Source organism: Yokenella regensburgei ATCC 49455 (assembly GCF_000735455.1).
GTDB lineage: Bacteria > Pseudomonadota > Gammaproteobacteria > Enterobacterales > Enterobacteriaceae > Yokenella > Yokenella regensburgei.
In genome coordinates, this window is sequence record NZ_JMPS01000030.1 from 1 (window position 1) to 57,671 (window position 57,671).

The 57,671-nt window shown below is 54.7% G+C and carries 52 protein-coding genes and 1 pseudogene (1 of these 53 running past the window's edge); 31 read left to right on the top strand and 22 right to left on the bottom strand.

From position 1 onward, the window contains the following. Nucleotides 1-279: pseudogene (locus GYRE_RS24825) on the top strand (hypothetical protein); the annotation flags it as partial. Here the strand turns inward: GYRE_RS24825 and asnB are convergent. From asnB to nagB, 5 genes are all read right to left on the bottom strand, one after another. After that, a complete protein-coding gene (gene asnB / locus GYRE_RS08975; protein WP_006819031.1) occupies nt 218-1,882 on the bottom strand; it encodes an asparagine synthase B in 1,665 nt (554 codons plus the stop codon). The pseudogene GYRE_RS24825 and the gene asnB overlap by 62 nt on opposite strands. A 246-nt stretch (nt 1,883-2,128) precedes the next feature. Further along, nucleotides 2,129-2,881 carry a ribonucleotide monophosphatase NagD gene (gene nagD / locus GYRE_RS08980; protein ID WP_006819032.1) on the bottom strand — a complete coding sequence of 251 codons (753 nt, stop codon included), beginning with the start codon at nt 2,879-2,881 and terminating at the stop codon, nt 2,129-2,131. A gap of 50 nt (nt 2,882-2,931) precedes the next feature. Then, the gene (gene nagC / locus GYRE_RS08985) at nt 2,932-4,152 is read right to left on the bottom strand and encodes a DNA-binding transcriptional regulator NagC (protein ID WP_006819033.1); all 1,221 of its coding nucleotides are present in this window, start codon (nt 4,150-4,152) and stop codon (nt 2,932-2,934) included. Between the two features lie 8 nt (nt 4,153-4,160). Continuing rightward, complete coding sequence (gene nagA / locus GYRE_RS08990) at nt 4,161-5,309, bottom strand: N-acetylglucosamine-6-phosphate deacetylase (RefSeq protein ID WP_006819034.1); 1,149 nt, start codon at nt 5,307-5,309, stop codon at nt 4,161-4,163. A gap of 56 nt (nt 5,310-5,365) precedes the next feature. Then, nucleotides 5,366-6,166, bottom strand: coding sequence for a glucosamine-6-phosphate deaminase (gene nagB, locus GYRE_RS08995; protein ID WP_006819035.1), 801 nt, complete (start codon nt 6,164-6,166; stop codon nt 5,366-5,368). A 321-nt stretch (nt 6,167-6,487) separates the two neighbouring features. Between nagB and nagE the strand changes: the two genes are divergently transcribed. The 4 genes from nagE to GYRE_RS09020 all read left to right on the top strand — a co-directional run bounded on the left by nagE (nt 6,488) and on the right by GYRE_RS09020 (nt 12,539). Continuing rightward, nucleotides 6,488-8,512 (top strand): N-acetylglucosamine-specific PTS transporter subunit IIBC, encoded by a 2,025-nt coding sequence (gene nagE / locus GYRE_RS09000; RefSeq protein WP_038254780.1) that lies wholly within the window; start codon nt 6,488-6,490, stop codon nt 8,510-8,512. A 179-nt stretch (nt 8,513-8,691) separates the two neighbouring features. Continuing rightward, nucleotides 8,692-10,359: a glutamine--tRNA ligase gene (glnS, locus tag GYRE_RS09005; protein ID WP_006819037.1), complete on the top strand. Its 1,668-nt coding sequence runs from the start codon at nt 8,692-8,694 to the stop codon at nt 10,357-10,359. Between the two features lie 394 nt (nt 10,360-10,753). Next, nucleotides 10,754-12,166 carry a chitoporin ChiP gene (gene chiP / locus GYRE_RS09015; protein WP_038254785.1) on the top strand — a complete coding sequence of 471 codons (1,413 nt, stop codon included), beginning with the start codon at nt 10,754-10,756 and terminating at the stop codon, nt 12,164-12,166. A 46-nt stretch (nt 12,167-12,212) separates the two neighbouring features. After that, nucleotides 12,213-12,539, top strand: a complete 327-nt coding sequence (locus GYRE_RS09020; protein ID WP_038254787.1) for a ChiQ/YbfN family lipoprotein — start codon at nt 12,213-12,215, stop codon at nt 12,537-12,539. A gap of 106 nt (nt 12,540-12,645) precedes the next feature. Here the strand turns inward: GYRE_RS09020 and fur are convergent, their stop codons facing one another. The 4 genes from fur to ybfF form a co-directional block, all read right to left on the bottom strand. Then, nucleotides 12,646-13,092, bottom strand: a complete 447-nt coding sequence (gene fur, locus GYRE_RS09025) for a ferric iron uptake transcriptional regulator (protein WP_006819041.1) — start codon at nt 13,090-13,092, stop codon at nt 12,646-12,648. A gap of 241 nt (nt 13,093-13,333) precedes the next feature. Then, nucleotides 13,334-13,864, bottom strand: coding sequence for a flavodoxin FldA (gene fldA / locus GYRE_RS09030; RefSeq protein WP_006819042.1), 531 nt, complete (start codon nt 13,862-13,864; stop codon nt 13,334-13,336). A gap of 149 nt (nt 13,865-14,013) precedes the next feature. Continuing rightward, nucleotides 14,014-14,304 carry a LexA regulated protein gene (ybfE, locus tag GYRE_RS09035; protein WP_006819043.1) on the bottom strand — a complete coding sequence of 97 codons (291 nt, stop codon included), beginning with the start codon at nt 14,302-14,304 and terminating at the stop codon, nt 14,014-14,016. 133 nt (nt 14,305-14,437) lie between these two features. Next, nucleotides 14,438-15,205, bottom strand: coding sequence for an esterase (gene ybfF, locus GYRE_RS09040; RefSeq protein ID WP_038254789.1), 768 nt, complete (start codon nt 15,203-15,205; stop codon nt 14,438-14,440). A gap of 183 nt (nt 15,206-15,388) precedes the next feature. Here ybfF and seqA point away from each other — a divergent pair, with 183 nt between their 5' ends. Both seqA and pgm read left to right on the top strand, forming a co-directional pair. Next, nucleotides 15,389-15,928: a replication initiation negative regulator SeqA gene (gene seqA / locus GYRE_RS09045; protein ID WP_038254791.1), complete on the top strand. Its 540-nt coding sequence runs from the start codon at nt 15,389-15,391 to the stop codon at nt 15,926-15,928. 25 nt (nt 15,929-15,953) lie between these two features. Then, complete coding sequence (gene pgm / locus GYRE_RS09050) at nt 15,954-17,594, top strand: phosphoglucomutase (alpha-D-glucose-1,6-bisphosphate-dependent) (RefSeq protein WP_038254793.1); 1,641 nt, start codon at nt 15,954-15,956, stop codon at nt 17,592-17,594. Between the two features lie 32 nt (nt 17,595-17,626). Here the strand turns inward: pgm and GYRE_RS09055 are convergent, their stop codons facing one another. From GYRE_RS09055 to kdpF, 10 genes are all read right to left on the bottom strand, one after another. Beyond that, a complete protein-coding gene (locus tag GYRE_RS09055; RefSeq protein ID WP_038254795.1) occupies nt 17,627-18,112 on the bottom strand; it encodes a pyridoxamine 5'-phosphate oxidase family protein in 486 nt (161 codons plus the stop codon). A gap of 62 nt (nt 18,113-18,174) precedes the next feature. Further along, on the bottom strand, nt 18,175-19,494 hold the full coding sequence (gene potE / locus GYRE_RS09060; protein WP_006819049.1) for a putrescine-ornithine antiporter: 1,320 nt from the start codon (nt 19,492-19,494) through the stop codon (nt 18,175-18,177). After that, entirely contained in the window at nt 19,491-21,689 is a 2,199-nt protein-coding gene (gene speF, locus GYRE_RS09065) for an ornithine decarboxylase SpeF (protein WP_006819050.1), read from the bottom strand. The genes potE and speF overlap by 4 nt, the downstream gene beginning before the upstream one ends. A gap of 259 nt (nt 21,690-21,948) precedes the next feature. Then, a complete protein-coding gene (gene speFL, locus GYRE_RS24470) occupies nt 21,949-22,053 on the bottom strand; it encodes a leader peptide SpeFL (protein WP_006819052.1) in 105 nt (34 codons plus the stop codon). Between the two features lie 282 nt (nt 22,054-22,335). Further along, nucleotides 22,336-23,013 carry a two-component system response regulator KdpE gene (kdpE, locus tag GYRE_RS09070; RefSeq protein WP_006819053.1) on the bottom strand — a complete coding sequence of 226 codons (678 nt, stop codon included), beginning with the start codon at nt 23,011-23,013 and terminating at the stop codon, nt 22,336-22,338. Beyond that, on the bottom strand, nt 23,010-25,694 hold the full coding sequence (gene kdpD, locus GYRE_RS09075; protein ID WP_038254797.1) for a two-component system sensor histidine kinase KdpD: 2,685 nt from the start codon (nt 25,692-25,694) through the stop codon (nt 23,010-23,012). The genes kdpE and kdpD overlap by 4 nt, the downstream gene beginning before the upstream one ends. 1 nt (nt 25,695) lies before the next feature. Continuing rightward, entirely contained in the window at nt 25,696-26,271 is a 576-nt protein-coding gene (gene kdpC, locus GYRE_RS09080; protein WP_038254799.1) for a potassium-transporting ATPase subunit KdpC, read from the bottom strand. Between the two features lie 10 nt (nt 26,272-26,281). Beyond that, entirely contained in the window at nt 26,282-28,330 is a 2,049-nt protein-coding gene (kdpB, locus tag GYRE_RS09085; protein WP_038254801.1) for a potassium-transporting ATPase subunit KdpB, read from the bottom strand. A gap of 20 nt (nt 28,331-28,350) precedes the next feature. Further along, nucleotides 28,351-30,030, bottom strand: a complete 1,680-nt coding sequence (gene kdpA, locus GYRE_RS09090; protein ID WP_006819057.1) for a potassium-transporting ATPase subunit KdpA — start codon at nt 30,028-30,030, stop codon at nt 28,351-28,353. Continuing rightward, complete coding sequence (kdpF, locus tag GYRE_RS24245) at nt 30,030-30,119, bottom strand: K(+)-transporting ATPase subunit F (RefSeq protein ID WP_081874643.1); 90 nt, start codon at nt 30,117-30,119, stop codon at nt 30,030-30,032. The genes kdpA and kdpF overlap by 1 nt, the downstream gene beginning before the upstream one ends. Before the next feature lie 299 nt (nt 30,120-30,418). Between kdpF and GYRE_RS09100 the strand changes: the two genes are divergently transcribed. Together GYRE_RS09100 and phrB are read left to right on the top strand one after the other, a co-directional pair. After that, nucleotides 30,419-30,625 carry a DUF2517 family protein gene (locus GYRE_RS09100; RefSeq protein ID WP_038254803.1) on the top strand — a complete coding sequence of 69 codons (207 nt, stop codon included), beginning with the start codon at nt 30,419-30,421 and terminating at the stop codon, nt 30,623-30,625. A 157-nt stretch (nt 30,626-30,782) separates the two neighbouring features. Then, on the top strand, nt 30,783-32,207 hold the full coding sequence (phrB, locus tag GYRE_RS09105; protein WP_038254805.1) for a deoxyribodipyrimidine photo-lyase: 1,425 nt from the start codon (nt 30,783-30,785) through the stop codon (nt 32,205-32,207). Here phrB and dtpD read toward each other — a convergent pair. Next, nucleotides 32,204-33,685: a dipeptide permease DtpD gene (gene dtpD / locus GYRE_RS09110; RefSeq protein ID WP_006819061.1), complete on the bottom strand. Its 1,482-nt coding sequence runs from the start codon at nt 33,683-33,685 to the stop codon at nt 32,204-32,206. The two genes, phrB and dtpD, sit on opposite strands and share 4 nt — an antisense overlap. Nucleotides 33,686-33,912: 227 nt before the next feature. Between dtpD and GYRE_RS09115 the strand changes: the two genes are divergently transcribed. The 5 genes from GYRE_RS09115 to nei are packed head-to-tail and all read left to right on the top strand — an operon-like array spanning nt 33,913 to nt 37,788. After that, entirely contained in the window at nt 33,913-34,656 is a 744-nt protein-coding gene (locus tag GYRE_RS09115; RefSeq protein WP_038254807.1) for a type 2 GTP cyclohydrolase I, read from the top strand. Between the two features lie 12 nt (nt 34,657-34,668). Continuing rightward, nucleotides 34,669-35,325 (top strand): 5-oxoprolinase subunit PxpB, encoded by a 657-nt coding sequence (gene pxpB, locus GYRE_RS09120; RefSeq protein ID WP_006819063.1) that lies wholly within the window; start codon nt 34,669-34,671, stop codon nt 35,323-35,325. After that, nucleotides 35,319-36,251 (top strand): 5-oxoprolinase subunit PxpC, encoded by a 933-nt coding sequence (gene pxpC, locus GYRE_RS09125; RefSeq protein ID WP_038254809.1) that lies wholly within the window; start codon nt 35,319-35,321, stop codon nt 36,249-36,251. Before pxpB ends, pxpC begins: the two co-directional genes overlap by 7 nt. Further along, nucleotides 36,238-36,975: a 5-oxoprolinase subunit PxpA gene (gene pxpA / locus GYRE_RS09130; protein WP_038254812.1), complete on the top strand. Its 738-nt coding sequence runs from the start codon at nt 36,238-36,240 to the stop codon at nt 36,973-36,975. The genes pxpC and pxpA overlap by 14 nt, the downstream gene beginning before the upstream one ends. A 21-nt stretch (nt 36,976-36,996) precedes the next feature. Further along, on the top strand, nt 36,997-37,788 hold the full coding sequence (gene nei / locus GYRE_RS09135; RefSeq protein ID WP_038254814.1) for an endonuclease VIII: 792 nt from the start codon (nt 36,997-36,999) through the stop codon (nt 37,786-37,788). A 45-nt stretch (nt 37,789-37,833) separates the two neighbouring features. Here the strand turns inward: nei and GYRE_RS09140 are convergent, their stop codons facing one another. Together GYRE_RS09140 and GYRE_RS25285 are read right to left on the bottom strand one after the other, a co-directional pair. Next, a complete protein-coding gene (locus tag GYRE_RS09140) occupies nt 37,834-39,120 on the bottom strand; it encodes a citrate synthase (protein ID WP_006819067.1) in 1,287 nt (428 codons plus the stop codon). A gap of 201 nt (nt 39,121-39,321) precedes the next feature. Next, a complete protein-coding gene (locus GYRE_RS25285) occupies nt 39,322-39,429 on the bottom strand; it encodes a hypothetical protein (RefSeq protein ID WP_420378122.1) in 108 nt (35 codons plus the stop codon). Between the two features lie 323 nt (nt 39,430-39,752). Between GYRE_RS25285 and sdhC the strand changes: the two genes are divergently transcribed. From sdhC to tolB, 17 genes are all read left to right on the top strand, one after another. Then, complete coding sequence (gene sdhC, locus GYRE_RS09145; protein ID WP_006819068.1) at nt 39,753-40,157, top strand: succinate dehydrogenase cytochrome b556 subunit; 405 nt, start codon at nt 39,753-39,755, stop codon at nt 40,155-40,157. Then, nucleotides 40,151-40,498 carry a succinate dehydrogenase membrane anchor subunit gene (gene sdhD, locus GYRE_RS09150; RefSeq protein WP_006819069.1) on the top strand — a complete coding sequence of 116 codons (348 nt, stop codon included), beginning with the start codon at nt 40,151-40,153 and terminating at the stop codon, nt 40,496-40,498. Before sdhC ends, sdhD begins: the two co-directional genes overlap by 7 nt. After that, nucleotides 40,498-42,264, top strand: a complete 1,767-nt coding sequence (gene sdhA, locus GYRE_RS09155; RefSeq protein WP_006819070.1) for a succinate dehydrogenase flavoprotein subunit — start codon at nt 40,498-40,500, stop codon at nt 42,262-42,264. The genes sdhD and sdhA overlap by 1 nt, the downstream gene beginning before the upstream one ends. A 15-nt stretch (nt 42,265-42,279) precedes the next feature. Beyond that, nucleotides 42,280-42,996: a succinate dehydrogenase iron-sulfur subunit SdhB gene (sdhB, locus tag GYRE_RS09160; RefSeq protein WP_006819071.1), complete on the top strand. Its 717-nt coding sequence runs from the start codon at nt 42,280-42,282 to the stop codon at nt 42,994-42,996. A gap of 271 nt (nt 42,997-43,267) precedes the next feature. Next, on the top strand, nt 43,268-46,075 hold the full coding sequence (sucA, locus tag GYRE_RS09165) for a 2-oxoglutarate dehydrogenase E1 component (protein ID WP_006819072.1): 2,808 nt from the start codon (nt 43,268-43,270) through the stop codon (nt 46,073-46,075). Between the two features lie 14 nt (nt 46,076-46,089). Further along, nucleotides 46,090-47,313, top strand: a complete 1,224-nt coding sequence (gene odhB / locus GYRE_RS09170) for a 2-oxoglutarate dehydrogenase complex dihydrolipoyllysine-residue succinyltransferase (protein ID WP_038254816.1) — start codon at nt 46,090-46,092, stop codon at nt 47,311-47,313. An 82-nt stretch (nt 47,314-47,395) separates the two neighbouring features. Next, nucleotides 47,396-48,562, top strand: a complete 1,167-nt coding sequence (gene sucC, locus GYRE_RS09175) for an ADP-forming succinate--CoA ligase subunit beta (protein ID WP_006819074.1) — start codon at nt 47,396-47,398, stop codon at nt 48,560-48,562. Beyond that, nucleotides 48,562-49,431: a succinate--CoA ligase subunit alpha gene (sucD, locus tag GYRE_RS09180; protein WP_006819075.1), complete on the top strand. Its 870-nt coding sequence runs from the start codon at nt 48,562-48,564 to the stop codon at nt 49,429-49,431. The genes sucC and sucD overlap by 1 nt, the downstream gene beginning before the upstream one ends. Nucleotides 49,432-50,144: 713 nt before the next feature. Next, the gene (cydA, locus tag GYRE_RS09185) at nt 50,145-51,713 is read left to right on the top strand and encodes a cytochrome ubiquinol oxidase subunit I (RefSeq protein ID WP_038254818.1); all 1,569 of its coding nucleotides are present in this window, start codon (nt 50,145-50,147) and stop codon (nt 51,711-51,713) included. A 15-nt stretch (nt 51,714-51,728) separates the two neighbouring features. Then, nucleotides 51,729-52,868, top strand: a complete 1,140-nt coding sequence (gene cydB, locus GYRE_RS09190; protein WP_006819077.1) for a cytochrome d ubiquinol oxidase subunit II — start codon at nt 51,729-51,731, stop codon at nt 52,866-52,868. Nucleotides 52,869-52,882: 14 nt separating this feature from the next. Continuing rightward, nucleotides 52,883-52,987, top strand: a complete 105-nt coding sequence (gene cydX, locus GYRE_RS23680) for a cytochrome bd-I oxidase subunit CydX (protein ID WP_006819078.1) — start codon at nt 52,883-52,885, stop codon at nt 52,985-52,987. Next, nucleotides 52,987-53,280 carry a cyd operon protein YbgE gene (gene ybgE / locus GYRE_RS09195; RefSeq protein WP_038254820.1) on the top strand — a complete coding sequence of 98 codons (294 nt, stop codon included), beginning with the start codon at nt 52,987-52,989 and terminating at the stop codon, nt 53,278-53,280. Before cydX ends, ybgE begins: the two co-directional genes overlap by 1 nt. Before the next feature lie 148 nt (nt 53,281-53,428). Further along, nucleotides 53,429-53,833, top strand: coding sequence for a tol-pal system-associated acyl-CoA thioesterase (gene ybgC / locus GYRE_RS09200; RefSeq protein ID WP_006819080.1), 405 nt, complete (start codon nt 53,429-53,431; stop codon nt 53,831-53,833). Then, nucleotides 53,830-54,522, top strand: a complete 693-nt coding sequence (gene tolQ / locus GYRE_RS09205; RefSeq protein ID WP_087943260.1) for a Tol-Pal system protein TolQ — start codon at nt 53,830-53,832, stop codon at nt 54,520-54,522. The genes ybgC and tolQ overlap by 4 nt, the downstream gene beginning before the upstream one ends. Before the next feature lie 3 nt (nt 54,523-54,525). Beyond that, the gene (gene tolR / locus GYRE_RS09210) at nt 54,526-54,954 is read left to right on the top strand and encodes a colicin uptake protein TolR (protein WP_006819082.1); all 429 of its coding nucleotides are present in this window, start codon (nt 54,526-54,528) and stop codon (nt 54,952-54,954) included. A 40-nt stretch (nt 54,955-54,994) separates the two neighbouring features. Beyond that, on the top strand, nt 54,995-56,266 hold the full coding sequence (gene tolA / locus GYRE_RS09215; protein WP_006819083.1) for a cell envelope integrity protein TolA: 1,272 nt from the start codon (nt 54,995-54,997) through the stop codon (nt 56,264-56,266). A gap of 132 nt (nt 56,267-56,398) precedes the next feature. Continuing rightward, nucleotides 56,399-57,671: the 5' portion of a Tol-Pal system beta propeller repeat protein TolB gene (gene tolB / locus GYRE_RS09220; RefSeq protein ID WP_038254821.1), read on the top strand. 20 nt of this gene lie beyond the right edge of the window; 1,273 of the gene's 1,293 nt are visible here — the first part of the coding sequence; the start codon lies at nt 56,399-56,401; the stop codon falls past the right edge of the window.

Below are 57,671 nucleotides of genomic sequence, written 5' to 3' on the forward strand. Positions count from 1 at the left end.
CTTTTTTCGCGTTACCTTATCGGCGTTGCGGGGCGCATTATGCGTATTGAGCCTTGTAGCGTCAACTCCTTTTTAACGGAAAATACCCGGAATGTGACTGTTTGGTTAGGTTGCGAACAGCGTGGTGCATTATTCGGCAATTATTGGTTATTTCTCAATTTTGCTGAGCAAAAACAACAAAGGGCCCCGCAGGGCCCTGGCCGTAATTTCAGCACTTTTACTGGTAAGCAGACTGATGCACACCCACGGCACGACCCGAAGGATCGTTCATGGTTTTGAAGGCTTCATCCCACTCAATGGCTTTCGCGGAAGAGCAGGCGACGGAAGGACCACCTGGCACACATTCAGCGGCACTGGGTACCGGGAACAGTTCTTCGAAGATCTCACGGTACAGGTACGCTTCTTTTGAACCCGGCGTGTTGTACGGGAAGCGGAAGCCGGCGGTTTCAAGCTGTTGATCGCTGACCTGTTTTGCCGCCACTTCCTTCAGCGTATCAATCCAGCTGTAGCCTACGCCGTCGGAGAACTGCTCTTTCTGACGCCACGCCACGCTTGCCGGCAGGTAGGATTCGAAGCATTCGCGCAGCACGTGTTTTTCCATCTTGCCGTTGCCGCACATCTTATCCTGCGGGTTGATGCGCATGGCCACGTCGAGGAACTTCTTGTCGAGGAACGGCACGCGGGCTTCCACACCCCAGGCAGACATCGCTTTGTTAGCGCGGGCGCAGTCGAACATATGCAGCGCCTGCAGCTTACGCACGGTTTCTTCATGCAGCTCTTTGGCATCCGGCGCTTTGTGGAAGTAGAGATAGCCGCCAAACACTTCGTCAGAGCCTTCGCCCGACAGCACCATCTTGATGCCCATCGCCTTGATTTTACGCGACATCAGGTACATCGGCGTCGAGGCGCGGATGGTGGTCACGTCATAAGTTTCGATGTGATAGATAACATCGCGGATCGCATCCAGACCTTCCTGCACGGTGAAGTGGATCTCGTGATGCACGGTACCGAGGTGGTTTGCCACCTCCTGTGCTGCTTTCAGATCGGGTGCGCCTTCAAGGCCGACGGCGAAGGAGTGCAGCTGCGGCCACCAGGCCTCTGTTCGCTCCTGATCTTCCACGCGACGAGCGGCATATTTCTTGGTGATAGCCGAGATAACGGAGGAATCCAGACCACCTGACAGCAGCACACCATAAGGAACGTCAGACATCAGGTGGCTCTTCACCGAGTCTTCCAGCGCCTGGCGCAGGGCATTTTTATCGGTAACGTTGTCTTTCACCGCGTCATAGTCAAACCAGTCGCGCTGATAGTAAGAACGGATCTCACCGTCCTGGCTCCACAGATAGCTGCCAGCCGGGAACTCTTTAATGGTGCGACACACCGGCACCAGCGCCTTCATTTCAGAGGCGACAAACAGGTTGCCGTGTTCGTCATGGCCCATATACAGCGGGATGATCCCGATATGATCGCGGCCGATCAGATACGCGTCTTTTTCGCTATCGTAGAGGACAAAGGCAAACATACCCTGCAGATCGTCGAGGAATGCCGGGCCTTTTTCCTGATACAGCGCAAGGATAACTTCGCAGTCTGAGCCGGTCTGGAAGGCGTAACGATCGCCGTATTCCGCACGCAGTGCCTGATGGTTGTAGATTTCACCGTTAACCGCCAGCGCATGAGTTTTCTTTTCGTTGTACAGCGGCTGGGCGCCTGCGTTGACGTCAACAATTGACAGACGTTCGTGGGCGAGGATGGCGTTATCGCTGGCGTAAATGCCGGACCAGTCCGGGCCACGATGGCGCATCAGGCGGGAGAGCTCCAGCGCTTTTTTGCGCAGCTCGCCCGCATCCGTTTTGATATCCAGTACACCGAAAATAGAACACATAGACTTCTCCGTTAACCTGTTGCGTGGTGCTGTTGTGTAATTTGCTTACTAGTGAAAATGCCGCAAAGGGAGGGAAGGCGCAATAGCTTTGGCAGAGGAAACAAAAATAACGCAATGAGGGCTGAGGAATACTAAAAAAAGCGTGGCGATTAACGCCAGTTATTGATGAATATGCAATGCAGGGCTAATTTCTTTGATGAAATGATAATTGGCCGGATTCGCGAGGCGCTCTCCGGCCAGATAGGGTCAGATGACGTCGATTTCCGCAACGGACGGGTAAATCCAGGATGGGCGGAACGGCATGCTGTCGATGTCATCCATGGTAGAAACCCCCGAAAGCACGAGGATGGTTTCGAGACCCGCCTGGAAACCGGCCAGAATATCCGTCCGCAGATTGTCGCCAACGATGACCGTCTGCTCGGAATGGGCCTGCATTTTGTTCAGCGCGGCGCGAATAATCCATGGGCTAGGCTTACCGACGTAGAACGGTTTACGACCCGAAATTTTCTCAATACCGGCGCACAGCGCGCCACAGGCCGGATAGTAACCACGGCCATGGGTATCCGGGTTGGTGGCGATAAAGCGCGCGCCGTTAGCCACGAAGAAGGCGGCTTTGTGCATCATTTCCCAGTTGTAGGAACGGGTTTCACCGACGATAACGAAATCCGGGTTGACGTCGGTGATGGTGAATCCGGCTTTATACAGCTCGTGAATCAATGCACCTTCACCTACAACGTAGGCTTTTTTTCCCTCCTGACGACGCAGGAAGTCTGCCGTCGCCATGGCCGACGTGTAAAACACGCTGTCCGGAACATGGACGCCAGCAGTGGCGAAGCGGTTAGCAAGATCCTGGCCAGTCTGGGAAGGGTAGTTGGTCAGCAATACCAGCGGCAGTCCGTTCTCAAGGATGCGGGTGAGGAACTCCGCTGCCCCCGGTACCGCAACGTTATCGTGCATCAGCACGCCGTCAATATCGCAAATAACATTTTTAATGGTCATGGACTACCCTGGCTCAACGTCTTTAAAAGAGGCGTAACTATAAGACTGCTTTAACTTTCCAGCAAATGCTGGAGGAGGATACCGTTAAGCATGGCGCGTTTTACCAGTGCGAATGCGCCTATGGCGGAACGGTGGTCGAGAGTGGAGCGCACTACCGGCAGGTTCTGACGAAACGCCTGCAGCGCCTGGGTGTTAATGCAACCTTCAATGGCGGGCAGCAGAACGCGCTCGGCTTCGACAATTTCTCCGGCGATCACCACTTTTTGTGGGTTAAAGAGGTTAATGGCGATGGCGATGGTTTTGCCCAGGTGGCGACCCACGTGCTCGATAACTTCGCTGGCGAGGGCATCGCCTTTGTTGGCGGCTTTACAGATGGCTTTAATGTTGCAGTCATCAAGCGTTACCCGGCTCTGGTAGCCCTGCTCAAGCAGATGGCGAACGCGTTGCTCAATAGCCGCGTTGGCGGCAACCGTCTCCAGACAGCCGAAGTTGCCACAATGGCAACGTTCCCCAAGTGGGTCGACCTGAATGTGGCCAATCTCGCCAACGTTGCCGTTACGGCCGATAAAAATACGCCCGTTGGAGATGATCCCGGCACCGGTACCCCGGTGAACGCGCACCAGAATAGAGTCTTCGCAGTCCTGACTTGCACCGAAATAGTGCTCCGCCAGCGCAAGACTGCGGATATCGTGTCCCACAAAGCAGGTGACTTTGAATCGTTTTTCCAGCGCCTCAACCAAGCCCCAGTTCTCCACCGCGATATGTGGCATATAGCGAATAACACCGCTTTCCGGGTCAACCAGGCCTGGCAGAATAACGGAAATGGCAATCAGCTCGCGGATTTTGCGCTGACAGTTGTCGATAAACAGCGCAATGGTGTTCAGCAGCGCGTGCTCCAGGGTTTCCTGGGTACGCTCGGGGAGCGGGTAGTGTTCTTCCGCCACCACTTTGCTGCTCAAATCATACAGCGTAAGGGTGGTATCGTGGCGGCCCAGACGGACGCCGATGGCGTGGAAATTTCGGGTTTCAGTAACGATGGAGATGGCGCGGCGTCCTCCGGTGGAGGCCTGCTGATCGACTTCTTTGATCAGGCCGCGCTCAATAAGCTGACGTGTGATTTTTGTCACACTGGCGGGAGCAAGCTGGCTTTGTTCCGCAATCTGGATGCGCGAAATAGGGCCGTGTTGATCGATCAGGCGGTACACGGCCGCGCTGTTCAGTTGTTTTACGAGGTCAACATTGCCAATTTGAGCTTGTCCGCCTGGTGTCATACTTTTACTTACTCAGTGACGACCTCGTTACCATTAACGATGGTCTTAGTGATTTTATAATCGCGAGTGAACGCGGTCAGGTTGGCCACCATGCCAGGGGCAATGCTGCCAAGCTGCTTGTCGACGCCAATCGCGCGTGCCGGATAGAGCGTGGCCATACGCAGAACTTCGTCCAGCGCAATGCCGCAGTGCTCAACCAGATTGCGAACCCCTTCAATCATTGTCAGGGAGGATCCGCTAAGGGTGCCGTTCTCATCTACGCACAGTCCATTACGGTAGTATATTGTTTTACCAGCAAAAATGAACTGTTCAATGTTAGCACCCGCCGGAGCGGTTGCATCGGTGACGAGACACAGTTTATCGCCTTTCAGACGTTTGGCATTACGAACGTTAGCAAAATCAACGTGCAGGCCGTCGGCGATGATGCCGCAGTATACGTCCGGCTCGTCGAAAATCGCGCCAGCAAGACCAGGCTCACGGCCGGTAATGTACGGCATAGCGTTATAAAGATGCGTTGCGAAGGTGATACCCGCGCGGAAGCCGATTTTTGCTTCTTTAAGCGTCGCGTTGGAGTGGCCAGCGGAGACAACAATTCCGGCTTTCACCAGCTTGCTTATCACTTCCGGCTCAACCATTTCTGGTGCCAGGGTCACTTTGGTAATGACGTCGGCATTATCGCAGAGGTAATCCACCAGTTCCGGAGAGGCTTTACGCACGTAATCCGGGTTGTGAGTCCCTTTTTTCACCAGGTTCAGCCATGGGCCTTCGAGATGTAAACCCAGCGCCTGGTTTGGATATTTGCCGAGGTACTCGCGCATTACGCGGATACCCTGTTTCATCAGCTCATCGCTGGAGGTGATGAGGGTTGGCAGATAGCTGGTGCAGCCGGATTTTTCATTCGCGTGCTGCATGATTTCCAGCGTTTTGACGGTGACCGCGTCCGGTGAATCGTTAAACTGCACGCCGCCACAGCCGTTCAGCTGCACATCAATAAAACCAGGGGCAAGAATGGCGCCATTGACCGAGCGTTGCTCGATCCCGGACGGCAGGTCAGCCAGTGGACAGACTCGTTCGATAAGGCCATCGGCGACGACAATCGCATGGTCATCCAGAATTTCGTGACCGGTATAAATTCGGCCATGGGTTAAAGCGTACATAACTCCCCCGGTTTTCAAAAAATACGACCGTCCCCCGGAGAGGGGACGGAATTCAATCAAAGACCTTTAACGTTTTCTGCTTCCAGTTCGTTGAAGTATTTCAACGTTTTCACCTTAAGCTCCATGGTGGACGGTTCGTCACACACCATGACCGCTTTCGGGTGCAGCTGCAGACAGCTAATGGTCCACATATGGTTGACGTTGCCTTCAACTGCCGCCTGCAGCGCCTGTGCTTTCTGCGAGCCCAGCACCAGAATCATCACTTCTTCAGCGTCAAGCAGGGTGCCCACGCCAACGGTCAGCGCGTATTTAGGGACCTGGTTAACATCGCCATCGAAGAAACGAGAGTTTGCAACGCGGGTATCGTGGGTCAGCGTTTTAATACGGGTGCGTGAAGCCAGAGAAGAAGCCGGTTCGTTGAACGCGATGTGACCATCGTTGCCTACGCCGCCCATAAACAGGTGGATTTTACCGTAGGAACGAATTTTTTCTTCATACTGACGGCATTCTGCGTCAATATCAGGCGCATTACCATTCAGAAGGTTAATGTTTTCTGCCGGAATATCAACGTGATCGAAGAAGTTACGATGCATGAAGCTGTGGTAGCTTTCCGGGTGTTCTTTCGGCAGACCAACGTACTCGTCCATGTTGAAGGTGACGACGTGCTTGAAGCTAACCTGGCCTGCTTTATGCATTTCTACCAGCGCTTTGTACGCGGTCAACGGCGTGCCGCCGGTCGGCAGACCCAGCACAAACGGACGGTCAGCCGTCGGTTTGAACGCATTGATGCGATTCACGATGTGACGCGCAGCCCATTTACCGACTTGCTCAGCAGTTGCCAGGGGAATCAGTCTCATTATTCACCTCTATAGTTAATTTGAAAGGGTGGCGGATTGAAGTCAGCTATGGTTAAGCGTAACTGGTTTTTCCCAGGTGGGATCAATCTGCATCGATTTTTTGAATGATAAAATAAGTTTTCACTGTTAGCCAGTGATTAGGAGGGGTTAATACGATATTTGGTGATTATAATCACAAAAAATACGCGTTTAATTTGCGATACGAATTAATTTTTCACACACTCTGAACGTAGGTGATAATTCGCCACGCTTCAAGGTTTGTTACACACAATAAAAAACGGCTTTGAATGAGTCTGAACGGGGTCTCATAGGGGGAGTAAAGTGAGTATTCTAGGTTATTTACAGAAAGTTGGTCGCGCACTGATGGTGCCAGTGGCCACGCTGCCAGCAGCAGCCATCCTGATGGGTGTCGGCTACTGGATCGACCCGGTGGGTTGGGGTGGTGGGAATGCGCTGGCGGCGTTCTTCATTAAGTCCGGCTCCGCTATCATCGACAACATGTCCGTACTGTTCGCCATTGGTGTGGCTTATGGTATGTCTAAAGATAAAGATGGCGCTGCGGCGCTGACCGGCTTCGTCGGTTTCCTCGTGTTAACGACGCTCTGCTCGCCAGCAGCGGTGTCTATGATCCAAAAAATCCCGGCGGATCAGGTTCCGGCGGCGTTTGGTAAGATCAACAACCAGTTCGTGGGTATTCTGGTCGGCATCATTTCTGCTGAACTGTACAACCGCTTCTCCGGCGTTGAGCTGCCGAAGGCGCTGTCGTTCTTCAGCGGTCGCCGTCTGGTACCTATTCTGACGTCTTTCGTCATGATTCTGGTAGCGTTCATCATGATGTACATTTGGCCGGTTATCTTCGACGGTCTGGTGAACTTCGGTGAGCACATCCAGAAACTGGGCTCTGCCGGTGCGGGCGTGTATGCGTTCTTCAACCGTCTGCTGATCCCGGTGGGTCTGCACCACGCGCTGAACTCCGTATTCTGGTTTGACGTAGCCGGTATCAACGATATCCCTAACTTCCTTGGCGGTGCGCAGTCTATCGCAGCAGGTAAAGCGGAAGTGGGTATCACTGGTCGTTACCAGGCGGGCTTCTTCCCGATTATGATGTTCGGTCTGCCGGGTGCGGCGCTGGCTATCTACCACTGTGCTCGTCCGGAAAACAAAGCGAAAGTGCTGGGTATCATGATGGCGGGCGCGTTCGCGGCCTTCTTCACTGGTATCACCGAGCCGCTGGAATTCTCCTTCATGTTCGTGGCACCGGTACTGTACGTTATCCACGCCTTCCTGACCGGTATCTCCGTGTTCATCGCGGCGAGCATGCACTGGATTGCCGGTTTTGGCTTCAGCGCAGGCCTGGTGGATATGGTGCTGTCCTCGCGTAACCCGCTGGCGACTCACTGGTGGATGCTGATCCCACAGGGCCTGGTATTCTTCGTTATCTACTACGTGGTGTTCCGCTTCACTATCACTAAATTCAACCTGATGACTCCGGGTCGTGAGCTGGCGGTTGCCGGTAGCGAAGCCGATGGTCAGGACGTGAACGTGAGCTCTGATAAAGAGCAGGACGCGACTGCACTGGCTCGTCAGTACATCGCTGCAGTCGGCGGTTCTGACAACCTGACCGGTATCGATGCTTGTATCACCCGTCTGCGTCTGAATGTGAAAGACTCAAGCCTGGTGAACGAAGCGATGGCGAAACGTCTGGGTGCGTCTGGCGTTATCCGCCTGAACAAAACCAGCGTGCAGATTATCGTTGGCTTCGTGGCTGAGAAAATCGCTAACGCCATGAAAACTACGGGTCATGTTTCTGCAGCAGAAGCCGCACCAGCGGCAGCAGCTCCGGCAGCCGCCGCGGCAAAACCGCAGGCAGTACCGAATGCCGCGACTATCGCAACGCTCGTTTCGCCGGTAACCGGTGACGTTGTTGCCCTGGAGCAGGTGCCTGATGAAGCGTTTGCCAGCAAAGCGGTCGGTGATGGTATTGCAGTGAAACCGACGGAAAAACTGGTCGTTTCTCCGGCAGCCGGCACCATCGTGAAAATCTTCAACACCAACCACGCGTTCTGCCTGGAAACTGAGAAGGGTGCGGAAATCGTTGTCCACATGGGTATCGATACCGTTGCGCTGAACGGCGAAGGCTTTAAGCGTCTGGTGGAAGAGGGTGCGGAAGTGACCGCAGGCCAGCCAATCCTCGAAATGGATCTGGATTTCCTGAACGCGAATGCGCGCTCCATGATTAGCCCGGTCGTTTGCAGCAACATCGACGACTTCAGCGGCCTGGTCATCAAGGCGCAGGGTTCCGTCGTTGCGGGCCAGACACCACTGTACGAAATTAAAGGCAAGTAATCGTTCCTGAGTAAAGTTGTGCCTTTAGCGGCGGGGGAGATCCTCCGCCGCTTTTTTTTGCAGCAATTAACCCCATATATTCCTTCCAGTACGTATTTTCCGTAACTAATAGTTGTCTCTTCGCCCGGCTTATAAGATCATGCTCCGTTATATGTTGTTTACGCTTTGAGGAATCCACGATGAGTGAGGCTGAAGCCCGCCCGAGTAACTTTATTCGTCAGATCATCGATGAAGATCTGGCCAGTGGTAAGCACACCACAATCCACACGCGCTTTCCGCCTGAGCCAAACGGCTATCTGCATATCGGTCACGCGAAGTCTATCTGTCTGAACTTTGGTATTGCTCAGGATTATCAGGGCCTGTGCAACCTGCGTTTCGATGACACCAACCCGGTGAAAGAAGATATCGAATACGTAGAGTCCATTCAGAACGACGTGCAATGGTTAGGTTTCCACTGGGCCGGGAAAGTTTGCTACTCGTCTGACTACTTCGACCAGCTGCATCAGTATGCGATTGAGCTTATCAACAAGGGCCTGGCCTACGTCGATGAACTCTCAGCAGAACAGATCCGCGAATACCGCGGTACCCTGACTCAGCCGGGTAAAAACAGCCCATATCGCGATCGCAGCGTGGAAGAGAACCTCGCGCTGTTCGAAAAAATGCGTGCCGGTGGTTTTGAAGAAGGCAAAGCCTGCCTGCGTGCCAAAATCGACATGGCATCACCGTTTATCGTGATGCGCGATCCGGTGCTGTACCGCATTAAGTTTGCCGATCACCACCAGACCGGCAGCAAGTGGTGCATCTACCCGATGTACGACTTCACCCACTGCATCAGCGATGCGCTGGAAGGCATTACCCACTCACTGTGTACCCTGGAGTTCCAGGATAACCGTCGTCTGTATGACTGGGTACTGGACAACATTTCTATCCCGGTTCATCCGCGTCAGTACGAGTTCTCTCGTCTGAATCTGGAATACACCGTGATGTCCAAGCGTAAGCTGAACCAGCTGGTCACCGAGAAGCACGTAGAGGGCTGGGACGATCCGCGTATGCCGACCATCTCTGGTCTGCGTCGTCGTGGCTATACCGCCGCATCTATCCGTGAGTTCTGCAAGCGCATTGGCGTGACCAAGCAGGACAACACCATTGAGATGGCGTCGCTGGAATCCTGCATTCGTGAAGATCTCAACGAAAACGCCCCGCGTGCGATGGCGGTTATCGATCCGGTTAAGCTGGTTATCGAGAACTACCCGCAGGGCGCGAGCGAAATGGTGACTATGGCCAACCATCCGAGCAAACCGGAGATGGGCAGCCGTGAAGTACCGTTCAGCGGTGAAATCTGGATCGACCGTGCTGACTTCCGCGAAGAAGCGAACAAGCAGTACAAGCGTCTGGTGCTGGGTAAAGAAGTTCGTCTGCGTAATGCTTACGTGATTAAAGCCGAGCGTGTAGAAAAAGACGCTGAAGGCAACATCACCACCATTTTCTGCAGCTACGACGCTGACACCCTGAGCAAAGATCCGGCTGATGGTCGTAAAGTGAAAGGCGTTATCCACTGGGTAAGCGCTGCACACGCGCTGCCGGTTGAGATTCGTCTGTACGATCGTCTGTTCAGCGTGCCGAACCCGGGGGCGGCGGAAGACTTCCTGTCGGTGATGAACCCGGAGTCTCTGGTTATCCGTCAGGGCTACGCGGAACCGGGCCTGAAAAACGCGCAGGCGGGTCAGGCTATTCAGTTCGAGCGTGAAGGTTACTTCTGCCTCGACAGCCGTCTTGCTACCGCAGACAAGCTGGTGTTTAACCGCACCGTCGGTCTGCGTGATACCTGGGCGAAAATCGGCGAATAATTGCCGTAGCCACAGGTCGTCAGCAAACAAAAGCGCCGTCAAGTACGGCGCTTTTTACATTTTCGCGATGCAAATTAATATCATCTTCGTATTTCTCCTCGCTGTAACAAAATCGATTCACCTCTATTACCGCTTCGCCTGAGGCGGCGTCAGCCGCGGTTTGGCAAAAACAACTCAATTTTTGGCTTTGTAACAAAACGCAATCAAATATGTGCGCCTTGTCATAATCTTGTGTTTTCGTGCGGAAAAAGGATTGATAATTCGCGTCGCGAAAAATAGTCTGTTCATAGTGACGCGGAAAAGTTCATTCTTCGTTACTCTTTTTAAAATTTTTATATTTTTCTCGCTGTTGGCCTTTGCCACGGCGTATTTAAAAGTCAAAGAGGATATACACATGCGTACGTTCAGTGGCAAACGTAGTACGCTGGCGCTGGCTATTGCAGGCGTCACCGCACTCACCGGCTGGGTTGCAGTTCCGCAGGCCCACGCCGCAGGCTTCATCGATGATTCAACGTTAACCGGCGGCATCTATTACTGGCAGCGTGAGCGTGACCGTAAAGATGTAACCGACGGCGACAAATATAAAACCAACCTTTCTCACTCTACCTGGAACGCCAACCTGGACTTCCAGTCCGGTTATGCGGCAGATATGTTCGGTATTGATATCGCGGCGTTTACCGCGATTGAAATGGCGGAATCAGCAGAAAGTGGACACCCGAACGAAATCGCTTTCTCCTCCAGCAACAAAGCTTACGACGAAGATTATTCTGGCGATAAGAGCGGTATCAGCCTGTATAAAGCGGCGGCCAAATTCAAATATGGCCCGACCTGGGCACGTGCTGGTTATATCCAGCCGACCGGACAAACCCTGTTAGCTCCACACTGGAGCTTCATGCCGGGTACCTATCAGGGGGCAGAGGCGGGCGCTAATTTTGATTACGGCGACAATGGTGCGCTGAGCTTCTCCTACATGTGGACCAACGAGTACAAGGCCCCATGGCACCTTGAGACCGACAATTTCTACCAGAACGATAAGAAAACCAAAGTCGACTACCTGCACTCCATCGGTGCTAAGTACGACTTTAAAAACAACCTGGTGCTGGAAGCCGCTTTCGGTCAGGCACAAGGTTTTGTCGATCAGTACTTTGCTAAAGCCAGCTACAAATTTGATGTTGCCGGTACCCCGCTTTCTACCAGCTACCAGTTCTACGGCGCGCGCGATAAAGTCGCTAACAACACTATCAACGACATCTATGACGGTACTGCCTGGCTGCAGGCGTTGACCTTCGGCTACAAAGTCGCTGACGTCGTTGACCTGCGTCTGGAAGGAACCTGGGTGAAGGCGGAAGGCCAGCAGGGCTACTTCCTGCAGCGCATGACTCCAACTTACGCTTCCTCTAACGGTCGTCTGGATATCTGGTGGGATAACCGCTCAGACTTCAACGCCAACGGTGAAAAAGCGGTGTTCTTCGGCGCCATGTATGACCTGAAGAACTGGGATATGCCGGGCTGGGCGGTAGGTGCGTCTTACGTCTATGCGTGGGATGCCAAGCCAGCGGACTGGTTTATCAACAGCGCCGGTCAGCGTGAAGATTACGCGTCTAACAAAATTAAAGAGTCGGCTTACAGCCTTGATGCGATGTACACCGTACAGGAAGGTCGTGCGAAAGGGACACTGTTTAAATTGCACTTCACCCAGTACGACAACCACTCCGATATCCCAAGCTGGGGCGGCGGTTACGGCAACATCTTCCAGGATGAGCGCGACGTGAAGTTTATGGTCATCGCTCCGTTCACCATTTTCTGATGCAGGCAGGGGCGGGGAGACTCGCTCCTGACATAAGGACGACATGATGAAAAAACTCATTCTTATTGCTGTGATGGCCTCGGGTCTGGTTGCCTGTGCGCAACCGCCTGCACCTAAAGAAGACAGCAAGCTGAAAGAAGCTTATAGCGCTTGTATCAATACGGCGGAAGGTAATCCGGACAAAATTTCTGCCTGTCAAAGCGTGCTGGATGTGCTGAAAAAAGATAAGGCGCATGAGCAGTTTGCTAATCAGGAAACCGTACGCACGCTGGACTATCAGCAGTGCATCCTGGCGACCCGTACCGGTAACGACCAGGCGGTTAAAGCGAAATGCGATCGCATCTGGCAGGAAATTCGCAGTAACAACAACTGATTCAGCCGTAGTCGCAACAAAAAAAGACCCGCATCGCGGGTCTTTTGCTTTTCAGTCGCTGAAATAAAAAAGCCAGCGGCGTCGCTGGCTTCAGGAGTGCTGAAGATTATTTCCCGTCGTGGGCATGATCATCTTCGCGGCAATCACCTTCCGCACAGTGACCGTACAGGTACAGGCTGTGATTGGTGAGGCGAATACCGTGTTTAGCGGCGATTTCACGTTGACGCGCTTCAATCGAATCATCACTGAATTCAATGACTTTCCCGCAGTCCAGGCAGATCAGGTGATCGTGATGGTGCTGCTGGGTCAGCTCGAATACGGATTTACCGCCTTCGAAATTATGGCGGGTAACAATGCCGGCGTCGTCAAACTGATTCAGAACGCGATAGACTGTTGCCAGTCCAATCTCTTCGCCCATGTCAATCAGACGTTTATATAAGTCTTCCGCACTGACATGGTGGTTGTCCGGGCCCTGCAGGACCTCCAGAATCTTTAACCGTGGAAGCGTGACTTTCAGGCCAGCCTTCTTTAATGCGGTATTATTGTCAGTCATGCGGAATCTGTCCTGTAGCTAAATATTCGGGTATAGAATTGTCATGGTTAAACACTAACTGCAAGTACCTGACATCGTATACTTTCAAAAACGAATGACTATCGGCAAAGCTGCCAATGTACCTCGTCAAATCAGAGGATATTGTACAGATAAGCGCTGAAAAGTTAAAAAAATGTAGCGATTAATTTGATTGCTTTTATCTATTAATGCGGCGCAACTTATCTGTTGCACCGCTTTCAAATCACGCGTTCTTGATAGCTTCGAGATTCAGCTCAGCGGCAACCTGGTTTACCCACTTTTCAACACGCTCAGCGGTCAGCTCAGGCTGACGGTCTTCATCGATAGCCAGACCCACGAAGTGATCGTCATCAGCCAGACCTTTGGATGCTTCAAAGTGGTAGCCCGCCGTTGGCCAGTGACCCACGATCGCCGCACCGCGCGGTTCAATGATGTCGCGGATAGTTCCCAGCGCATCACAGAAGTATTCTGCGTAATCTTCCTGGTCGCCACAGCCAAACAGCGCCACCAGCTTACCGTTGAAGTCGACTTCTTCCAGCGTCGGGAAGAAATCATCCCAGTCACACTGTGCTTCACCGTAGTACCAGGTTGGAATGCCGAGCAGCAGGATATCGAAACCTTGCAGATCTTCTTTGCTGCTCTTGGCAATGTCATGCACTTCAGCGACGTCTTTGCCGAGCTGTTTTTGAATCATCTTTGCGATATTTTCGGTGTTACCAGTGTCGCTGCCGAAAAAGATGCCTACGATTGCCATGAGTAAAATAACCTCTTGAAACTTAATGATATGGTGGTGGCATATTGCCCACAGATAAGGCAATCATAGCAGAGAGGGGAAGTGCACGGAAACAGCAATAACGCTGGACTGCACTCTCTGCTACATGAAAGTGTGTTTTTTGTGAGACTTCAGACAATCTCCTGACGCAGCGCGGCAAGCTGGCTCAGCAGAATCTCTTCAATCAATTCACTGCGGCTCATATTGCGCACTTCTGCCAGTTCATTTAACGCGTCAACGGCGTCGGCGTTGAGTTTTAGCTCAACACGCTTCAGGCCGCGAACTTTATCGCGTTTGAGCTGATTGCGCTTGTTGATGCGTAATTGTTCATCACGCGAAAGCGGATTGGTTTTCGGTCTTCCCGGGCGACGCTCGTTTGCGAACAAATCTAATGTCGTACGGTCCGTTTGTTCTTTTGCCATGATTCAGAGTGACTTCGGGGAAACAAACAACCAGGCCATTGCCCGGATGGATAGCGCGCCATCATACATCAGCGAAACCCCCACGCCAACGACCGCGGGCATTCTGGCGCGCGGTCGCTGAGTTTTTAGTCAGTCAGGCCTCATCGAGGTAGCGGCGAATAGCTCGCAGCACGGCATCGGGCTTTTCTGCATGTACCCAATGACCGGCACCGGCGATAACGTGAGCACGCGCCTGTGGGAACTGCGCCAGTAGTTCACTTCGATATGCTTCAGTGACATACGGAGAATTGCCGCCAGGAATAAACAGGGCAGGCTTATCCCAGGCAGGCACCGTTTCCCAGCCAACAATATGCGGATACTGATCCCACAGTACAGGAACGTTGAAGCGCCATTCGCCATCGACAAATGACTTCAGCAGAAATTGAATGACGCCTTCTTCATTTAAATGCTCGCGCATCACGGCGGCAGCCTGTTGACGGCTGCTGGCACCCGCCTCGGTGACGGCGTTAATCGCGGCAAAAATTTCGTCGTGGCGACGAACGTGATAATCCACTGGGGCAATATCGATAGCCACCAGCTTTTCTACCCGCTCCGGGGCGAGTGCGGTGAGAGCCATTACCGCTTTGCCACCCATTGAATGGCCAATCACAATCGCTTTTTCTACCTGATGGTGATCGAGGGTATCCAGCAGGTCCTGCGCCATCGCCGGGTAGTTCATCTCCGCTGAACGAGGGGAGAGTCCGTGGTTACGCATGTCCACCTGAAGGACATCGTGCGTGCTGATAAGGTCACGCGCGAGAATGCCAAGGTTATCCAGGCTGCCGAATAAACCATGGACCAGCAGAATGGGAGAATTATTGTGCAGGTTTTGTGCAGTTTGCGCTCGGGTATTCAAAATCATAGTAAAGTTCTTTTTTTCGCTCTGTCGGGTTAGGGTATCATGGTGACCATTCTGCCGCCCGGCTGCAAGATTGGGGATTGTTCTTGATTTTGCTGCCATCCTGGTTTGACGCTATCCGCTGCTGGGTTTTAACCCTATAATCCCGGCAACTTATATTCAGAAAAGATATCGCACTGGATGAAGATGAAAACAATTGAAGTTGATGACGATCTCTATCGCTACATTGCCAGCCACACCCAGCACATTGGCGAGAGTGCGTCCGACATTTTACGGCGCATGCTGAAATTTTCCGCCGTAGCACAGCCTGCAGCACCGGTTGTTAAAGCCGCTGCGGCACCAGCGCCTGCTGCTGAGGTAAAACCGACGACAGCGAAAGATAAGGTCCGCGCCATGCGCGAACTGCTGCTTTCCGATGAATACGCCGAGCAGAAGAAAGCGGTTAACCGCTTTATGCTGGTGTTGTCCACCCTGTGGTCGCTGGATGCCAAATCTTTTGCTGAAGCCACTGAATCCCTGCACGGCCGCACCCGCGTTTACTTCGCGGCAGACGAGCAGACGCTGCTGAAAAACGGCAATCAGACCAAACCACGTCAGGTGCCAAATACGCCATACTGGGTTATTACTAACACCAATACCGGGCGTAAATGCAGCATGGTTGAGCACATCATGCAGACCATGCAGTTCCCGGCGGAACTGATTGAAAAGGTTTGCGGTACCATCTAACTCTTGCATTAAGAAGGACCAGGCAATGGCAATTCATAGCCGTGCAGGCCAGCCTGCACAACAGAGTGATTTGATTAACGTCGCCCAGCTTACCTCGCAGTACTACGTGCTGCAGCCGGACGTGGGCAATGCGGAACATGCGGTGAAGTTTGGTACTTCTGGCCACCGTGGTAGCGCAGGCCGCCATAGCTTTAACGAACAGCATATTCTGGCTATCGCCCAGGCTATTGTCGAAAACCGCGCAAAAAACGGTATCACCGGCCCATGCTTCGTGGGGAAAGACACCCACGCGCTGTCTGAACCGGCGTTCATTTCCGTACTGGAAGTGTTGGCTGCTAACGGCGTAGACGTCATTGTGCAGGAAAATAACGGTTTCACTCCGACGCCGGCTATTTCTCACTCAATCCTGGTCCATAACAAAAAAGGCGGGGCACTGGCGGATGGTATCGTCATTACTCCGTCGCACAACCCGCCGGAAGACGGTGGCATCAAGTACAATCCGCCTAACGGTGGCCCGGCTGATACCAACGTCACCAAAGTGGTGGAAGATCGTGCCAACGCGCTGCTGGCTGATGGCCTGAAAGGCGTGAAACGCATCAAGCTGGATGCGGCGTGGAAAAGCGGTCATGTGAAAGCACAGGATCTGGTACAACCGTTCGTTGAAGGGTTGGCCGACATTGTCGACATGGCGGCTATCCAGAAAGCAGGTTTGACCCTGGGTGTCGATCCGCTGGGCGGTTCCGGTATTGAATACTGGAAACGTATTGCAGAGCACTACAAGCTGAACCTGACTATCGTTAACGATCAGGTTGATCAGACATTCCGCTTTATGCACCTCGACAAAGACGGCGCAATCCGCATGGACTGCTCCTCTGAGTGTGCGATGGCGGGACTGCTGGCGCTGCGTGACAAATTCGATCTGGCGTTTGCTAACGATCCGGATTACGACCGTCACGGCATTGTCACTCCGGCTGGACTGATGAACCCGAACCATTATCTGGCGGTGGCTATCAACTACCTGTTCCAGCATCGTCCGCAGTGGGGCAAAGACGTTGCCGTAGGTAAAACGCTGGTTTCTTCGGCGATGATTGACCGTGTGGTCAACGCGCTGGGCCGTAAGCTGGTGGAAGTGCCGGTTGGCTTTAAATGGTTTGTCGACGGGCTGTTTGACGGCAGCTTTGGTTTTGGTGGCGAAGAGAGCGCCGGGGCCTCGTTCCTGCGTTTCGACGGCACGCCATGGTCAACCGATAAAGACGGCATCATCATGTGTCTGCTGGCGGCTGAAATCACTGCCGTAACGGGCAAAAATCCGCAGCAGCATTATGACGAACTGGCGCAGCGCTTTGGTGCGCCGAGCTACAACCGCCTGCAGGCTGCTGCGACCTCGGCCCAAAAAGCCGCACTGTCGAAGCTTTCTCCGGAGATGGTTAGCGCCAGCACGCTGGCGGGTGACCCTATCACCGCACGTCTGACGGCGGCTCCGGGTAACGGCGCTTCTATCGGCGGTCTGAAGGTGATGACCGACAACGGCTGGTTTGCGGCACGCCCGTCAGGTACGGAAGATGCCTACAAAATCTACTGTGAGAGTTTCCTCGGTGAAGAACACCGGAAGAAAATCGAAAAAGAAGCGGTGGAAATTGTCAGCGAAGTGCTGAAGAACGCATAAAAAAACAGGCTCCGAAAGGAGCCTGTTTTGTTTTACGCTGAAAATCGCCCCGGCCGCTGGCGACAGGTGAGCATATCGCACTCGACCCGTACCACGCAGACCGCTTTCATCATCTTCTCATCATAGGTAAATGATTTCCCGGGCACAGCCTGGCGCATAATCACGTCCAGCCCGTGCTGCATCTCTTCACGTGTAGGAAGGATCACCGCTTTCCCGCTGGCGATAATACTGCTGTAGGCGTAGCTGTAATCACAGGCCTGCTCCGCCCGGAGTAGCTGGTGATCGCCGTCAATTTCAATGCTCAGTGCCGCATTTTTACGCAGCAGGCGCATTTTCTTGCCCGTGCGCGCCCCGTGAAAATAAAGCACCCAGCGATCTTCCAGGTATTCGTAGCCGTAATTTACCGGTACGACGTAGGGACTGGGTGAATCATTGAGGGCGATACGGCACACCTGATGTCGGGCAATAATGGCCGCAATAGCCTTCTTGTCGTGCACTTCCTGTTCTGAATGGCTCATGGTTCAGGCCTTAAAGAAAAGTCCCGGCGGCAGGAGAAGTGATAGACCGCCGGGAAAGGGGCTCAACTGTGTTTATCTTTTAATTCAAAACGCGGTGATACCAGGCCATACAGCGTCCAGCCCATGAAGGTCACGATAGCGCCGTAGAGCATCGCTTCCTCACCGGAAGAGTAAAGGGCATAGAAACTGTAGATGGCACCGATAAAGGCGATAACGTTGGCCGAACGTGCTTTGCCCGGATCCACTTTCGCCACCTTCTGAATGATGACCAACGCCGCCATCGACAGGATGTACGGAATAATATTGGTCACCACCGCCAGGTTGACCAGCACGTTAAACTGGTTGTTCAACGATGGGCTGATGGTCATCAGCGACAGCGCGGACTGCAGAATAACGATGGTCAGCATCCCCTGAATCGGCGCGCCGGATGAAGCAGAAACGCGGGAGAAGATTTTCGGGAAATAGCCTTCGTCAGACGATGATTTGAACACCTGAGCAATGGTGAACTGCCAGCCGAGCAGCGAACCGCAGCAGGACATGACCATCAGACCCATGATCACTTTACCGACTTCCGGTGTGAACATCTGGGCAAACGCCAGGCCAAACGGCGCCGTGGAGTTGGCGAGATCCATGTTTGGCACGATACCGGCAATTACGTTGGTAGAAACGATGTAGATAACCGCTGCGCCCAGGGTACCGCCCAACACGGCGATTGGTACGTTACGTTCCGGGTTATCCACCACATCGGTGTTCGCACAGGCAGACTCCAGACCCAGGAAGGCCCACAGCGTCATGGCGATAGAGGAGCCTACAGCGCTGAAGAACGGCACGTGATGCGGGTTCCAGGAGTTGGCATACATCGTTGGGCTGAACCAGAACCAGCCAATGATGCACAGACCCACTACCGGGATAATGACCCCCCAGACGGTGACGCTACTGATCTGACCGGTGATACGCGCACCGCCAAAGTTGGCGATGGTGCACAACCACAGGACGCCAATGGTCGCCAGACCAATTTGTACTGGCGACAGTGTGGCACCGAATAATTCGGTGCCGTAGCCCACAGCGGAGATCGCGATAGCGACGTTGGCAATCAGCAGCGACACGCCGTAGGTATAGTTGGCCATAAAGTTGCCCGACTTACCAAACGCGTATTCCGCATAACCGCCCATGCCACCTGATTTGCGGCTGAACATCCCGCATTTCGCGAAGGCCCACGCCAGCGCCATTGAACCCACCGCCGTCACCAGCCAGGAGATGATGGAGATGGTCCCCACCTCCGCAAGCTTGGTGGGTAACATGATGATGCCGGAGCCCATCATGTTAACCATGGTCAGGATGGTGAGCTGAACAACGCCCATCTTGTTGCTCGATTTACTCATAATTTTTCCCCTGCCAGCAGCGCGCCTTGTTTATCGCGCGGTGCTATCACATAACACCAGACCTGTTTGCGACCGTCGTGCTCCTGGATGTAAACCCCCTGCAGCTCTGGCGCAAAGCCCGGCAGCAGGTTGATACCTTCCTCAAGCGCGGTGAAATACTGCAGAACGGCACCACCCCAGATTTCGCCCGGAACGACACACAGCACTCCTGGCGGGTAAGGAAGCGCACCTTCAGCGGCAATACGACCTTCAGCCTTCGGCAGCGGAACCAGGTCGACTTCGCCGCGCAGATAGGCGTAGTTAGCGTCCTGTGGGTTCATGCTGACGCGTGGGAAGTGATCCTTACGGAACATCTCTTTTTGCAGCTGTTTAACGTTATGGCGGGCGTACAGGTCATGCATTTCCTGGCACAGCTGGCGCAGGGTATAACCGGCATAACGCTCTTTGTGCTGGCTGTAGATAGACGGCAGCACTTCCTGCAGCGGTGCATCGGCGTCGAGCAGTTTGTCAAAGCGCGCCAGCAGGGCCACCAGCTGTTGCAGTTTGGCCATGTCTTCCGCCGGGGTCAGTAGGAACAGGATTGAGTTGAGGTCGCATTTTTCCGGGACGACGCCGTTTTCACGCAGGAAGTTGGCGAGAATCGTGGCCGGAACACCAAACTTCTCGTACTCGCCGGTGGCGGCATTAATGCCCGGCGTGGTGAGCAGCAGTTTGCATGGGTCAACGAAGTATTGGTGTGCTGCGTAGCCTTCAAACGCGTGCCAGTGTTCACCAGGCACAAATTCGAAGAAACGCAGGTCCACGGCGATTTGCGCAGTCTCATAAGACTGCCACGGTTTACCATCAACCATTGCTGGTACGAACGGACGGATATGGTTGCAGCTTTCCAGAATCAGCTTACGCGCGTTGATGCCGTTCACCACGCAGTCCATCCACATGTTGCGTCCGCTTTCGCCTTCATGCATTTTGGCGTTGACGTCGAGCGCGGCAAACAGCGGGTAGAACGGGCTGGTGGAGGCGTGCATCATAAAGGCGTTGTTAAGACGCTTATGCGGGACGTAACGTTGTTGCCCTTTGATATGGCTGTCTTTTTTGTGGATCTGTGAGGTCTGAGAGAAACCTGCCTGCTGTTTATGCACGGACTGAGTGACGAGGATACCCGGATCGTTTTCATTCAGATCCAGCAGCAGCGGGGAACAGTCAGCCATCATCGGAATGAACTGCTCGTAGCCTACCCAGGCGGAGTCAAACAGGATGTAGTCGCACAGATGACCAATCTTATCGACGACCTGACGGGCGTTATAGATGGTGCCGTCGTAGGTGCCGAGCTGAATAACCGCCAGGCGGAAAGGACGTGCTTCCTGTTTACGCTGCGGTGCAACTTCGGCAATCAGTTCGCGCAGATAGCTCTCTTCGAAGCAGTGTGCGTCAATCCCACCGATGAAGCCGTACGGGTTACGTGCGGTTTCCAGATACACCGGCGTTGCACCCGCCTGCAGCAGTGCACCGTGGTGGTTAGACTTGTGGTTGTTGCGGTCAAACAGCACCAGGTCACCCGGGGTGAGCAGGGCGTTCAGCACCACTTTGTTGGATGAAGATGTACCGTTTAGTACGAAGTAGGTTTTGTCGGCGTTGAAGACTTTAGCAGCATGCTGCTGAGCGACACATGGCGCACCTTCGTGGATAAGCAGATCGCCCATCGCGACGTCGGCGTTGCACAGGTCTGAGCGGAACAGGGTTTCGCCAAAGTACTCAACAAACTGATTCCCGGCCGGATGACGGCGGAAGAATTCACCACCCTGGTGCCCCGGGCAGTCGAAGGCGCTGTTACCCTGTTTCACGTAATCGACCAACGCACGGAAGAACGGTGGGCGCAGCTGCGTTTCGTATTTATGCGCGGCGGCTTCCAGCTGACGGCCGTAGAAGTCATTGCGGGTTTCGTCGTGCTCAAATACCCCCTGAATAGCTGAAAGATATTCTGAAGGAACGACTTCTTCTTTATTAATAGCAATGAACACCGGAATATTATATCCGGTTGCCTGGATTTCATCGAGTTTCCCGCATTCGACATCTTCGATCGTCAATACTGCTGCGGCAACATCAATAAAATTAGTTTCAGAGGTGTTTACAATACTACGCTGTGTAGAAAAACAGTCCGGACACGTATGGCTAACGGCAATTTTTAAATCAGTCATTTTTTATCTCTTTATTTTCAGGTAATAGCAGGTCCTCAATTTCTCGAATGAGAAACTGATTACTCCGGAAAAAAAGCAATACTTCACCGCTGACAGTTAAAACATCAGTAGAGTGCTTTTTCGGATGCAATAAATCCCACCAGTCCGGTCACTGGTAAAAGCAGGATTCATCAGGGTGAGCGCGATTAGCTACAGGCGATAGCCTGCATTAACGAGGATTCAGGAAGACCTGTATGCTGAAGCGCCCGTAGTCGAACGACTACCGGGCATTAAAGAAATGAAAATCGAAGCTGTTGCGGTGGGCAAACATCATAATATGAGTTGTCCGCCTTATATGGGGCATCATTCGGTTGTTGTTTTCCATGATATGTACCTTTCACATGATTAACTGAAGGTATGGCTATTTTATCCAGGAAAGCGCTACGTTCTGTGAAGGTGATCAATAAATATCGATCATTTCAGAAATAATTAGTCGATTCTTATGCATATCGGTGGGCAATTTGCTTTATTGTAATGTAGTTGTGAATACATTGTTTAGTTTGATGGTGAAAATAGATCGATGCTGCGCAGAATAATAATTTCTGGCGCAGCGTTTATTATTAAATAAATAAGGCGAGGTGGTTTTGAATTATTAATGAATAGCTATTCAAAACATAAAGCGATAACCGATACCGGTTTCAGTGAGTAAATGCTGGGGGCGCGCTGGATCAATTTCCAGTTTTTGCCGCAGGTGACCCATATAAATACGCAAATAATGGCTATGTTCAATCGCATTCGGTCCCCATACCTGGTTTAACAGGTGGCGCTGCGTGAGGACTTTCCCTGGGTTATTAAGTAATACGGCCAGCAGGCGAAACTCAATGGGCGTCAGGTGAATTTCCTCTTCACCACGGGTAATGCGGTGTGAGGCAAGGTCCACCTCGATACTGGAAAACTGGATAACCGGCTCGTCCTGCGGTTTACCCGCATGACGGCGCAGCGCAACGCGCAGACGTGCCTGCAGCTCGCCAATGCCGAAAGGTTTGCTGAGATAGTCGTCGGCACCGGCGTCCAGCGCGGCGATTTTATCCGTCTCCTCTATCCGGGCAGAAAGCACAATCACCGGGATCTGGCTCCACTGTCGCAGGTCACGAATAAAATCAATGCCGTCACCATCGGGCAGGCCCAGATCGAGGATAACCAGATCGGGCTTGCGTGTTGCCGCTTCAATCAGGCCACGCTGTAGCGTATCGGCTTCAAATACGCGCATGCTTTCGGCTTCCAGCGCGGTGCGCAGAAAACGACGGATGGCTTGTTCATCTTCAACAATGAGTACGTTAATCACAGGTCCTCATGAAAGTCTTCCAACTGCGGAGGGGTTTCCAGTGGAAGTGTAACACGAAAACAGGCGCCGCCTTCGGGACGGTTCCACGCTGAAATGGTGCCACCGTGAACATCAACAATTGCTTCGCAAATTGCGAGTCCGAGCCCAACGCCCGGGATAGCCGATTCTTTCGTCCCACGGGCAAATTTATCGAAGATAGCCTGCTCTTGTCCGGGCGGGATCCCGGGGCCATTGTCCCAGACGTCCAGCTGCAGATGTTCGCCCACGGTTTCCGCCTTAATGCCAATCTGTGCGCGATATCCGGCATATTTGGCGGCGTTCTCCAGCAGATTGATCAGCACCCGTTCAAACAGCGGGCCGTCGACGTGCACCAGCATCAGCGGATCCGGAAGGGAGAGGGCGATGTGCCGTCCGCCGAGGGTAGGTTCAAGCGTTTTGAGTGCGCTGCCTACCACTTCTTCCAGCGTCAGCCACTCTTTACGCAGGTTGAAACCGCCGGACTGGATCCGCGCCATATCGAGCAGATTGTTCACCAAGCGGGTGGTATTCAGTACGTGCTGGCGAATTTCGTTAGCCTGTGGCGCATGTTTCGAGCCTTCGCTTGCCAGATCGAGCGTCAGGATTTCTGCCTGGCCGAACAGCACGGTGAGCGGGGTGCGCAGGTCATGCGATAGCGCCGCCAGCAGCGAGTTACGAATGCTCTCACGTTCGCTGGCAAGCCGCGATTGCTCTTCGCTTTCGGTCAGCGACAGACGCTCCAGCGCGCTTGCCACCAGCAGGGTGAAGGTTTCCAGCAGTCGCTGCTGCTCGGGGATCATCAGCTGCCGCAGATTGCTCGGCTCTACCACTACCAGCCCGTGGGTACGGTCGGCGCTTCTGAGCGGGAGGATCTGGTACGGCACGCCGGGAAGGGTATCGGTGCCCGCACCCGCAGGCTGACCTTTATCAAAGCTCCAGCGGGCGATAGCGTCGTCCCACGGTGTCATTCCTTGCTGCTGGGTGAGCGGCATCAGCTTACCGGCGTTGTTTGGCAGCAGCACCTGGCTGCGGGCATCAAAGGTTGAATGAATAAATTGCTCGCTGGTGGTGGCGATATCTTTGGCGCTACGCCCGACGGCGAGCGCTTTCGACATTTCGTACAGATGGCGGGTGCGCTGCTCCCGGTAGCGGGCGATCCTCGCCTGGTAACGCACCCCGGCCGTCAGGTTACCGATGACCAGACCGACGGTCAGCATAACGCCGAAGGTCAACACATACTGCACGTCGGATACCGCCAGCGTACCGCGAGGGGCAATAAAGAACAGATCAAAGCTAATCACGTTAATCACGGTCGCCAGCACCGACGGCCAGCGACCATAAAACAGCGCGATGACCACCACGCCCAGCAGGTAGATCATCACCAGGTTGGCGGCATCAAAGGCGTACATCCACTGCATCGCTACCATGGTAATAGCGGCACAGAGCGCCACGGCAACGGCGCAGCCGCGGAGCTGAACGCGCCATTTTTCCATCCACGGGCGGGTATCGTTAGTACGCGGCGCCGGCACTGGCTTTTCATCCAGCGCGACGATCATTACATCCAGGTCGGGGGCGTGCGCGGATAAACGGTCGGCAAAGGTGCGGGAGTGGAACCACTGGCGTTTGTTGTAGCGGCCGATGACGATTTTGCCAAGGTTATGCTCACGGGCGTAGCGCAGTACCGCGAGTTCTTCAGAAGGATCGGAGAGCGTCGACGTTTCGGCTCCAAGCTCCTGCGCGAGTCGCAGAGCGCTGAGAATGGCGCGCCGTTGATGCTCCGGCAGGCGGTGCAGGGCAGGGGTTTCTACATACACGGCGTGCCAGACGCTGCCGAGCTTGGCGGCCAGTCGGGCAGCGGTACGCACCAGCTTTTCGCTGCCGGTGTTATGGCCGATGCACAGCAAAATGGCATCGCGGGTGTGCCAGACTTTTTCCTGTCCCTGGCGGTCGCGCCAGGCGCGCATCTGGTCATCAACCCGGTCGGCGGTACGGCGCAGCGCCAGCTCACGCAGGGCAATCAGGTTACCTTTACGGAAGAAGTTCTCAATGGCTCGCTCGGCCTGGCCACCGATATAGACTTTACCTTCGTTCAGGCGCTGGCGGAGATCGTCCGGCGGTAAGTCCACCAGCACCACTTCGTCGGCGGCATCAAAAAAAGGGTCGGGGACGGTTTCACGTACCTGAATGCCGGTCACGCCGCTCACCACGTCGTTAAGGCTTTCGAGATGCTGCACGTTGACGGTAGTAAAGACGTCGATGCCTGCTTCCAGCAGCTCTTCTACGTCCTGCCAGCGCTTCGGATGGCGTGATCCCTGAGCATTGCTGTGCGCCAGTTCGTCCATCAGAATTAACGCCGGACGCCGCGCAAGCGCGGCATCGAGATCGAATTCGAGAACGTAGCGTCCCCGGTGAGAGATTCGCTTCAACGGCTGTGTGGCAAGCCCTGTCAGCATGGCCGCCGTCTCTTTGCGACCATGGGTCTCCACCACCCCAATCAGGATATCAAGCCCCTGCGCCCGTAGCCGCTGCGCTTCCGCCAGCATGGCATAGGTTTTCCCTACGCCCGCGCAGGCGCCGAAGAATACCTTCAGCTTCCCGCGATGCAGCGAGGCGGTTTGTTCCAGCAGTCGGTCCGGGTCCGGGCGCAGCGGCTCGTCGGTCATATTACTTATCCTTCAGGGCATCCAGTGCCATATTCAACTCATTTATATTTACCACAGGTTGGCCGATAAAGCTGACCAGCGGTTTTTCGGTTTGACGATTCACCAGCTGCGTGACCGCTTCCACCGACAGGTTTCGGGCTTTTGCCACACGGGGAACCTGCCAGAGCACAGCCTGCGGCGTCAGGTTATTATCAAGGCCGCTTGCCGAGGCGGTGACTAGCTCAACCGGGATCTGGGCCGGGGCGTCCGGGTTAGCAGCGCGCAGCGCCTTGACGCGCTCGCCGATGGCTTTATCCTGCGCCGGGTTGCTGACCGCAAGGTTGCTCCCGCCGGAGGCCATCGGGTTATCGGCCACGTCTGAGGTGGCAGAAGGGCGGCCCTGGAAGTAACCCGGAGAAGTGAAAAGCTGGCCAATCAGGCGAGAGCCGCGCACTTCATCCTGCTGCTGAATCAGCGAACCGTTGGCCTGATCCTGAAACCACCACTGGCCAAGCGCCGTGGTGAGCAGAGGATACAGACCACCGGTCACCAGCGTCAGGAAAATCATTAATACAAAAGCCGGACGAATAAGAGTCATCATTTCTTCCTCACACCAGACCCAGAACGGTTAACACCAGGTCGATAATCTTGATGCCAATAAACGGCACCAGCAGGCCACCCAGGCCATAGATCCACAGGTTACGGCGCAGCATTGCCGACGCGCTCAGCGGCTTGTAGCTCACCCCTTTCAACGCCAGCGGGATCAGGAACACAATAATCAGGGCGTTAAAAATCACCGCGCTTAAAATCGCCGATGCCGGAGAGTGCAGATGCATGACGTTCAGCGCGCCAAGCTGTGGATAGGTCGCCGCGAACGCCGCCGGAATGATGGCGAAATACTTAGCCACGTCGTTGGCGATACTGAAGGTGGTTAGCGATCCACGGGTCATCAGCATTTGCTTACCGATGTGTACGACTTCGATGAGCTTGGTCGGGTTAGAATCAAGGTCAACCATGTTGCCTGCTTCTTTTGCCGCCTGAGTGCCGGAGTTCATCGCCACCGCCACGTCAGCCTGCGCCAGGGCAGGGGCATCGTTGGTGCCGTCGCCGGTCATCGCGACCAGACGACCCTCAGCCTGATACTGACGGATCAGCGCCAGCTTCGCTTCCGGCGTTGCTTCAGCGAGGAAGTCATCCACGCCGGCTTCGGCGGCAATCGCGGCGGCGGTAAGACGGTTATCACCGGTGATCATCACCGTTTTGATGCCCATTTTGCGCATCTGGGCGAAACGCTCTTTGATCCCGCCTTTCACGATATCCTTCAGTGCGATAACGCCCAGCACCTGTGCACCTTCGACCACCACCAGCGGAGTGGCACCCTGACGGGCGACGCTCTCCACCAGATTGTCGACATCCGCCGGGAAGTGACCGTTGTTGGCTTCCACATGACGACGAATGGCATCGACGGAACCTTTACGGATCTGGCGGTTATCGATATTGATGCCGCTCATGCGCGTCTGGGCGGTAAACGGTACGAAAGTGGCGTGCAGCGACTGCACATCCCGCTCGCGCAGATTGAAACGCTGTTTGGCGAGGATCACAATGCTGCGACCTTCCGGGGTCTCATCCGCCAGCGAAGAGAGTTGTGCGGCGTCGGCCAGGGTTTTCTCATCCACACCTTTGGCTGGCAGGAAGTCGGAGGCCTGACGGTTCCCCAGCGTGATGGTGCCGGTTTTATCCAGCAGCAGTACGTCGACATCGCCTGCGGCCTCAACGGCACGGCCGCTGGTGGCAATCACGTTGGCGCCGAGCATGCGGCTCATCCCGGCAACACCGATGGCCGACAGCAGGCCGCCGATGGTGGTGGGGATCAGGCATACCAGCAGCGCGACCAGCACGGTGACGCTGACCGCGGCACCGCCCCAGCTGGAGAACGGCCAGATGGTGGCGGTTGCCAGCAGGAACACGATGGTCAGTGCGATCAGCAGAATGGTCAGGGCGATTTCGTTTGGCGTTTTGCGACGCTGCGCGCCTTCCACCATGGCGATCATCCGGTCAAGGAAGGTTTCGCCCGGGTTTACGCTGCACTGGATGACCAGCCAGTCGGAAAGGATGCGCGTCCCGCCGGTGACCGAGGCGAAGTCGCCGCCGGATTCACGGATAACCGGAGCCGATTCCCCGGTAATGGCGCTCTCATCAACCGAGGCACCGCCCTCAATGACTTCACCGTCGCAGGGGATGATATCGCCTGCTTCGACCAGCACGATATCGCCTTTACGCAGATCCTCCGCCGGGATGTGATCCATCTGGGCGTCATGATGTGGTGCGCGGAGTTTGCGGGCGAAAGAGGTTTTCTTCACCCCTTTCAGGCTGTTGGCCTGGGCTTTACTACGACCTTCCGCCATCGCTTCCGCGAAGTTGGCGAACAGCACGGTGAACCACAGCCACACGCTGACCGCAGCGGTGAAACCCGCGCTGCCGCTGATGTGACCGGTGGCCATGGCAATCGCCAGCACGGTGGTCAGAACGCTGCCGAGCCAGACGAGGAACATGACCGGGTTGCGCCATTGGGTGGCGGGACTCAGCTTCTTAACAGCATCGAGTATGGCCTGACGGACCAGGGAAGGTTCAAACAGGGCCAGTTGTTTGCGACTCATAGAATAAGGCTCCACATCGCTTAAAGTAATGACAGATGTTCCGCCACCGGGCCCAGTGCCAGTGCGGGGATAAAGGTCAGTGCGCCAACCAGCAGAATGGTGCCGATAAGCAGGCCGATAAACAGCGGGCCGTGGGTCGGCAGCGTCCCGATACTGGCGGGCTGCGATTTCTTCGTGACCAGAGAACCTGCAATCGCCATTACCGGAACAATCACCGCGAAGCGGCCAAAGAACATGCAGAAGGCCAGCAGGCAGTTCCAGAACGGCGTATTGGCGCTAAGCCCGGCGAAGGCGCTACCGTTATTGTTGGCCGCAGAAGATACCGCATACAGCACTTCGCTGAAGCCGTGGGTGCCCGGATTGAGCATCGCACTACGACCTGCGTCGGTCATCATCGCCAGCGCAGTGCCAAGCAGTACCAGCGTTGGTGTCACCAGAATGGCCAGCGCGGTCATTTTCATCTCGCGGACATCGATTTTCTTGCCGAGGTATTCAGGGGTACGGCCAATCATCAGCCCGGCGATAAACACCGCCAGCAGTACGAACAGCAGCATGCCGTACAGGCCCGCGCCGACGCCGCCGAAGACGACTTCACCTATCTGCATCAGCCACATTGGTACCATGCCTCCGAGGGCAGTGAAGGAGTCATGCATGGCGTTGACCGCGCCGCAGGATGCCGCCGTGGTCACCACCGCAAACAGACTGCTGGCGAGAATACCAAAGCGGCTCTCTTTGCCTTCCATGTTGATATTGCTGTCGGCACCGAGCGCCATCAGGTGTGGGTTACCCTGAGTTTCCGCCCACATCACCACAGCCGCAGCCACGATGAAGATAAGCGTCATCGTCCACAGCAGCGTACGCCCCTGACGGCGGTCGCCTACCGCCTCGCCAAAGGCAAAGCACAGCGCGGCCGGGATCAGGAAAATTGACAGCATCTGGACGAAGTTAGTCAGCGCTGTAGGGTTTTCAAATGGGTGTGAGGAGTTGGCGTTAAAGAAACCACCGCCGTTGGTACCCAGCATTTTGATCGCTTCCTGAGACGCCACTGGCCCCATAGGCAGGAGCTGTTTTGCGCCTTCAAGCGAGGTAAAAGCCTGGTACGGATGGAAGTTCTGCAGCACGCCTTGCTGAATGAAGAACAGGGCGATCACCAGAGAGATTGGCAGCAGCACCCACAGGGTGATACGGGTTAAATCCACCCAGGCGTTGCCGAGGGTTTTCACACTATGGCGGGAGAAAGCGCGTATCAGCGCGAAAACAACCGCAATCCCGGTTGCCGCCGACAGGAAGTTCTGCACGGTCAGACCGGCCATCTGGCTCAGGTAGCTCATGGTGGTTTCGCCACCGTAAGACTGCCAGTTGGTGTTGGCGACAAAGCTGACCGCCGTGTTCAGCGCCAGGTCCCAGGAGAGCCCCGGATAGTTTTGCGGATTCAGCGGCAGAATACCCTGCAGCATCAGCATAGCGAACAGTATGACCAGGCCGAACAGGTTCAGCAGCAACAGCGCCATCAGGTACTGGCACCAGCCCATTTCATCCGTGCGGATCCCCAGCACTCGCCATAATCCGCGCTCAATCCCTGCCACGCCCGGGAGCGGTGAATCGCCAATCATTCTCGCCAGTACAGTGCCAAGCGGGCGCGCCAGGACAAACAGCACCAGCAAGAAACCGGCGATCAGTAAAAATCCTTGTGCGGCCATCAGAATGCCTCCGCATTAATCAGGGCATAAATGAGATACGCCAGTATCAGGAACACCAGCACCACGCCAGCAATTACACCTGCAGTCACAATCCACCTCCGGATGTATGAGTTATTGAAATGAGGATAGAAATTTCGGTGCAAAGATTTCGCAAAAATCGCGATGGCGGGTGTAAAAAAAGTATAAAAATGGCAAAAGGCACAATTTAACTGTTGGTTAGTATTAATTTAACTTTTCTGTAACTAAGTTACGCGATATTCATAAACTAATCGTAAATGTTCTAAAAAAAGTGGTCGGATGAGTAGTAAAATTACAAGCAAACGGGTATTATTTTAGCCAGATGATTATTGCTGGTGATGATTACCGGCTACTAAATGGGGAGAGAATTATGGATCTGTATAAAGACTATCCGGCACACATCGTTTTTCTGCGTCGCGCTTTCGCCGTCGTAGCGGGGGTTGTCGCACTGCCGGTGATGCTGTTCTGGAAAGATCGCGCACGTTTTTACAGCTACCTGCACCGCGTCTGGTCTAAAACCAGCGAAAAACCGGTGTGGATGGAGCAGGCTGAAAAAGCCGTCTGCGACTTCTACTAAATTTTCAGGCGCAAAGCCTGCACACAGCATAAAAAACCGCCTGATAATGGGCGGTTTTTTTGTGCCTGCTCCCTCACAATGGTTACACTTAGGGCAAAACCGTGGGTCCTGACCGAGGGCTTCGGTGACGTTTTACTATCGCCCTGAAAGGAGCAGTATGACCACGCATCTGGTCTGGTTTCGTAACGATCTACGCATCCACGATAATCTGGCGCTCGCCGCGGCCTGCCGCCATCCCAACGCCACCGTGCTGGCACTCTATATAGCCACCCCCGGGCAATGGCACCAGCATCAGATGGCGCCACGGCAAGCCGCGTTTATCCAGAGCCATCTCAATAGCCTGCAACAGGCGCTGGCCGAGCGGGGGATCCCGCTGCTGGTGAAAGCGGTTGATGATTTTGCCGCGAGCATCACAGTTCTGCGTGAGGTGTGCGAAACGCATCGGGTGGATGCGCTTTTCTACAACTATCAGTATGAAATCAACGAGCGCCAGCGTGATGCCGCCGTTGAAAAAACGCTGAGCAACGTAATGTGTCAGGGGGTTGACGATAGCGTCATGCTGGCTCCCGGCAGTATCATGACCGGTAACCACGAAATGTATAAAGTGTTTACCCCATTTAAAAATGCGTACCTGCGGCGGCTGCGGGAAGGGCTGCCGGAGTGCGTACGTGCACCCGACGTTCGCCCTGGCGGTGCGCTTCGTGAGGCGCTGACTGCGGTCGAACTCAACTACCCACAGCAGGATTTTGATCACACGTTGTTCGCCGCAGATGAAAAAAACGCACTGAACCAATTGCGTCAGTTCTGCCAGCAGCGAGTGGTAAATTACGATACTGACCGTGACTTCCCGGCCATTGAGGGAACCAGCAGGCTGTCGGCTTGCCTGGCTATCGGGGCGTTATCGCCACGCCAGTGCCTGCACCGGTTGCTGAAGGAGCACCCGCAGGCGCTGGAAGGTGAAAACGGGGCCGTGTGGCTGAGCGAACTTATCTGGCGTGAATTCTATCGTCACCTGATGACTTACCATCCGAAACTCTGCCGTCATCGTCCGTTTATTGCCTGGACCGACAACGTACAGTGGCAGAGTAACCCGGTAATGCTCCGTGCCTGGCAGCAGGGGGAAACCGGGTTTCCTGTTGTGGATGCCGCCATGCAGCAGCTCAATCATACCGGCTGGATGCATAACCGCCTGCGCATGATTGTCGCCAGTTTCCTCGTTAAAGACCTGCTCATTGACTGGCGGGAAGGAGAGCGCTATTTCATGTCGCAGCTTATCGACGGCGATCTCGCTGCGAACAACGGCGGCTGGCAGTGGGCGGCATCAACCGGGACAGACGCTGCGCCCTATTTTCGCATTTTTAACCCCACGACTCAGGGGGAGCGTTTTGATAAGAAAGGCGAGTTTATTCGCCATTGGCTGCCTGCGCTTGCAGAGGTGCCGGATAGCGATATTCATGAGCCGTGGGGGTGGGCGGATAAAGTGGGGGTTAAGCTCGATTATCCGCGTCCGATTGTCAGCCATAAAGAGGCGCGGTTGAAGACGCTGGCGGCCTACGAGGCCGCCAGGAAAGGAGAGGCTTAAGACTGCAGCGCCAGCGGGCGGAACTTCACTTTCAGTGCCTGATACAGCCAGATAGCCAGCACCATTACCACACAGGCGAGGGCGCCCCAGGTTATCTGGCTGAACACGTTGATATAGGCATCAATCGAGTAGTTGATCGCCCCGGAGGCATCAAAAGCGCTCTGAGAGGTTTGATCGGCGATAACGCCGGCCAGATAGTTCGCAATAGCGCCAGAAAGCAACATATAAATCCCGGTTAACACGCCGGTGACGCCGGGGATCTCAATACGGGTTATCTGCGCCATCGCCACCGGATCGATAAACAATTCAGCGAAGCCCATGACGGCCATGCCGAGGATCATCAGCGGCATGGAGGAGTGGCCATAAATGGCCGACCAGCGGGCGCTCAGCGTCAAAATACAAAAACCAGCGCTCATCAGGCCGAGTCCGAGGGCATATTTCCCCCAGATGCGCAGGGTGCGGTTGCCGGTCACGCTCTCTTTGATGAGCCACGCGAGGACAAAGCCGCACAGCATCACCGCAAAACCGTTCACCGACTGGAACATGGCGGTTGGTACTTCATAGCCAAGGATCTGACGGTTGACGAAGCGGTCGATATACAGGCTGATGGAGCTACCGCCCTGCTGAGCGAAAGCCCAGAATAGCAGGCTGAAGAAGGTCAGCACCACGATAAGCCCCAGCTCTTTACGCTGTTTGCGCGTTTCTGCCCGCAGATAAATTTTCCCCAGTACCGCCAGCCCGATAAGCGTTGCGACGATCAGCGCATACACCGACCACTCTTTCCAGAACAGGACCGCGATAAGTAACGGAGAGACCACCAGCAGTCCCAGCAGCCAGCTCCAGTTTGGCAGTACGAAGGTTCTGGCATGCAGGGCAGCTTTATTCACCCCAGTCGTATGCTGAAAATGGCGATGGCCACAGAGGAAGATCACCAGCCCGGCGAGCATCCCGATAGCGGCCAGCGCAAAGCCCATTGCCCAGCTGTACTCTTCCTGCACAAAACCACAGGCAATCGGGGCGACGATGGAGCCAATATTCCCGGCGGCGTAAAGCAGGGAGAAACCACCGTCACGGCGCGGATCGGCCGGATCGTACAGTTCGCCCAGCAGACAGCTGACGTTGGATTTAAACAGGCCATAACCGCAGACGATTATCGACAGCGACAGATATAGCCAGACGGGAGATATTTCACTGGCGCCCAGCACCAGATGACCCACCACCATCAATAGCGCGCCTATCATCACCGCCATCCGGTTGCCGAGCACCTTATCGGCAAGCCAGCCGCCCAGAATAGGCGTGACGTACACCAGTGAACAGTAGGCGCTGAACAGCGCGTAGGCGTGGTTGTCGTCGTACTTGAGCTGGTTGGTGAGATACAGGATCAGCAGCGCGCGCATGCCGTAAAAACTGAAGTATTCCCATATCTGTAGCGCCACTACGTAATAGATAGCGCGGGGCTGTGACGGTGAAGTTTTCATTTCCTTGCAATCCCGGTGTCGCGCGAAAGGTCATCCTTCCGCATTTTGTTGTTTTTTTAATCTTATCGTGAGGTCTTAAGCAACACATCATTGATAATATGCTGCCTGAGTGAATAAATATACATTATTGCACCAGGGTGGGGTAATCATTTTGCGGCGTTTTTGCTGATGGGGAAGGGAGGATACGCTATGTTATTCTCTGTACCTGCCGCCAAAGAGGAGTAGTCATGAAAAATAGCGAACTGGAACAACTGATTAATGAAAAACTCAACAGCGGGGCGTTCAGCGATTACGCACCCAACGGCCTGCAGGTCGAGGGGCGCGAGACGGTACAAAAAATTGTCACCGGCGTGACGGCAAGCCAGGCGCTTATCGACGAAGCGGTGCGCCAACAGGCCGATGCGGTAATTGTTCACCACGGCTACTTCTGGAAAGGGGAGTCTCCGGTCATTCGTGGCATGAAGCGCCGCCGCCTGAAATCGCTGCTGGAAAACGACATAAACCTCTACGGCTGGCACCTGCCGCTGGATGCACATCCTGAGCTTGGCAATAACGTCCAGCTGGCGGCGCTACTCGGCATTAATGTGAAAGGTGAAATCGAACCACTGGTGCCGTGGGGGGAGCTGTCGATGTCGGTTTCCGGCGTGGAGCTGGCCTCCTGGCTTGAAGCGCGTCTGGGGCGCAAACCGCTGTGGTGTGGTGATACTGGCCCGGACCGTGTTTCACGCGTTGCCTGGTGCACCGGTGGTGGACAAAGTTTCATCGACAGCGCCGCCAGCTTCGGCGTCGATGCTTTCATTACCGGCGAAGTTTCTGAACAAACGATTCATTCGGCGCGTGAGCAAGGTTTGCATTTTTATGCGGCGGGACATCACGCGACCGAGCGGGGCGGCATTCGCGCGCTCAGCGAATGGTTGAATGAAACGACCGACCTCGATGTCACCTTTGTTGATATTCCGAACCCGGCCTGACGGAGAAGAAAAGTGCAGCGAGCGCGTTGTTATCTTCTGGGAGAAACGGCGGTAGTGCTGGAGCTGGAACCGCCGGTAACCCTTGCCACGCAAAAACGGATCTGGCGACTGACGCAGCGGCTGGCGACCGTCCCCGAAGTGCTGGAAGCCATCCCCGGCATGAATAACATTACCGTTGTTCTGCGCAACCCGCAGAACCTGGCGCTGGATGTAATAGAGCAGCTGCAGCGCTGGTGGGAGGAGAGCGACGCGCTGGAGCCGGAGTCCCGGCTTATCGAGATCCCGGTGACCTATGGCGGCAGCGGTGGGCCAGATCTCGCCCATGTGGCGCGCCATGCTGAGCTTAGCGAAAAGCAGGTAGTGGAGCTGCATGCTGCTCAGGATTACGTGGTGTGGTTTATCGGTTTTCAGCCTGGATTTGCCTATCTTGGCGGCATGGCTGAGGCGCTGGCGACTCCCCGGCGTGCGGAGCCACGATTGCTGGTTCCGGCAGGAACGGTGGGGATAGGCGGGGCGCAAACCGGGATTTACCCGCTGGCAACGCCGGGAGGCTGGCAGTTGATTGGTCACACGCCGTTGACGCTGTTTGACGCGCAGCGGGCAGAACCGGCGCTGCTGCGACCGGGAGACAGCGTGCGCTTTGTGCCGCAGAAGGAGGGCGTATGCTGAAGATACTCCGTGCCGGAATGTATACCACCGTGCAGGATACCGGACGCTTTAGTCTGCGTCAGTCAGGAGTCAGCCACTGCGGCGCGCTGGATACCCCTTCATTAGTCACTGCCAATCTGCTGGTAGGGAATCACCCGGATGATGCGGGTCTGGAAATGACCCTGGGCCAGGTGACGGTGGAGTTTACCCGGGATGGCTGGTTTGCCCTGACTGGCGCAGGTTGCGAATCCACCCTTGACGGCGAGCCGGTCTGGAGCGGTTGGCGTCACTTCGCCCGGGCCGGTCAGCAACTGGTGCTCAAGCGCCCGCTTTACGGCATTCGCAGTTATCTGGCCGTTGCCGGAGGGATTGATGTTCCGCGAGTGTTAGGGTCGCGCAGCACCGATCTGAAAGTCGGGATCGGTGGCATGGAAGGGCGTAGACTGGTAGACGGTGACGTGCTTGGCATGGGGCAGGCAAGAAGAGATTTCCGCAGGCCGAAAGGGGTCCGGCAGCTGCCAACCAGTAACTGGCTGCGAGCTCTGCCGGGACCTGAGTATCAGGAATTCGATGTAGCCTCTCAGGACGCGTTCTGGCGCTCGCCGTGGCAGCTCAGCCCGCAGAGTAACCGTATGGGTTACCGCCTGAGCGGACAGCCGCTGGTGCGTGAGGCTTCGCGGGAAATGCTGTCGCACGGTCTGCTGCCTGGTGTCGTGCAGGTGCCGCACAACGGCCAGCCGATTGTGCTGATGAACGATGCGCAGACTACCGGAGGATACCCACGCATTGCCTGCGTTATTACCGCCGATCTCTACCAGCTGGCGCAAATTCCGCTCGGGCAGCCCATCCATTTTGTGGCCTGTTCGCTGGAAGAGGCGTTGAAAGCGCGCAGCGACCGGCAACGTTACCTCGAACAACTGGCATGGCGACTTGATGAAGACGATTGATTTAAACGCCGATCTTGGCGAAGGGGCGGCCAGTGATGCGCAACTGCTGCAGCTGGTCTCCTCTGCCAATATCGCCTGTGGTTTTCATGCCGGTGATGCCGACACCATGCGCTTTTGTGTGCGTGAGGCGCTGAAAAACGACGTGGCTATCGGGGCACACCCGAGCTTCCCGGATAGGGAAAACTTTGGTCGTACAGAAATGCATCTGTCGCCGGAAACGGTGTACGCACAAACGCTGTACCAGATTGGCGCCCTGGCGGCGATTGCCCGTGCGGAAGGCGGTATCATGCGCCATGTGAAACCCCACGGCATGCTGTACAACCAGGCGGCGAAAACTCCGCGACTTGCTGACGCCATTGCCCGTGCGGTGCATGATTTCGACCCTTCTCTGCGGCTGGTAGGGCTTGCGGGGAGTGAACTGATTGTTGCCGGGCAGCGCTATGGCCTCGCGACATACGAAGAAGTGTTTGCCGACCGTGGCTATCAGGCGGACGGCAGCCTGGTCCCCCGTGCACAGCCGGGGGCATTGATTGATGATAGTGATAAGGCACTCGCACAAACGCTGGAGATGGTGCAGCACGGTCGTGTGCTGAGCATCACCGGTAGCTGGGCGCCTGTGCACGCGCAAACCGTTTGCCTGCATGGCGACGGCGAGCATGCCCTGGCGTTTGCCCGTCGTTTGCGGGTGGCATTTGCTGAGAATGGTATTACCGTTGCTGCATGAGGCAGCACTAAGGATGTAACAATGCCTGAAGGCCCGGAGATCCGTCGCGCGGCGGATAGCCTGGAGGCGGCTATCCAGGGCGAACCATTGACTGATGTCTGGTTTGCTTTTCCGCAGTTAAAATCGTTCGAATCACAGCTTATCGGCAAGCGTATTACCCGGCTCGAAACCCGGGGGAAAGCGCTGCTGACCCATTTTTCTAACCAACTCACGCTCTACAGCCACAACCAGCTCTATGGCGTCTGGCGAATAGTGGATGCCGGAGACACGCCACAGACCACGCGGGTTCTGCGCGTTCGGTTACAAACCGCCAACAAAGCGATTTTACTCTACAGCGCTTCCGATATTGAGATGTTGACCCCGGAACAGCTGGCGGTGCATCCGTTCCTGCTGCGCGTCGGGCCTGACGTTCTCGATATGAGCCTGACGGTGGAGCAGGTGAAAGCGCGCCTGCTGTCGCCAAAGTTTCGCCATCGTCAGTTTGGTGGTCTGCTGCTGGACCAGGCGTTCCTGGCAGGGCTCGGCAACTACCTGCGGGTTGAGATCCTCTGGCAGGCAGAGCTCACGCCACAGCACAAGGCGTCGCAGCTCAGCGAAGGAAGGCTCGATGTGCTGGCTCATGCGCTGCTGGATATCCCACGTCTTTCATATCAGACGCGTGGCAAAGTCGATGACAATAAACATCATGGGGCATTATTCCGCTTCAGGGTGTTTCATCGGGATGGAGAACGCTGTGAGCGCTGCGGGGGGGTTATTGAGAAAACGATGGTGTCATCCCGGCCCTTTTACTGGTGCCCGGAGTGCCAGAAATAATTAACCCCTCCCTAAGGGGAGGGGTTAGCCGTCAGATCTTGCGGATTAACGCTTCTTCAGATCGGATTTGAACTCACGCTTGTCGTAGCCGGTGTACAGCTGACGCGGACGAGCAATCTTCATGCCTTCGGTATGCATTTCGTTCCAGTGTGCAATCCAGCCAACGGTACGCGCCATCGCGAAGATAACGGTGAACATGGAAGACGGAATGCCCATGGCTTTCAAAATGATACCGGAGTAGAAATCGACGTTCGGGTACAGTTTCTTCTCGATGAAGTACGGGTCGTTCAGCGCGATGTGTTCCAGCTCCATCGCCACTTCCAGCAGATCATCTTTGGTACCCAGCTCTTTCAGCACTTCGTGGCAGGTTTCACGCATTACGGTGGCGCGCGGGTCGTAGTTTTTGTACACGCGGTGGCCAAAGCCCATCAGACGGAAAGAGTCGTTCTTGTCTTTCGCGCGACGGACGAATTCCGGAATGTGCTCAACGGAGCTGATTTCTTCCAGCATCTTCAGTGCTGCTTCGTTGGCGCCGCCGTGAGCCGGTCCCCACAGGGAGGCAATACCGGCCGCGATGCAGGCGAACGGGTTAGCACCAGAAGAACCGGCGGTACGCACGGTTGAGGTGGAAGCGTTCTGTTCGTGATCGGCGTGCAGGATCAGGATGCGGTCCATTGCACGTTCCAGAACCGGGTTCACCACATACTCTTCGCACGGCGTAGAGAACATCATGTTCAGGAAGTTACCCGCGTAAGAGAGATCGTTGCGCGGATAAACAAACGGCTGACCGATGGAATACTTGTAGCACATCGCCGCCATGGTTGGCATTTTAGACAGCAGACGGAATGCGGCAATCTCGCGGTGACGCGGGTTATTCACATCCAGAGAGTCGTGGTAGAACGCCGCCAGCGCGCCGGTAATACCGCACATCACCGCCATCGGGTGAGAGTCACGACGGAACGCATGGAACAGACGGGTGATCTGCTCATGGATCATGGTGTGACGAGTGACGGTGGTTTTGAATTCTTCGTACTGGGCCTGAGTCGGTTTCTCACCGTTCAGCAGGATGTAGCACACTTCGAGATAGTTAGACTCGGTAGCTAACTGGTCGATAGGAAAACCGCGATGCAGCAGGATGCCTTCGTCACCATCGATAAAGGTGATCTTGGATTCGCAGGATGCGGTAGAGGTGAAACCCGGGTCGAAAGTGAACATCCCTTTGGAACCGAGGGTACGGATATCAATAACATCTTCGCCGAGTGTGCCCTTTAGCACATCCAGTTCGATAGCAGCGTCACCATTTAGAGTGAGCTTTGCCTTTGTATCAGCCATTACAGTCTCCTTAGCGCCTTATTGCTTAAGACCGCCGGGGCCGGATTCGCTTTCAGACTGTATGTCGACCTTACCGATTCTTTTTCGGCTCGCAGCTCTGCGTCAGAGGGTAACCAGGGTACAGAGCAATGGGCGCTTAGTGGTAATGAATCTCTATACAGCGAAACAGCAGCAAATCAGGGTCTTAGCAGTCCGTATTATTCAAACCTGTCTATCACTAATAACTGTCCTGATTACTGAGGTCAATACCGACACGCTGTTACATAACTTATTTTCAGGTGCGAGTATGTCCCCATAACTTTTACGCATTATATGACTTTTCTAGTGATGGTTGTAACAATAATGTTTAATATTTGTCAAATCAGCTGAGTAAAATTTAAAATAATGTTGTTATCGTGATATCGATCACTGTTCCGCATAAAACCCGACAAACTATATGTAGGTTAATTGTAATGATTTTGTGAACGTCCTATACTGCCGCCAGGTCTCCGGAACACCCTGCTAATCCCGAGCCACCCAGCGTTGTTTTGTGTCGTACTTACGCCTTAAGAGACGTTTTTACATGACGCTAAGTTATAGAAAGGACGCTGCTTGACCCGCACGCAGACCGGAGGAAGGATAATAAGAACAGCATGTGGGCGTTATTCATGATAAGAAACGTGAAAAAACAAAGACCTGTCAATCTGGATCTCGCAACGATTCGGTTCCCAATAACGGCGATAGCGTCCATTCTCCATCGCGTCTCCGGTGTGATCACTTTTGTGGCCGTCGGTATTCTGCTGTGGTTGCTGGGCACCAGCCTCTCTTCCCCTGAAGGTTTCCTCGTCGCCAGCTCAATCATGAGCAGCTTCTTCGTTAAGTTCATCATGTGGGGCATTCTCACTGCACTGGCCTACCACGTCGTTGTCGGCGTTCGCCATCTGCTGATGGACTTCGGTTACCTGGAAGAGACGTTAGAATCTGGGATCCGCTCTGCCAAAATTTCTTTTGTTATTACTGTCGTGCTTTCACTTCTCGCAGGAGTCCTCGTATGGTAAGCAACGCCTCAGCACTAGGACGCAACGGCGTACATGACTTCATCCTGGTCCGTGCTACCGCAATCGTCTTGACCCTCTACATCATCTACATGATTGGGTTCTTTGCGACCAGCGGCACGCTTACCTGGGAAGTCTGGACGGGTTTCTTCTCTTCCGCTTTCACCAAAGTCTTCACCCTGCTGGCTCTCTTTTCCATCTTGATTCATGCCTGGATCGGCATGTGGCAGGTGTTGACCGACTACGTTAAACCACTGGCTGTTCGCCTGGTTCTGCAACTGGCTATCGTTGTAGCGCTGGTGGTTTACGTCATTTATGGATTTGTTGTGGTGTGGGGTGTGTAATGAAACTGCCAGTCAGAGAATTTGATGCTGTTGTGATTGGAGCCGGTGGCGCGGGTATGCGTGCCGCGCTGCAAATCTCCCAAAGCGGCCAGACCTGTGCGCTGCTTTCCAAAGTTTTCCCTACCCGTTCCCATACCGTATCCGCGCAGGGTGGCATCACCGTAGCGCTCGGTAATACCCATGAAGATAACTGGGAATGGCACATGTATGACACCGTGAAGGGGTCAGACTACATTGGCGATCAGGATGCCATCGAATATATGTGTAAAACCGGTCCGGAAGCGATTCTGGAGCTGGATCACATGGGTCTGCCGTTCTCACGCCTCGAAGATGGCACTATCTATCAGCGTCCGTTTGGCGGCCAGTCGAAAAACTTCGGCGGCGAGCAGGCGGCACGTACTGCGGCAGCGGCTGACCGTACCGGCCACGCCCTGTTGCACACGCTGTATCAGCAGAACCTGAAAAACCACACCACTATTTTCTCTGAGTGGTATGCGCTGGATCTGGTGAAAAACGCCGATGGCGCCGTGGTGGGTTGTACCGCGCTGTGTATTGAAACCGGCGAAGTGGTGTACTTCAAAGCCCGTGCGACCGTGCTGGCAACCGGCGGTGCCGGTCGTATCTACCAGTCGACTACCAACGCCCACATCAACACCGGTGACGGTGTCGGTATGGCTATCCGCGCTGGCGTGCCGGTGCAGGATATGGAAATGTGGCAGTTCCACCCAACCGGTATTGCCGGTGCGGGCGTTCTGGTCACAGAAGGCTGCCGTGGTGAAGGTGGCTACCTGTTGAACAAACACGGCGAGCGCTTCATGGAGCGTTATGCCCCGAATGCGAAAGACCTGGCGGGTCGTGACGTGGTGGCGCGTTCCATCATGATCGAAATCCGTGAAGGTCGTGGTTGCGATGGTCCGTGGGGCCCGCATGCCAAACTGAAACTCGACCATCTGGGCAAAGAAGTGCTGGAATCCCGTCTGCCGGGCATTCTCGAACTGTCTCGTACCTTCGCTCACGTCGACCCGGTGAAAGAGCCAATTCCGGTTATCCCGACCTGCCACTACATGATGGGCGGTATTCCGACCAAAGTAACCGGCCAGGCGCTGACCGTGAACGAGCAGGGCGAAGACGTGGTGATCCCGGGCCTGTTCGCCGTCGGCGAAATTGCCTGTGTATCGGTACACGGTGCCAACCGTCTGGGTGGTAACTCCCTGCTTGACCTGGTGGTGTTTGGTCGTGCGGTGGGTCTGCATCTGCAGGAATCGATTGCCGAGCAGGGCGACCTGCTGGACGCAACCGAAGCCGAAATCGATGCTTCTCTCGAGCGTCTGAACCGCTGGAACGGCAATCGTGACGGCGAAGATCCGGTAGAAATCCGTAAAGCACTGCAGGAGTGTATGCAGCACAACTTCTCGGTATTCCGTGAAGGTGATGCGATGGCGAAAGGGCTTGAGCAGCTGAAAGCGATTCGCGAACGCCTGAAAAATGCGCGTCTTGATGACACTTCCAGTGAGTTCAACACCCAGCGCGTTGAGTGTCTGGAGCTGGATAACCTGATGGAAACGGCGTATGCCACCGCTGTTTCTGCCAACTTCCGTACCGAAAGCCGTGGCGCGCATAGCCGCTTCGACTTCCCGGATCGTGATGACGAAAACTGGCTGTGCCATTCCCTGTATCTGCCAGAGTCGGAATCCATGACGCGTCGTAGCGTCAATATGGAACCGAAACTGCGTCCGGCGTTCCCGCCGAAAATTCGTACTTACTAATGCGGAGACAGGACAATGAAACTAGAATTTTCAGTTTATCGCTATAACCCGGACGTAGACGATGCTCCGCGCATGCAGGATTACACCCTGGAAGCGGAAGAAGGGCGCGACATGATGCTGCTGGATGCGTTAATCCAGCTCAAAGAGAAAGACCCAACGCTCGCGTTTCGCCGCTCATGCCGTGAAGGCGTGTGTGGTTCGGATGGCCTGAACATGAACGGCAAAAATGGCCTGGCATGTATCACGCCGATTTCGGCGCTGAACCAGCCGGGTAAGAAAATTGTAATCCGTCCACTGCCGGGCCTGCCGGTGGTCCGCGATTTGGTGGTGGACATGGGGCAATTCTATGCTCAATATGAGAAGATTAAGCCTTACTTGTTGAATAATGGACAAAATCCACCCGCACGAGAGCATTTACAATCACCGGAGCAGCGTGAAAAACTGGACGGCCTGTATGAATGTATTCTGTGTGCGTGCTGTTCAACGTCCTGCCCGTCGTTCTGGTGGAATCCAGACAAATTTATCGGTCCGGCCGGCCTGCTCGCCGCGTATCGTTTCCTGATTGATAGCCGCGATACCGAAACCGACAGCCGACTGGAAGGACTGAGTGATGCTTTCAGCGTATTCCGCTGCCATAGCATTATGAACTGCGTCAGTGTATGTCCGAAAGGGCTGAACCCGACGCGCGCCATCGGCCACATTAAGTCGATGCTGTTGCAACGCAGTGCGTAAGTAGTTTTAACGGTGGTGGCCTGTAGGCCTGATAAGCGTAGCGCATCAGGCAAAATGCCGGATGCGACGTTAACGTCTTATCCGGCCTACAAGAGCCACCAGCATTAGAGACAGGAAACCTCTAAAAACTGCCCCATTGAATGACAGTTTTTAAAGGTTCCTTCGCGAGCCACTACATAGAGAAGAGCTCGCAGGTGAACCCCGGCACGTACACAGAGTGTGCGTGGTAGTTTCTACGGCGAAATAAGCATGAAATGCTTAAGGGATCACGATGCAGAACGGCGCAATGAAAGCCTGGCTGGACTCTTCTTACCTCTCTGGTGCGAACCAGAGCTGGATAGAACAGCTCTATGAAGACTTCTTAACCGACCCTGACTCTGTTGACGCCAACTGGCGTTCGATGTTCCAGCAACTGCCTGGCACCGGAGTTAAACCGGATCAATTCCATTCAACCACGCGTGATTATTTCCGTCGTCTGGCGAAGGATGCCTCGCGTTACTCTTCCTCGATTTCCGACCCTGACACCAATGCGAAGCAGGTTAAAGTCCTGCAGCTTATCAACGCCTGGCGTTTCCGTGGGCATCAGGCAGCGAATCTCGATCCGCTTGGCCTGTGGAAACAGGAGACCGTGGCCGATCTGGAACCTGCGTTCCACGATTTGACCGAAGCCGATCTTCAGGAAAGTTTTAACGTCGGCTCTTTTGCTATCGGCAAAGACACCATGAAGCTCGGTGATTTGATTGCTGCGCTGAAGCAAACCTACGGCGGCTCCATCGGTGCGGAATACATGCACATTACCTCTACCGAAGAAAAACGCTGGATCCAGCAGCGCATTGAATCGGTGATGGGGCAGGCGAGCTTTACCACTGACGAGAAAAAGCGTTTCCTGAGCGAACTGACCGCAGCGGAAGGCCTTGAGCGTTATCTGGGCGCGAAATTCCCGGGTGCGAAGCGTTTCTCGCTGGAAGGCGGCGATGCGCTGGTACCGATGCTCAAAGAGATGATTCGTCACGCGGGCAACAGCGGCACTCGTGAAGTGGTACTGGGGATGGCCCACCGTGGTCGTCTGAACGTGCTCATCAACGTGCTGGGTAAAAAACCGCAGGATCTGTTCGACGAATTCGCGGGTAAACATAAAGAGCACCTCGGCACCGGTGACGTGAAGTACCACATGGGCTTCTCTTCCGATTTCGAAACCGACGGTGGCCTGGTTCACCTGGCGCTGGCGTTCAACCCGTCGCACCTGGAGATCGTGAGCCCGGTGGTTATCGGCTCCGTACGTGCGCGTCTGGACAGACTCGACAACCCGACCAGCAACATGGTGCTGCCAATCACGATTCACGGTGATGCCGCGGTAACCGGTCAGGGCGTGGTTCAGGAAACCCTGAACATGTCGAAAGCGCGTGGTTATGAAGTGGGCGGTACCGTACGTATCGTCATCAATAACCAGGTGGGCTTCACCACCTCTAATCCGCTGGATGCTCGCTCTACGCCGTACTGTACCGATATCGGTAAGATGGTGATGGCGCCCATTTTCCACGTCAATGCGGATGATCCGGAAGCGGTGGCGTTTGTGACCCGCCTGGCGCTGGACTTCCGTAACACCTTTAAACGTGATGTTTTCATCGACCTGGTGTGCTACCGCCGTCACGGCCACAACGAAGCCGACGAGCCGAGCGCAACCCAGCCGCTGATGTACCAGAAAATCAAAAAGCACCCGACGCCGCGTAAGATCTATGCTGACAAGCTGGAGCAGAACAAAGTGACGACGCTTGAAGATGCGACCGAGCTGGTCAATCTTTACCGCGACGCGCTGGATGCGGGCGAGTGTGTGGTGAAAGAGTGGCGTCAGATGAACCTGCACTCCATCACCTGGTCGCCGTACCTCAACCACGAGTGGGATGAGAGCTACCCGAACAAAGTTGAAATGAAGCGTCTGCAGGAGCTGGCCAAGCGCATCAGCACGGTGCCGGAAACCATCGAAATGCAGTCTCGTGTAGAGAAGATCTACGGCGATCGCCAACTGATGGCCTCCGGCGAGAAGCTGTTCGACTGGGGTGGTGCAGAAAACCTGGCGTATGCAACGCTGGTTGATGAAGGCGTCGACGTCCGTCTTTCCGGTGAAGACTCCGGCCGTGGTACTTTCTTCCACCGTCATGCGGTTATCCATAACCAGGCCAATGGTTCTACCTACACCCCGCTGCACCACGTGCATAACGGGCAGGGCGAATTTAAAGTCTGGGACTCCGTACTGTCTGAAGAAGCGGTACTGGCGTTCGAATACGGCTACGCTACCGCTGAGCCGCGCACCCTGACTATCTGGGAAGCACAGTTTGGTGACTTCGCCAACGGTGCTCAGGTGGTTATCGACCAGTTCATCAGCTCCGGCGAGCAGAAATGGGGCCGTATGTGTGGCCTGGTGATGCTGCTGCCGCACGGCTATGAAGGCCAAGGTCCGGAGCACTCCTCCGCGCGTCTGGAACGTTATCTGCAGCTCTGCGCTGAGCAGAACATGCAGGTATGCGTACCATCGACTCCGGCGCAGGTTTACCACATGCTGCGTCGTCAGGCGCTGCGCGGTATGCGTCGTCCGCTGGTAGTCATGTCACCGAAATCGCTGCTGCGTCATCCGCTGGCGGTGTCTACCCTTGATGAACTGGCTAACGGGACCTTCGAACCGGCAATCGGCGAGATTGACGATTTGGATCCGCAGGCGGTTAAACGCGTGGTGCTGTGCTCTGGTAAGGTGTACTACGACCTGCTGGAACAGCGTCGCAAAAACGATCAGAAAGATGTTGCCATTGTGCGCATCGAACAGCTGTATCCGTTCCCGCACCAGGCGGTACAGGATGCGCTGAAACCGTATGCTCACGTACATGATTTTGTCTGGTGCCAGGAAGAGCCGCTCAACCAGGGCGCATGGTACTGCAGCCAGCATCATTTCCGTGAAGTCATCCCATTTGGATCTGCCCTGCGTTACGCAGGTCGTCCGGCCTCCGCCTCTCCGGCGGTAGGGTATATGTCCGTTCACCAGAAGCAACAACAAGATCTGGTTAATGACGCGCTGAACGTCGATTAATTAAAGGATAAATAATGAGTAGCGTAGATATTCTTGTTCCTGACCTGCCTGAATCCGTTGCCGATGCAACTGTTGCCACCTGGCATAAAAAGCCGGGCGATGCGGTAACCCGTGATGAAGTGCTGGTAGAAATCGAAACTGACAAAGTGGTACTGGAAGTACCGGCGTCGGCGGACGGTATTCTGGATGCGGTTCTGGAAGACGAAGGCACCACCGTGACTTCACGTCAGATCCTCGGTCGCCTGCGTGAAGGTAACAGCGCGGGTAAAGCCTCCAGTGCGAAAGCGGATGCTAAAGAGTCGACGCCGGCACAGCGCCAGCAGGCCTCTCTGGAAGAGCAGACTAACGATGCCCTGAGCCCGGCGATTCGTCGCCTGCTCGGCGAGCACAATCTCGAAGCCAGCGCGATTAAAGGCACTGGTGTCGGTGGCCGTCTGACGCGTGAAGATGTGGAAAAACATCTGGCGAGCGCCCCTGCGAAGAAAGAAAGCAAAGCACCGGCCGCTGCTGCTGCTGCACCGGTTGCGCCGCTGACTGGCCGTTCTGAAAAACGCGTACCGATGACTCGTCTGCGTAAGCGTGTGGCTGAGCGTCTGCTGGAAGCGAAAAACTCCACCGCGATGCTGACCACCTTCAACGAAGTCAACATGAAGCCAATCATGGACCTGCGTAAGCAGTACGGTGATGCGTTCGAAAAACGCCACGGTATCCGTCTGGGCTTTATGTCCTTCTACGTGAAAGCGGTTGTTGAAGCGCTGAAACGCTACCCGGAAGTGAACGCTTCTATCGATGGCGACGATGTGGTGTACCACAACTACTTCGATGTCAGCATGGCGGTATCTACCCCGCGCGGCCTGGTAACCCCGGTTCTGCGTGACGTTGATCTGCTGGGTATGGCCGACATCGAGAAAAATATCAAAGAGCTGGCGGTGAAAGGCCGTGATGGCAAACTGACTGTAGAAGACCTGACCGGCGGTAACTTCACCATTACCAACGGCGGCGTGTTCGGTTCCCTGATGTCTACCCCAATCATCAACCCGCCGCAGAGCGCCATCCTCGGGATGCACGCTATCAAAGACCGACCGATGGCGGTGAATGGTCAGGTCGTGATCCTGCCGATGATGTATCTGGCGCTGTCCTACGATCACCGTCTGATCGACGGCCGCGAGTCCGTAGGCTTCCTGGTGGCCATTAAAGAGCTGCTGGAAGACCCGACTCGTCTGCTGCTGGACGTGTAGTTTCTCTGTATCACCTGTCCTCCAGGCCGTCCGCGGCCTGGAGGTAAAATGATAACGATTATCTGAAAAGTGGATAGAACGCATGAACTTACATGAATACCAGGCAAAACAACTGTTTGCCCGCTACGGTTTACCTGCTCCGGTCGGCTACGCTTGTACCACCCCGCGCGAAGCTGAAGAAGCCGCGTCTAAAATTGGTACCGGCCCATGGGTTGTTAAATGTCAGGTTCACGCTGGTGGCCGCGGTAAAGCCGGCGGTGTGAAGGTCGTTAAGAGCAAAGAAGAGATCCGTGCTTTTGCTGAGCACTGGCTGGGCAAACGCCTGGTGACCTACCAGACAGATGCGAACGGCCAGCCGGTTCACCAGATCCTGGTAGAAGCTGCGACCGATATCGATAAAGAACTGTACCTGGGCGCCGTTGTTGACCGTAGCTCTCGTCGCGTAGTGTTCATGGCGTCTACCGAAGGTGGCGTGGAAATCGAAAAAGTGGCGGAAGAAACGCCGCACCTGATCCACAAAGTTGCTCTGGATCCGCTGACTGGTCCGATGCCGTACCAGGGTCGTGAGCTGGCGTTCAAACTGGGTCTGGAAGGTAAGCAGGTTCAGCAGTTCACCAAAATTTTCATGGGTCTGGCGAACATCTTCCTTGAGCGCGATCTGGCGCTGATCGAAATCAACCCGCTGGTGATCACCCGTCAGGGCGACCTTATCTGCCTCGATGGCAAACTGGGTGCTGACGGCAACGCCCTGTTCCGCCAGCCGGAACTGCGTGAAATGCGTGACCAGTCTCAGGAAGATCCGCGCGAAGCACAGGCTGCGCAGTGGGAACTGAACTACGTTGCGCTCGACGGCAACATCGGCTGCATGGTTAACGGTGCGGGCCTGGCAATGGGCACCATGGACATCGTTAAACTGCACGGTGGTGAACCGGCAAACTTCCTCGACGTGGGCGGCGGCGCAACCAAAGAGCGCGTGACCGAAGCGTTCAAAATCATCCTCTCCGATGACAATGTGAAAGCCGTTCTGGTTAACATCTTCGGCGGCATCGTGCGCTGCGACCTGATCGCAGACGGTATTATCGGTGCAGTAGAAGAAGTGGGCGTTAACGTACCGGTAGTGGTACGTCTGGAAGGTAACAACGCCGAACTGGGTGCGAAAAAACTGGCTGACAGCGGCCTGAATATTATTGCAGCGAAAAGTCTGACGGATGCCGCTCAGCAGGTAGTTGCCGCAGTGGAGGGGAAATAATGTCCATTTTAATCGATAAAAACACCAAGGTTATCTGCCAGGGCTTCACTGGTAGCCAGGGGACGTTCCACTCCGAGCAGGCGATCGCTTACGGTACTCAGATGGTTGGCGGTGTAACGCCAGGCAAAGGCGGCACCACGCATCTCGGCCTGCCGGTGTTCAACACCGTGCGTGAAGCCGTAGAAACCACCGGCGCTACTGCGACCGTTATCTATGTTCCGGCTCCGTTCTGCAAAGATTCCATCCTCGAAGCTATCGATGCGGGCATCAAACTGATTATCACCATCACTGAAGGTATCCCGACGCTGGATATGCTGACCGTGAAAATGAAGCTGGACGAAGCCGGTGTGCGCATGATCGGCCCGAACTGCCCAGGCGTTATCACCCCGGGTGCGTGCAAAATCGGTATCATGCCGGGCCACATTCATAAGCCGGGCAAAGTGGGTATCGTTTCCCGTTCCGGTACGCTGACCTATGAAGCAGTGAAACAGACCACCGACTACGGCTTTGGTCAGTCTACCTGTGTCGGTATCGGCGGTGACCCGATCCCAGGCTCTAACTTCATCGATATCCTGAAACTGTTCCAGGAAGATCCGCAGACCGAAGCGATCGTCATGATCGGTGAGATCGGCGGTAGCGCGGAAGAAGAAGCGGCAGCCTACATCAAAGACCACGTGACCAAACCGGTGGTTGGCTACATCGCTGGTGTTACCGCGCCGAAAGGTAAGCGTATGGGCCACGCGGGTGCCATCATCGCCGGTGGTAAAGGTACCGCTGATGAGAAATTCGCAGCACTTGAAGCGGCCGGTGTGAAAACCGTCCGTAGCCTCGCTGATATCGGCGAAGCACTGAAATCCATCATTGGGTAATCCTCTCTGCTCCCCGCGCGGGGAGCTTTATATGTCCGATTTCGACATGGTTGGCCGCTGCAAAGCGGCCTTTTTTATGCCTGAAATATACGCAGTGTGTTAATTTTTAAGGTTATTAAAGTAAATTAAATGTAATAAACAGCGCTGTCGGTGAAGCATGTGGAAAATTACACTGAACGCACTACGATTATTTAGATCGGTGACCGCGATTTCTCAGGGCTGCAACAGGTAAACAAAAATGACGCGGGATACTATTTTCACCTTAATTAGTAACCACGCATATCACGCAATGAACATGTTTTTAACATCAAATTTACCATGACTTATTAATCACATACACAATTAACAATGTGATGTAAAATTGATTTAAATCAACATGTAATCCTTGGAAAAAACATAGCAATAGCGTTAAATTGTCGCAGATCAAACTGGTCGGAATGTAGCATTTTAGCTATAAATTGATCACTGTCGAAAAACGTAAATCTAATACAATAAAAACCTGTTTATTGTAAGGACTTTGCGGCGTAATATAATCGAGGGATCAATTTGGGTTTTTTCTTAACGTATTTGTAACTTTTGCTCATGGCCGTTTCCTCTTATGTCGAAACAGCAACGGGGCAGGGGAGCAAATAAATTTGTATTGGGGCATGTGTTTGAACCTTCTCTAACGAGGTTCAATCTCGGAGTCTTCATGCGATGAGCAAGGAGTCATGATGTTAGATATAGTCGAACTGTCGCGCTTACAGTTTGCCTTGACCGCGATGTACCACTTCCTGTTTGTGCCACTAACGCTCGGTATGGCGTTCCTGCTGGCCATCATGGAAACGGTCTACGTCCTTTCCGGCAAACAGATTTATAAAGATATGACAAAATTCTGGGGCAAGTTGTTTGGTATCAACTTTGCTCTGGGGGTTGCCACCGGTTTGACCATGGAGTTCCAGTTCGGGACTAACTGGTCTTACTACTCTCACTATGTAGGGGACATCTTCGGTGCGCCGCTGGCCATTGAAGGTTTGATGGCTTTCTTCCTCGAATCCACCTTTGTAGGTCTGTTCTTCTTCGGTTGGGACCGTCTGGGTAAAGTCCAGCACATGGCGGTAACCTGGCTGGTTGCACTGGGCTCCAACCTTTCTGCGTTGTGGATCCTTGTGGCAAACGGCTGGATGCAGAACCCTATCGCATCGGATTTCAACTTCGAAACCATGCGTATGGAAATGGTCAGCTTTGCTGAACTGGTTCTGAACCCGGTTGCTCAGGTTAAATTCGTTCACACCGTGGCTTCCGGCTACGTCTGCGGCGCGATGTTTGTACTGGGCATCAGCTCTTACTACATGCTGCGCGGTCGTGACTTCGCCTTCGCAAAACGCTCCTTTGCTATCGCTGCAAGCTTCGGCATGGCGGCAATCCTCTCCGTTATCGTACTGGGTGATGAATCCGGTTACGAAATGGGTGACGTGCAGAAAACCAAACTGGCTGCTATCGAAGCGGAATGGGAAACCCAACCGGCTCCGGCATCCTTTACGCTGTTTGGTATTCCTGACCAGGATGCACAGAAAAACCACTTCCAGATCCAGATCCCGTATGCACTGGGCATCATTGCTACCCGCTCCGTCGACAAGCAGGTTACTGGCCTGAAAGAACTGATGGTGCAGCATGAAGAACGTATCCGTAACGGTATGAAAGCCTATGCGCTGCTCGAGCAGCTGCGTTCCGGCTCTACCGATCAGGCGGTGCGTGACCAGTTCAACCATGTGAAGAAAGATCTGGGTTACGGTCTGCTGCTGAAACGCTATACCCCGAACGTCTCTGACGCGACGGAAGCCCAAATCCAGCAGGCAACAAAAGACTCTATCCCGCGTGTTGCACCGCTGTACTTCGCCTTCCGTATCATGGTGGCGTGTGGTGTGCTGATGCTGTTGATTATCGCAGCCTCCTTCTGGACGGTGATTCGTAACGGCATTGGTAAGAAAAAATGGCTGCTGCGTGTTGCGATGTACTCGATTCCGCTGCCGTGGATTGCTATTGAATCAGGCTGGTTTGTTGCAGAGTATGGCCGTCAGCCGTGGGCGATTGGTGAGGTGTTACCTACCGCGGTGGCGAACTCGTCACTGACGGCAGGCGATCTCATCTTCTCAATGGTGCTGATTTGCGGTCTGTATACCCTGTTCCTGGTGGCTGAACTGTTCCTGATGTTCAAGTTCGCGCGCCTCGGCCCGAGCAGCCTGAAAACCGGTCGCTATCACTACGAGCAGTCCACTGCGACTACTCAGCCGGCACGCTAAGACAGGAGTCGTCAAATGATCGATTATGAAGTATTGCGTTTTATCTGGTGGCTGCTGATCGGTATTCTGCTGATTGGTTTTGCGGTCGCTGATGGCTTCGACATGGGGGTGGGCATGCTCACCCGTTTCCTCGGTCGCAATGACACCGAGCGTCGAATCATGATTAACTCTATCGCTCCGCACTGGGACGGTAACCAGGTGTGGCTCATCACCGCCGGCGGCGCGCTGTTTGCTGCCTGGCCGATGGTCTACGCCGCTGCGTTCTCCGGCTTCTATGTGGCGATGGTGCTGGTGCTGGCCGCGTTGTTCTTCCGTCCGGTAGGTTTCGACTACCGTTCCAAGATTGAAGACACCCGCTGGCGTAACATGTGGGACTGGGGCATCTTCGTAGGTAGCTTTGTGCCGCCGCTGGTTATCGGCGTGGCCTTCGGCAACCTGCTGCAGGGTGTACCGTTCCACGTAGACGAGTACATGCGTCTGTACTACACCGGCAACTTCTTCCAGCTGCTGAACCCGTTCGGCCTGCTGGCGGGTATCGTCAGTGCGGCGATGATCCTGACTCAGGGCGCGACCTATCTGCAGATGCGTACCGTGGGCGAACTGCACCTGCGTACTCGTACTACCTCGCAGGTTGCTGCACTGGTTACCCTGGTGTGCTTCGCCCTGGCGGGTGTCTGGGTGTACTACGGTATCGATGGTTATGTGATCAAGTCTGCGATGGATCATACCGCGCCGTCTAATCCGCTGACCAAAGAAGTGGTGCGTGAAGCGGGGGCCTGGATGACCAACTTCAACAACATTCCGGCGCTGTGGGCTATTCCTGCACTGGGCGTGGTGTTGCCGCTGCTGACTATTCTGTGTACCAAAGCAGATAAAGGCGCGTGGGCGTTCCTGTTCTCCTCGCTGACTCTGGCCTGCATCATTCTGACCGCTGGTATCGCGATGTTCCCGTTCGTGATGCCTTCAAGCACAATGATGAACGCGAGCCTGACCATGTGGGATGCAACGTCCAGCCAGCTGACGCTGAACCTGATGACCTATGTTGCTGCGGTGTTCGTACCGATTATTCTTGCCTACACCACCTGGTGTTACTGGAAGATGTTCGGTCGTATCACTAAGCAAGACATTGAAAGCAACACCCACTCTCTGTACTAAGTAAGGAGCAAAATATGTGGTACTTCGCATGGATTTTGGGGACGCTTCTGGCTTGCGCCTTTGGGATAATCACTGCACTGGCCCTCGAACACGTTGAGGCAGGGCAGAAAGAGAGCTGATGAATAAGATTATCGCAACTCTGTATGCGGTAATGGACAAGGGCCCGTTAAGGGCCCTTTCCTTACTGATGGCGCTGGTGCTGGCGGGGTGCATTTTCTGGGACCCGTCACGCTTTGCGGCAAAGACCAGTGAACTTGAAATCTGGCACGGTTTTCTGCTGATGTGGGCCGTCTGTGCCGGTGTGATTCACGGCGTTGGCTTCCGTCCGAAAGCCGTACTTTGGCAGGGCATTTTCTGCCCGTTGCTCGCCGATCTCATTCTGCTCGCCGGTCTGCTATTCTTTTTCGCCTGATTAAGAATGTTCCTTTAATGATATGGGCTTGCGTAAGCCCATAAAAATTTACTCTCCGTTTACCTACACCCATTCCAAACCCTCTTGACCGCGCGTATAGTAGCGAAGTTTGAAAGCTCTAAACTTTTTTGCATTACCGGGATGTAAAGTGAACACAACGCTATTTCGATGGCCGGTACGCGTCTACTATGAAGACACGGATGCCGGTGGTGTGGTTTACCACGCCAGCTATGTTGCTTTCTATGAAAGAGCACGGACCGAGATGCTGCGCCACCATCACTTTAGCCAGCAGGTTCTGTTGGCGGAGCGCGTAGCCTTCGTGGTACGCAAAATGACGCTGGAGTATTTTGCACCCGCCAGACTCGACGACATGCTCGAAGTCCAAACGGAAATAACATCGATGCGTGGCACCTCGCTGGTTTTCACGCAGCGCATCGTCAACGCGGAGAATCAGGTGCTGAACGAGGCTGAGGTTCTGATTGTCTGTGTTGATCCACTCATAATGAAGCCTCGTGCGCTTCCCAAGTCTATTGTCGCGGAGTTTAAGCAGTGACTGACATGAATATCCTTGATTTGTTCCTGAAGGCTAGCCTTCTGGTTAAACTTATCATGTTGATTTTGATTGGTTTTTCAATCGCATCCTGGGCCATCATCATCCAGCGTACGCGCATTCTTAATGCAGCAGGACGTGAGGCCGAGGCGTTTGAAGACAAGTTCTGGTCCGGTATCGAACTTTCCCGTCTGTATCAGGAAAGTCAGGGTCGTCGCGATAATCTGACCGGTTCCGAGCAGATCTTCTATAGCGGCTTTAAAGAGTTTGCCCGACTACACCGGGCGAACAGCCATGCGCCAGAAGCGATTGTCGAAGGGGCTTCGCGTGCGATGCGTATCTCCATGAATCGCGAGCTCGAAACCCTGGAAAACCATATTCCGTTCCTCGGCACCGTGGGTTCTATCAGCCCGTATATCGGTCTGTTTGGTACCGTGTGGGGGATCATGCACGCCTTTATCGCGCTGGGCGCGGTAAAACAGGCCACTCTGCAGATGGTTGCACCGGGCATCGCCGAAGCGCTGATCGCAACGGCTATCGGTCTGTTTGCGGCGATCCCTGCTGTTATGGCGTACAACCGCCTTAACCAGCGAGTGAACAAACTGGAACTGAACTACGACAACTTTATGGAAGAGTTCACCGCGATTCTGCATCGTCAGGCGTTTACCACTAGCGAGAGCAACAAGGGGTAATCCATGGCCAGAGCACGTGGACGCGGACGTCGCGAACTGAAGTCCGAGATCAACATCGTTCCGCTGCTGGATGTGTTGTTGGTGTTGCTGCTTATCTTTATGGCAACTGCACCAATTATCACTCAGAGCGTTGAGGTTGATCTGCCGGATGCAACGGATTCGCAAACGGTCAGCAGTAATGACGAACCGCCGGTGATCGTTGAGGTTTCCGGGGTAGGGCAGTACAGCGTGAACGTTGGTCAGGAGAAGATGCCGCAGCTGCCGCCTGAGCAGGTTGTAGCCGAAGCGCAGCGTCGTCTGCAGGCGAATCCGAAAACGGTCTTCTTGATCGGTGGCGCAAAAGATGTGCCGTACGATGAAATTATTAAAGCGCTGAACCTGTTACACAGTGCTGGTGTTAAATCTGTTGGTCTGATGACGCAGCCGATTTGATCCGCATTCACAACAGGTACATAGTTTTTGGGAACCGATAGTGTCGAAGGCAACCGAACAAAACGACAAGCTAAAACGCGCGATCATCATTTCAGTTGTGCTGCATATCATTCTGATCGCACTGCTGATCTGGAGTTCGTTCGATGAGCATATAGATGCTTCCGCAGGCGGTGGTGGTGGTTCGTCCATTGACGCGGTCATGGTTGATCCTGGTGCGGTTGTTCAGAACTACAACCGTCAGCAGCAGCAACAGGCCAGTGCCAAACGTGCGGAAGAGCAGCGTGAAAAACAGGCGCAACAGCAGGCGGAAGAGATGCGCGAGCAGCAGGCCGCCGAGCAGGAACGTCTGAAGCAGATGGAAAAAGAGCGTCTGCAGGCGCAGCAGGATGCGAAGCAGGCCCAGGAAGAAGCAAAACAGGCGCAGAAGCAGGCGGAAGAAACCGCTGCGAAAGCGGCTGCCGATGCTAAAGCCAAAGCCGATGCTGAAGCAAAAGCTGCGGCTGAAGCCGCGAAAAAAGCCGCTGCTGATGCACAGAAAAAAGCGGAAGCCGATGCCGCCAAAGCGGCTGCGCTGGCGAAGAAAGCGGCTGAAGTAGAAGCTGCCAAAGCCGCTGCTGACGCTCAGAAGAAAGCTGAAGTAGAAGCCGCGAAAAAAGCGCAGCAGGATGCCGAGAAGAAGGCTGCTGCTGAGGCGGCGAAGAAGGCTGTGGCAGAAAAAGCCGCAGCTGAGAAAGCTGCCGCTGCTGAAAAAGCCGCTGAGAAGGCGGCCGCTAAAGCCGCTGCCGCAGAAAAAGCCGCCGCCGAAAAAGCTGCAGCAGATAAAGCTGCTGCCGCTGAGAAGGCCGCTGCGGATAAGGCTGCCAAAGCCGCTGCCGCGAAGAAAGCTGCTGCGGCGAAGAAGGCGGCTGCAGCCGAAGCCTCTGGCGTTGACGACCTGCTGGGCGATCTTAGCTCAGGTAAGAATGCGCCGAAAACCGGTGGCGGAGCAAAAGGAAACCATGCTTCTCCAGCGGGAAGTGGTAACACTAAGAATAATGGCGCTTCCGGGGCAGATATCAGCAACTATGCGGGGCAGATTAAATCGGCAATTGAAAGCCGTTTCTACGACTCCTCGTCATATGCAGGTAAGGTTTGTACGCTCAGAATTAAACTGGCACCAGATGGCATGTTGTTAGATATTCAGTCTGAAGGCGGCGACCCGGCACTGTGTAGCGCAGCGTTGGCAGCAGCACGACAGGCGAAGATCCCGAAACCGCCTTCACAGGCAGTTTACGAAGTCTTTAAAAACGCACCGCTGGACTTCAAACCTTAAGTGGCATTTTCCCCGTGCAAACGGGGAAAAACAAACTACGGTAGTCTCAGGGTTTTGGTAGTTTTGTGTATTTGAGTTTGTTAACATTCTGCTAAATTATCGTGGGCTTTCCGCCTGGATAAGGGAGATATGATGAAGCAGGCATTACGAGTAGCGTTAAGTTTTCTGATGCTGTGGGCGGCAGTGCTGCACGCAGAAGTACGTATCGAGATTACCCAAGGGGTGGACTCGGCACGCCCAATCGGCGTTGCGCCTTTTAAATGGGCGGGCCCGGGTGCGGCACCTGAAGATATCGGCGGCATTGTTGCAGCCGACCTGCGCAACAGCGGCAAGTTTAACCCGCTGGATCGGTCTCGTCTGCCACAGCAGCCGGGTTCCGCACAGGAAGTTCAGCCAGCTGCCTGGTCTGCGCTGGGTATCGATGCTGTTGTGGTAGGGCAGGTTACGCCTAACCCGGATGGCTCATATACCGTTGCCTATCAACTGGTCGACACCGGTGGTGCTCCGGGAACCGTGCTGGCACAGAACTCTTACAAAGTGAACAAGCAATGGCTGCGTTATGCCGGCCATACTGCCAGTGACGAAGTGTTCGAGAAGCTGACCGGTATCAAAGGGGCGTTCCGTACCCGTATCGCCTACGTCGTTCAGACCAACGGCGGTCAGTTCCCGTATGAACTGCGCGTCTCTGACTACGATGGTTACAACCAGTTTGTGGTTCACCGTTCACCGCAGCCGCTGATGTCACCGGCATGGTCTCCGGATGGTTCTAAACTGGCTTACGTTACCTTCGAAAGCGGTCGCTCTGCGCTGGTTATCCAGACGCTGGCCAACGGCGCTGTGCGTCAGGTTGCTTCTTTCCCGCAGCACAACGGTGCACCGTCATTCTCTCCGGATGGCAGCAAACTGGCGTTTGCCCTGTCTAAAACCGGTAGCCTGAACCTGTACGTGATGGATATTGGCTCTGGCCAGATCCGTCAGGTGACCAACGGTCGCAGCAACAACACCGAGCCAAGCTGGTTCCCGGACAGCCAGACCCTGGCCTTCACTTCTGACCAGGCCGGTCGTCCGCAGGTGTATAAAGTTGGTATTAACGGCGGCGCTCCGCAGCGTATTTCCTGGGAAGGTAATCAGAACCAGGACGCAGACGTGAGTTCTGACGGTAAATTTATGGTAATGGTGAGCTCGGCCAACGGTCAGCAACACATTGCCAAACAAGATCTGGTAGCGGGTGGCGTACAAGTTCTGTCGTCAACGTTCCTGGATGAAACGCCAAGTCTGGCACCTAACGGCACTATGGTTATCTACAGCTCTTCTCAGGGGATGGGATCCGTGCTGAATCTGGTTTCTACAGATGGGCGTTTCAAAGCGCGTCTTCCGGCGACTGATGGACAGGTCAAATTCCCTG

Bases quoted from the DNA above. Each gene is read 5' to 3' on its own strand.
- asnB (WP_006819031.1), bottom strand. From the start codon at position 1,882: ATGTGTTCTATTTTCGGTGTACTGGATATCAAAACGGATGCGGGCGAG.
- nagD (WP_006819032.1), bottom strand. From the start codon at position 2,881: ATGACCATTAAAAATGTTATTTGCGATATTGACGGCGTGCTGATGCAC.
- nagC (WP_006819033.1), bottom strand. From the start codon at position 4,152: ATGACACCAGGCGGACAAGCTCAAATTGGCAATGTTGACCTCGTAAAA.
- nagA (WP_006819034.1), bottom strand. From the start codon at position 5,309: ATGTACGCTTTAACCCATGGCCGAATTTATACCGGTCACGAAATTCTG.
- nagB (WP_006819035.1), bottom strand. From the start codon at position 6,166: ATGAGACTGATTCCCCTGGCAACTGCTGAGCAAGTCGGTAAATGGGCT.
- glnS (WP_006819037.1), top strand. From the start codon at position 8,692: ATGAGTGAGGCTGAAGCCCGCCCGAGTAACTTTATTCGTCAGATCATC.
- chiP (WP_038254785.1), top strand. From the start codon at position 10,754: ATGCGTACGTTCAGTGGCAAACGTAGTACGCTGGCGCTGGCTATTGCA.
- GYRE_RS09020 (WP_038254787.1), top strand. From the start codon at position 12,213: ATGAAAAAACTCATTCTTATTGCTGTGATGGCCTCGGGTCTGGTTGCC.
- fur (WP_006819041.1), bottom strand. From the start codon at position 13,092: ATGACTGACAATAATACCGCATTAAAGAAGGCTGGCCTGAAAGTCACG.
- fldA (WP_006819042.1), bottom strand. From the start codon at position 13,864: ATGGCAATCGTAGGCATCTTTTTCGGCAGCGACACTGGTAACACCGAA.
- ybfE (WP_006819043.1), bottom strand. From the start codon at position 14,304: ATGGCAAAAGAACAAACGGACCGTACGACATTAGATTTGTTCGCAAAC.
- ybfF (WP_038254789.1), bottom strand. From the start codon at position 15,205: ATGATTTTGAATACCCGAGCGCAAACTGCACAAAACCTGCACAATAAT.
- seqA (WP_038254791.1), top strand. From the start codon at position 15,389: ATGAAAACAATTGAAGTTGATGACGATCTCTATCGCTACATTGCCAGC.
- pgm (WP_038254793.1), top strand. From the start codon at position 15,954: ATGGCAATTCATAGCCGTGCAGGCCAGCCTGCACAACAGAGTGATTTG.
- GYRE_RS09055 (WP_038254795.1), bottom strand. From the start codon at position 18,112: ATGAGCCATTCAGAACAGGAAGTGCACGACAAGAAGGCTATTGCGGCC.
- potE (WP_006819049.1), bottom strand. From the start codon at position 19,494: ATGAGTAAATCGAGCAACAAGATGGGCGTTGTTCAGCTCACCATCCTG.
- speF (WP_006819050.1), bottom strand. From the start codon at position 21,689: ATGACTGATTTAAAAATTGCCGTTAGCCATACGTGTCCGGACTGTTTT.
- speFL (WP_006819052.1), bottom strand. From the start codon at position 22,053: ATGGAAAACAACAACCGAATGATGCCCCATATAAGGCGGACAACTCAT.
- kdpD (WP_038254797.1), bottom strand. From the start codon at position 25,694: ATGACCGACGAGCCGCTGCGCCCGGACCCGGACCGACTGCTGGAACAA.
- kdpC (WP_038254799.1), bottom strand. From the start codon at position 26,271: ATGACTCTTATTCGTCCGGCTTTTGTATTAATGATTTTCCTGACGCTG.
- kdpB (WP_038254801.1), bottom strand. From the start codon at position 28,330: ATGAGTCGCAAACAACTGGCCCTGTTTGAACCTTCCCTGGTCCGTCAG.
- kdpA (WP_006819057.1), bottom strand. From the start codon at position 30,030: ATGGCCGCACAAGGATTTTTACTGATCGCCGGTTTCTTGCTGGTGCTG.
- GYRE_RS09100 (WP_038254803.1), top strand. From the start codon at position 30,419: ATGGATCTGTATAAAGACTATCCGGCACACATCGTTTTTCTGCGTCGC.
- phrB (WP_038254805.1), top strand. From the start codon at position 30,783: ATGACCACGCATCTGGTCTGGTTTCGTAACGATCTACGCATCCACGAT.
- dtpD (WP_006819061.1), bottom strand. From the start codon at position 33,685: ATGAAAACTTCACCGTCACAGCCCCGCGCTATCTATTACGTAGTGGCG.
- GYRE_RS09115 (WP_038254807.1), top strand. From the start codon at position 33,913: ATGAAAAATAGCGAACTGGAACAACTGATTAATGAAAAACTCAACAGC.
- pxpC (WP_038254809.1), top strand. From the start codon at position 35,319: ATGCTGAAGATACTCCGTGCCGGAATGTATACCACCGTGCAGGATACC.
- pxpA (WP_038254812.1), top strand. From the start codon at position 36,238: ATGAAGACGATTGATTTAAACGCCGATCTTGGCGAAGGGGCGGCCAGT.
- nei (WP_038254814.1), top strand. From the start codon at position 36,997: ATGCCTGAAGGCCCGGAGATCCGTCGCGCGGCGGATAGCCTGGAGGCG.
- GYRE_RS09140 (WP_006819067.1), bottom strand. From the start codon at position 39,120: ATGGCTGATACAAAGGCAAAGCTCACTCTAAATGGTGACGCTGCTATC.
- GYRE_RS25285 (WP_420378122.1), bottom strand. From the start codon at position 39,429: ATGCGTAAAAGTTATGGGGACATACTCGCACCTGAAAATAAGTTATGT.
- sdhC (WP_006819068.1), top strand. From the start codon at position 39,753: ATGTGGGCGTTATTCATGATAAGAAACGTGAAAAAACAAAGACCTGTC.
- sdhD (WP_006819069.1), top strand. From the start codon at position 40,151: ATGGTAAGCAACGCCTCAGCACTAGGACGCAACGGCGTACATGACTTC.
- sdhA (WP_006819070.1), top strand. From the start codon at position 40,498: ATGAAACTGCCAGTCAGAGAATTTGATGCTGTTGTGATTGGAGCCGGT.
- sdhB (WP_006819071.1), top strand. From the start codon at position 42,280: ATGAAACTAGAATTTTCAGTTTATCGCTATAACCCGGACGTAGACGAT.
- sucA (WP_006819072.1), top strand. From the start codon at position 43,268: ATGCAGAACGGCGCAATGAAAGCCTGGCTGGACTCTTCTTACCTCTCT.
- odhB (WP_038254816.1), top strand. From the start codon at position 46,090: ATGAGTAGCGTAGATATTCTTGTTCCTGACCTGCCTGAATCCGTTGCC.
- sucC (WP_006819074.1), top strand. From the start codon at position 47,396: ATGAACTTACATGAATACCAGGCAAAACAACTGTTTGCCCGCTACGGT.
- sucD (WP_006819075.1), top strand. From the start codon at position 48,562: ATGTCCATTTTAATCGATAAAAACACCAAGGTTATCTGCCAGGGCTTC.
- cydA (WP_038254818.1), top strand. From the start codon at position 50,145: ATGTTAGATATAGTCGAACTGTCGCGCTTACAGTTTGCCTTGACCGCG.
- cydB (WP_006819077.1), top strand. From the start codon at position 51,729: ATGATCGATTATGAAGTATTGCGTTTTATCTGGTGGCTGCTGATCGGT.
- cydX (WP_006819078.1), top strand. From the start codon at position 52,883: ATGTGGTACTTCGCATGGATTTTGGGGACGCTTCTGGCTTGCGCCTTT.
- ybgE (WP_038254820.1), top strand. From the start codon at position 52,987: ATGAATAAGATTATCGCAACTCTGTATGCGGTAATGGACAAGGGCCCG.
- tolR (WP_006819082.1), top strand. From the start codon at position 54,526: ATGGCCAGAGCACGTGGACGCGGACGTCGCGAACTGAAGTCCGAGATC.